49 protein-coding genes and 5 pseudogenes (2 of these 54 cut by a window edge) are annotated in these 57,671 nt (G+C 52.8%); 41 read left to right on the top strand and 13 right to left on the bottom strand.

Annotated features, from left to right (window positions below):
* A protein-coding gene (locus tag GC56T2_RS16015; protein WP_144976565.1) for a plasmid pRiA4b ORF-3 family protein crosses the window boundary here: on the bottom strand, positions 1 to 630 show its 5' portion. Its footprint begins 87 nt before the window's first position; only the first 630 of its 717 coding nucleotides appear in the window; it begins with the start codon at positions 628 to 630; its stop codon lies beyond the left edge, outside the window.
* 565 nt (positions 631 to 1,195) lie between these two features.
* Here GC56T2_RS16015 and GC56T2_RS16010 point away from each other — a divergent pair.
* The 6 genes from GC56T2_RS16010 (at position 1,196) to GC56T2_RS15985 (ending at position 10,332) form a co-directional block, all read left to right on the top strand.
* The gene (locus GC56T2_RS16010; RefSeq protein WP_144976563.1) at positions 1,196 to 2,491 is read left to right on the top strand and encodes a YecA family protein; all 1,296 of its coding nucleotides are present in this window, start codon (positions 1,196 to 1,198) and stop codon (positions 2,489 to 2,491) included.
* A 786-nt stretch (positions 2,492 to 3,277) separates the two neighbouring features.
* Entirely contained in the window at positions 3,278 to 4,624 is a 1,347-nt protein-coding gene (locus GC56T2_RS16005) for an N-acetylmuramoyl-L-alanine amidase family protein (protein ID WP_144976561.1), read from the top strand.
* A gap of 358 nt (positions 4,625 to 4,982) precedes the next feature.
* The gene (locus tag GC56T2_RS16000) at positions 4,983 to 5,816 is read left to right on the top strand and encodes a TetR family transcriptional regulator (RefSeq protein WP_144976558.1); all 834 of its coding nucleotides are present in this window, start codon (positions 4,983 to 4,985) and stop codon (positions 5,814 to 5,816) included.
* A 408-nt stretch (positions 5,817 to 6,224) separates the two neighbouring features.
* Positions 6,225 to 7,535: a branched-chain amino acid transport system II carrier protein gene (gene brnQ, locus GC56T2_RS15995; RefSeq protein ID WP_144976556.1), complete on the top strand. Its 1,311-nt coding sequence runs from the start codon at positions 6,225 to 6,227 to the stop codon at positions 7,533 to 7,535.
* A gap of 138 nt (positions 7,536 to 7,673) precedes the next feature.
* Positions 7,674 to 9,014 carry a UDP-glucose dehydrogenase family protein gene (locus GC56T2_RS15990; protein WP_144976554.1) on the top strand — a complete coding sequence of 447 codons (1,341 nt, stop codon included), beginning with the start codon at positions 7,674 to 7,676 and terminating at the stop codon, positions 9,012 to 9,014.
* Between the two features lie 133 nt (positions 9,015 to 9,147).
* Positions 9,148 to 10,332: a M20 family metallopeptidase gene (locus tag GC56T2_RS15985; RefSeq protein ID WP_144976552.1), complete on the top strand. Its 1,185-nt coding sequence runs from the start codon at positions 9,148 to 9,150 to the stop codon at positions 10,330 to 10,332.
* Positions 10,333 to 10,535: 203 nt separating this feature from the next.
* On the opposite strand, the gene GC56T2_RS18230 is transcribed toward GC56T2_RS15985, so the two are convergent.
* Complete coding sequence (locus GC56T2_RS18230) at positions 10,536 to 11,258, bottom strand: PIN domain-containing protein (RefSeq protein ID WP_255516112.1); 723 nt, start codon at positions 11,256 to 11,258, stop codon at positions 10,536 to 10,538.
* A gap of 527 nt (positions 11,259 to 11,785) precedes the next feature.
* On the opposite strand from GC56T2_RS18230, the gene GC56T2_RS15975 reads away from it, so the two are divergent.
* The 9 genes and pseudogenes from GC56T2_RS15975 (at position 11,786) to GC56T2_RS15940 (ending at position 18,054) form a co-directional block, all read left to right on the top strand.
* Positions 11,786 to 12,238, top strand: a complete 453-nt coding sequence (locus GC56T2_RS15975; protein ID WP_144977422.1) for a VanZ family protein — start codon at positions 11,786 to 11,788, stop codon at positions 12,236 to 12,238.
* An 89-nt stretch (positions 12,239 to 12,327) separates the two neighbouring features.
* Positions 12,328 to 12,444, top strand: a complete 117-nt coding sequence (locus GC56T2_RS15970; RefSeq protein ID WP_144976550.1) for a DUF3789 domain-containing protein — start codon at positions 12,328 to 12,330, stop codon at positions 12,442 to 12,444.
* Positions 12,445 to 12,548: 104 nt separating this feature from the next.
* Positions 12,549 to 12,695: a putative holin-like toxin gene (locus GC56T2_RS18400; RefSeq protein ID WP_368732067.1), complete on the top strand. Its 147-nt coding sequence runs from the start codon at positions 12,549 to 12,551 to the stop codon at positions 12,693 to 12,695.
* A 295-nt stretch (positions 12,696 to 12,990) separates the two neighbouring features.
* On the top strand, positions 12,991 to 13,980 hold the full coding sequence (locus GC56T2_RS15965; RefSeq protein ID WP_144976548.1) for a LacI family DNA-binding transcriptional regulator: 990 nt from the start codon (positions 12,991 to 12,993) through the stop codon (positions 13,978 to 13,980).
* Positions 13,977 to 14,870 carry a ribokinase gene (rbsK, locus tag GC56T2_RS15960; RefSeq protein ID WP_144976546.1) on the top strand — a complete coding sequence of 298 codons (894 nt, stop codon included), beginning with the start codon at positions 13,977 to 13,979 and terminating at the stop codon, positions 14,868 to 14,870. Before GC56T2_RS15965 ends, rbsK begins: the two co-directional genes overlap by 4 nt.
* Positions 14,867 to 15,160: pseudogene (locus GC56T2_RS15955) on the top strand (substrate-binding domain-containing protein); the annotation flags it as partial. The gene rbsK and the pseudogene GC56T2_RS15955, both read left to right, overlap by 4 nt.
* Positions 15,161 to 15,312: 152 nt before the next feature.
* A complete protein-coding gene (locus GC56T2_RS15950) occupies positions 15,313 to 15,870 on the top strand; it encodes a DUF6431 domain-containing protein (RefSeq protein ID WP_144976544.1) in 558 nt (185 codons plus the stop codon).
* A gap of 139 nt (positions 15,871 to 16,009) precedes the next feature.
* Positions 16,010 to 17,261, top strand: a pseudogene (locus GC56T2_RS15945) (IS481 family transposase).
* Positions 17,254 to 18,054, top strand: a complete 801-nt coding sequence (locus tag GC56T2_RS15940) for an ExeA family protein (RefSeq protein ID WP_031406797.1) — start codon at positions 17,254 to 17,256, stop codon at positions 18,052 to 18,054. The pseudogene GC56T2_RS15945 and the gene GC56T2_RS15940 overlap by 8 nt, the downstream one beginning before the upstream one ends.
* Before the next feature lie 509 nt (positions 18,055 to 18,563).
* On the opposite strand, the pseudogene GC56T2_RS15930 reads toward GC56T2_RS15940, so the two are convergent.
* The 3 genes and pseudogenes from GC56T2_RS15930 to GC56T2_RS15925 all read right to left on the bottom strand — a co-directional run.
* Positions 18,564 to 19,630, bottom strand: a pseudogene (locus GC56T2_RS15930) (IS701 family transposase); the annotation flags it as partial.
* Between the two features lie 135 nt (positions 19,631 to 19,765).
* Positions 19,766 to 19,885, bottom strand: a pseudogene (locus GC56T2_RS18395) (IS701 family transposase); the annotation flags it as partial.
* Positions 19,886 to 20,127: 242 nt separating this feature from the next.
* On the bottom strand, positions 20,128 to 21,231 hold the full coding sequence (locus tag GC56T2_RS15925; protein WP_144976542.1) for an IS4-like element IS5377 family transposase: 1,104 nt from the start codon (positions 21,229 to 21,231) through the stop codon (positions 20,128 to 20,130).
* 179 nt (positions 21,232 to 21,410) lie between these two features.
* Here GC56T2_RS15925 and GC56T2_RS15920 point away from each other — a divergent pair, with 179 nt between their 5' ends.
* Complete coding sequence (locus GC56T2_RS15920) at positions 21,411 to 22,775, top strand: ISLre2 family transposase (protein ID WP_144976540.1); 1,365 nt, start codon at positions 21,411 to 21,413, stop codon at positions 22,773 to 22,775.
* A 20-nt stretch (positions 22,776 to 22,795) separates the two neighbouring features.
* Here GC56T2_RS15920 and GC56T2_RS15915 read toward each other — a convergent pair whose 3' ends face one another.
* The gene (locus GC56T2_RS15915; RefSeq protein WP_144976538.1) at positions 22,796 to 22,978 is read right to left on the bottom strand and encodes a hypothetical protein; all 183 of its coding nucleotides are present in this window, start codon (positions 22,976 to 22,978) and stop codon (positions 22,796 to 22,798) included.
* A gap of 750 nt (positions 22,979 to 23,728) precedes the next feature.
* Between GC56T2_RS15915 and GC56T2_RS15895 the strand changes: the two genes are divergently transcribed.
* The 4 genes from GC56T2_RS15895 to arsC all read left to right on the top strand — a co-directional run bounded on the left by GC56T2_RS15895 (position 23,729) and on the right by arsC (position 26,181).
* Positions 23,729 to 24,112 (top strand): DUF1360 domain-containing protein, encoded by a 384-nt coding sequence (locus tag GC56T2_RS15895; protein WP_031406805.1) that lies wholly within the window; start codon positions 23,729 to 23,731, stop codon positions 24,110 to 24,112.
* A gap of 197 nt (positions 24,113 to 24,309) precedes the next feature.
* Positions 24,310 to 24,657, top strand: coding sequence for an ArsR/SmtB family transcription factor (locus GC56T2_RS15890; RefSeq protein ID WP_015375941.1), 348 nt, complete (start codon positions 24,310 to 24,312; stop codon positions 24,655 to 24,657).
* A gap of 24 nt (positions 24,658 to 24,681) precedes the next feature.
* Positions 24,682 to 25,746 carry an ACR3 family arsenite efflux transporter gene (arsB, locus tag GC56T2_RS15885; RefSeq protein WP_144976534.1) on the top strand — a complete coding sequence of 355 codons (1,065 nt, stop codon included), beginning with the start codon at positions 24,682 to 24,684 and terminating at the stop codon, positions 25,744 to 25,746.
* Positions 25,747 to 25,761: 15 nt separating this feature from the next.
* Positions 25,762 to 26,181, top strand: coding sequence for an arsenate reductase (thioredoxin) (gene arsC / locus GC56T2_RS15880; protein WP_144976531.1), 420 nt, complete (start codon positions 25,762 to 25,764; stop codon positions 26,179 to 26,181).
* Positions 26,182 to 26,445: 264 nt separating this feature from the next.
* Here the strand turns inward: arsC and GC56T2_RS15875 are convergent, their stop codons facing one another.
* On the bottom strand, positions 26,446 to 27,432 hold the full coding sequence (locus GC56T2_RS15875; protein ID WP_144976529.1) for a Gfo/Idh/MocA family protein: 987 nt from the start codon (positions 27,430 to 27,432) through the stop codon (positions 26,446 to 26,448).
* Positions 27,433 to 27,710: 278 nt separating this feature from the next.
* Between GC56T2_RS15875 and GC56T2_RS15870 the strand changes: the two genes are divergently transcribed.
* The 6 genes from GC56T2_RS15870 (at position 27,711) to GC56T2_RS15840 (ending at position 36,239) form a co-directional block, all read left to right on the top strand.
* Positions 27,711 to 28,076 (top strand): hypothetical protein, encoded by a 366-nt coding sequence (locus GC56T2_RS15870; protein ID WP_033023315.1) that lies wholly within the window; start codon positions 27,711 to 27,713, stop codon positions 28,074 to 28,076.
* Positions 28,077 to 29,030: 954 nt separating this feature from the next.
* The gene (locus GC56T2_RS15860; RefSeq protein WP_144976527.1) at positions 29,031 to 30,326 is read left to right on the top strand and encodes a dihydrolipoamide acetyltransferase family protein; all 1,296 of its coding nucleotides are present in this window, start codon (positions 29,031 to 29,033) and stop codon (positions 30,324 to 30,326) included.
* A 67-nt stretch (positions 30,327 to 30,393) separates the two neighbouring features.
* Positions 30,394 to 31,473: a pyruvate dehydrogenase (acetyl-transferring) E1 component subunit alpha gene (pdhA, locus tag GC56T2_RS15855; protein WP_144976525.1), complete on the top strand. Its 1,080-nt coding sequence runs from the start codon at positions 30,394 to 30,396 to the stop codon at positions 31,471 to 31,473.
* Positions 31,474 to 32,451: an alpha-ketoacid dehydrogenase subunit beta gene (locus GC56T2_RS15850; protein ID WP_144976523.1), complete on the top strand. Its 978-nt coding sequence runs from the start codon at positions 31,474 to 31,476 to the stop codon at positions 32,449 to 32,451. It abuts the gene before it with no gap.
* A 78-nt stretch (positions 32,452 to 32,529) separates the two neighbouring features.
* Positions 32,530 to 33,897 carry an FAD-binding oxidoreductase gene (locus tag GC56T2_RS15845; RefSeq protein ID WP_144976521.1) on the top strand — a complete coding sequence of 456 codons (1,368 nt, stop codon included), beginning with the start codon at positions 32,530 to 32,532 and terminating at the stop codon, positions 33,895 to 33,897.
* Positions 33,898 to 34,802: 905 nt separating this feature from the next.
* A complete protein-coding gene (locus tag GC56T2_RS15840; RefSeq protein ID WP_144976518.1) occupies positions 34,803 to 36,239 on the top strand; it encodes a glycoside hydrolase family 1 protein in 1,437 nt (478 codons plus the stop codon).
* A gap of 5 nt (positions 36,240 to 36,244) precedes the next feature.
* On the opposite strand, the gene GC56T2_RS15835 is transcribed toward GC56T2_RS15840, so the two are convergent.
* Entirely contained in the window at positions 36,245 to 37,000 is a 756-nt protein-coding gene (locus GC56T2_RS15835) for a MurR/RpiR family transcriptional regulator (RefSeq protein ID WP_144976515.1), read from the bottom strand.
* 108 nt (positions 37,001 to 37,108) lie between these two features.
* Here GC56T2_RS15835 and GC56T2_RS15830 point away from each other — a divergent pair, with 108 nt between their 5' ends.
* From GC56T2_RS15830 to GC56T2_RS15780, 13 genes and pseudogenes are all read left to right on the top strand, one after another.
* Entirely contained in the window at positions 37,109 to 38,452 is a 1,344-nt protein-coding gene (locus tag GC56T2_RS15830; RefSeq protein ID WP_144976513.1) for a 6-phospho-beta-glucosidase, read from the top strand.
* A 214-nt stretch (positions 38,453 to 38,666) separates the two neighbouring features.
* The gene (locus GC56T2_RS15825) at positions 38,667 to 39,557 is read left to right on the top strand and encodes an Rpn family recombination-promoting nuclease/putative transposase (protein WP_144976511.1); all 891 of its coding nucleotides are present in this window, start codon (positions 38,667 to 38,669) and stop codon (positions 39,555 to 39,557) included.
* Positions 39,558 to 39,836: 279 nt separating this feature from the next.
* Complete coding sequence (locus tag GC56T2_RS15820; protein ID WP_144976509.1) at positions 39,837 to 40,850, top strand: sugar-binding protein; 1,014 nt, start codon at positions 39,837 to 39,839, stop codon at positions 40,848 to 40,850.
* A gap of 230 nt (positions 40,851 to 41,080) precedes the next feature.
* Positions 41,081 to 42,550, top strand: coding sequence for a sensor histidine kinase (locus GC56T2_RS15815; RefSeq protein WP_144976507.1), 1,470 nt, complete (start codon positions 41,081 to 41,083; stop codon positions 42,548 to 42,550).
* Positions 42,528 to 44,069 carry a helix-turn-helix domain-containing protein gene (locus GC56T2_RS15810; RefSeq protein WP_144976505.1) on the top strand — a complete coding sequence of 514 codons (1,542 nt, stop codon included), beginning with the start codon at positions 42,528 to 42,530 and terminating at the stop codon, positions 44,067 to 44,069. The genes GC56T2_RS15815 and GC56T2_RS15810 overlap by 23 nt, the downstream gene beginning before the upstream one ends.
* 374 nt (positions 44,070 to 44,443) lie before the next feature.
* Positions 44,444 to 45,739: an ABC transporter substrate-binding protein gene (locus GC56T2_RS15805; RefSeq protein ID WP_031406836.1), complete on the top strand. Its 1,296-nt coding sequence runs from the start codon at positions 44,444 to 44,446 to the stop codon at positions 45,737 to 45,739.
* Positions 45,740 to 45,800: 61 nt separating this feature from the next.
* The gene (locus tag GC56T2_RS15800; protein WP_031406838.1) at positions 45,801 to 46,772 is read left to right on the top strand and encodes a carbohydrate ABC transporter permease; all 972 of its coding nucleotides are present in this window, start codon (positions 45,801 to 45,803) and stop codon (positions 46,770 to 46,772) included.
* Entirely contained in the window at positions 46,772 to 47,593 is an 822-nt protein-coding gene (locus GC56T2_RS15795; protein WP_144976502.1) for a carbohydrate ABC transporter permease, read from the top strand. Before GC56T2_RS15800 ends, GC56T2_RS15795 begins: the two co-directional genes overlap by 1 nt.
* 476 nt (positions 47,594 to 48,069) lie before the next feature.
* Positions 48,070 to 48,960: an ROK family protein gene (locus GC56T2_RS15790; protein ID WP_144976500.1), complete on the top strand. Its 891-nt coding sequence runs from the start codon at positions 48,070 to 48,072 to the stop codon at positions 48,958 to 48,960.
* A gap of 172 nt (positions 48,961 to 49,132) precedes the next feature.
* Positions 49,133 to 49,273, top strand: a complete 141-nt coding sequence (locus GC56T2_RS17900; protein ID WP_033018377.1) for a hypothetical protein — start codon at positions 49,133 to 49,135, stop codon at positions 49,271 to 49,273.
* Positions 49,266 to 50,189, top strand: coding sequence for a TetR/AcrR family transcriptional regulator (locus GC56T2_RS15785; protein WP_144976498.1), 924 nt, complete (start codon positions 49,266 to 49,268; stop codon positions 50,187 to 50,189). Before GC56T2_RS17900 ends, GC56T2_RS15785 begins: the two co-directional genes overlap by 8 nt.
* Positions 50,174 to 50,305, top strand: coding sequence for a hypothetical protein (locus tag GC56T2_RS18225; RefSeq protein WP_255516111.1), 132 nt, complete (start codon positions 50,174 to 50,176; stop codon positions 50,303 to 50,305). The genes GC56T2_RS15785 and GC56T2_RS18225 overlap by 16 nt, the downstream gene beginning before the upstream one ends.
* A pseudogene (locus GC56T2_RS15780) lies at positions 50,244 to 50,717 on the top strand (MFS transporter); the annotation flags it as partial. The gene GC56T2_RS18225 and the pseudogene GC56T2_RS15780, both read left to right, overlap by 62 nt.
* A 236-nt stretch (positions 50,718 to 50,953) precedes the next feature.
* Here the strand turns inward: GC56T2_RS15780 and GC56T2_RS15775 are convergent.
* The 5 genes from GC56T2_RS15775 to GC56T2_RS15755 all read right to left on the bottom strand — a co-directional run bounded on the left by GC56T2_RS15775 (position 50,954) and on the right by GC56T2_RS15755 (position 55,532).
* Entirely contained in the window at positions 50,954 to 51,313 is a 360-nt protein-coding gene (locus GC56T2_RS15775; protein WP_033842977.1) for a DUF779 domain-containing protein, read from the bottom strand.
* A 205-nt stretch (positions 51,314 to 51,518) separates the two neighbouring features.
* Entirely contained in the window at positions 51,519 to 52,583 is a 1,065-nt protein-coding gene (locus GC56T2_RS15770; protein WP_144976496.1) for a TolB family protein, read from the bottom strand.
* A 238-nt stretch (positions 52,584 to 52,821) separates the two neighbouring features.
* Complete coding sequence (adh, locus tag GC56T2_RS15765; RefSeq protein WP_144976494.1) at positions 52,822 to 54,342, bottom strand: aldehyde dehydrogenase; 1,521 nt, start codon at positions 54,340 to 54,342, stop codon at positions 52,822 to 52,824.
* A 354-nt stretch (positions 54,343 to 54,696) separates the two neighbouring features.
* Entirely contained in the window at positions 54,697 to 54,927 is a 231-nt protein-coding gene (locus GC56T2_RS15760; protein WP_144976492.1) for a hypothetical protein, read from the bottom strand.
* Positions 54,928 to 54,971: 44 nt separating this feature from the next.
* Entirely contained in the window at positions 54,972 to 55,532 is a 561-nt protein-coding gene (locus tag GC56T2_RS15755; RefSeq protein ID WP_144977416.1) for a hypothetical protein, read from the bottom strand.
* A gap of 309 nt (positions 55,533 to 55,841) precedes the next feature.
* On the opposite strand from GC56T2_RS15755, the gene GC56T2_RS15750 reads away from it, so the two are divergent.
* Together GC56T2_RS15750 and GC56T2_RS15745 are read left to right on the top strand one after the other, a co-directional pair.
* Positions 55,842 to 56,276, top strand: a complete 435-nt coding sequence (locus GC56T2_RS15750; protein WP_033018390.1) for a DUF1284 domain-containing protein — start codon at positions 55,842 to 55,844, stop codon at positions 56,274 to 56,276.
* A 499-nt stretch (positions 56,277 to 56,775) separates the two neighbouring features.
* Positions 56,776 to 57,671 carry the 5' portion of an aspartate kinase gene (locus GC56T2_RS15745; protein WP_144976490.1) on the top strand. 481 nt of this gene lie beyond the right edge of the window, so the window shows 896 of its 1,377 coding nt (coding positions 1–896); its start codon is at positions 56,776 to 56,778; its stop codon lies beyond the right edge, outside the window.

Below are 57,671 nucleotides of genomic sequence, written 5' to 3'. Positions count from 1 at the left end.
CCACTCGAGCCGTTCAAGCAGTTCCGGGTCGGTAAGGGAGTCTTTGTTTGCTGCTGATTCGAGCAGCTCGAGATAACCATAGACGCCACCGCAATCCTCGGGAGGACACGCCCGTTTTCCTTTCAGGCAAGTGGCGCGTTCTAGCGGTTTGGAGAGCGTTTCAATCTTTTCGACGGTGATGTTGTGGCGCCAGTAATCACCAAAATCGTAAATGTACACAAATTTTTGTTTTTCTTCCGTCAACCATTGCTCAAGCGTGGTGCGGCGAGCGTCCTCGAGCGTTTTCGCGAACCCGTGCAAGCCCCAATCGTCGGGAATGCCGATGACGATCTCGCCGAATTGGAATTCATATAAATGTGCTTGCTCCCATCCCATCGCTTCTTGGATGACCAAATGAAGCTGGTCAAACGTGGCGTGCCCAGGCACAAGGACACGGCGCCAAATGGGCGGACGGAAGCCGCTTAATGAAATTTTCAGCTGGTAGGCGGTTTTGGAGCGGCGCGGTTTCTTCGGCGGTGAGCTTTTGCTTTTTGGCGCTTCCACCCAACGACCGCGCGGGCGGGCAGATTCCGTTGAACGGAGCTTCGTCATCAGTTCGTCAATCAAATCCATGAGTTTTTTTTCTTCCATGAATATCGATCTCCTTGTCGACTTGTTTTTGTATACTTATAGTTTAAACTATTTTTTCAAAAATCAAAATCAGTAAGGCGATCGTGGTGCAAGTAAAAGAGTTGTGGGTGACGTTCAGGAAGTGACAAGGGTTGCGCGCCTTTGTTCGCAACCCTCGTTGGGGCCACTAAGCGAAGCGCGGTAGAAAAAGCAGCTCTCTTGACTGACTCTAGGAGGCCGGTGAAAAACGGTTGTTTCTCTTGATCGATGGGGGAACGTGTGAAATGCGATACCGATGCGACAAGGCTTTTCTATTTGAGAAACAAGGTTGGTAAGCAGTCTGCTTCCTTAAATCCCCAGCCTTCTAGAAGGTTGGTGAAAAACCGCTGTTTGCCTTGATTGATGATGGAACGCGTGAATATAGAAGATGATGCAACCAGTTTTTCTATTGGAGAAACGATTCTGAGAAGCGGTTGCGTGAGTCAATCACCGGCCCCCTAGGAACAAGGACTTTTTCTTTTTTGTGCTAACTATGGTACAATATAGACAACGGTGAGGCCGAATTTAAAACAAAGTAGGTGACGATATGGCGGCAGTGTCGAGGAACGCCCTTTGCCCGTGCGGAAGCGGGAAAAAGTACAAGCGTTGCTGCGGAAAGGACGAAGTGGTGTCGATCGATTCGTTGATTGAGCGGGAGTTAGTCGAATGCATGCACGATGTGCTGTTGTTTGCGTCAGAACGGTATGAGGATGAGATTGTCGAAGTGATTGCCGAACGCCCGTTGGAAGATCGACCGGAAGTGCTTGATTCGGCAGTGAGTTTATTTGTGACCAATTGGGTCATTTTCTGTCGTCCGGTCGATGAAAAAGGAACGACCATTTTTTCCGCTTATATGCGAGATCGGCGCTATGCCCGCTGGCGGCCGGCTGTACAGGCGCATGTGGCACGATGGGCAGGGACGGTGCCGTCATTTGATGAGATCATTCATTTCGATGAGGAACGGCGACAGTTGCTTGTCCGCGATCTGTTAAGCGGAAAAGAAAAGCGCGTCTACCTGTTGGCGGCGCAGGAATGGCCGGAAATGGAAGAAGGCGATGTGCTGCTCGGATGTCTTGTGCCGTACAACGAGGAGTTTACATATTTTTCCACGGTGTTTCCGTTGTTGAAACAAAGCAAGGAGCGGCTCGTTCGGGCGCTGCAAGTTGAGCAGGAGCGAAGCGGGAAAACGGGGGAAGAGTTTTTGCGCCACTCTTTCCCGCTCGCGTTGGATGCGATGATCAGCGAGTTTTTATGGCAGCTGCTCGATCAGATGGAGTGGGACGACCCGGATGAAGAGGCGGTCATTCTTGAACTGAAACGGCACGAAGCGGATGCACCTGCGTTGCTTCTTAGCCAGGCGACGATGTTTTGGCACATGTATTGCGCGCGCGAAGCGGTCGATATCGAGAATCCTGCCGTATATGCGGCGGCGCTCCGCTTTTTTGCCGGACAGATGATCGAAGAAAATCGCATCAGCGAGGAAGAGGTCGCGAGACGGTATGGAGTGTCGGTCGCGGACATCGAATCGACTGCGATGGAGCTTCTTTTGTTCAGCCTTGAAACGTTCGACGAGGAGGACGATGAGGATGAGGAATGGTCTGATGACATCTGGTGGGACGATGACGCCGATTGGCTGGATGTAGCCATCGACGAATGGCTGGACAAGATGGAACAATTGCTTCACCGCGACGGTTGGGATGCGGATCAAGTGAACCGGCTGATCGACGAGGCGATCAACAAGTGGAAAAAGGACGGATTGCTTCAAGGGGTTGATGAAGAGGAGTTGCGTGAAGAACTCGAGCACTGCGTCTTTGAAATGTTTGCCGAGCGCGGGTTTTTCTAAGAGGCTGGTGATGGAATCGTGGATATGGCTTCCTAGAATCGCTTCTTAAATAGAAAAACCTTGCAACAATGCACACTTTTATTCATCAACCAGAAGGAAATCACTGTTTTTCACCAGCCTTCTAACGGATTGTACGATTTCGTCGCAAGCGGGCGGTCAAGGGCCCCATTTGTAGTGTTCACCGCCGACAAAACGGTTGGGCGGCGGAAAACGACTGTGTTTGAAAAGGATCGTCATTTCATGAACAACGCGGTGCAAACAGTACTATTGACAAAATCGAAAAGGTGCAAGCGAGGATGAAGTCTCTTTTCCTCGCTTTTTCTTCTTTATTGAGAAGAATGGTAAAAACCGTCGTTTTTCCGATGGAAACGACGCACATCTTGGGCGTCAGTTTCCGCGATTAAGAAGGCAACTGTTTGTTAGAACTCCATTTTCATGTTTGGGTGGAGCGTGAGACGTATGGGACGCGTGAGCATAGAGGCTGATGCAGCAAGTTTTTTCTGCTTGAGAACGATCCTAAGGCGGTTGTGAGAGTCAATCACCGGCTTCCTAGGGGATTCTGGAAGAACAGCGAGAAAGTGTTCTCCGCTATATGACAGCGCTCGCGGTTTTTTGTGGACGGCTGTCGCACTGACGGGCGTTGTGCGGAAATGGGGCGTCCATTGTCGGTGGAACGTCTGTGCGGACGCTTGTTCTGTCGAGCGGTTTTTCTCGCTGACAGACAGGAAATCCGCTTCGGTGCACGAACCATATAGTAGAATGAGAGACAGCCGGGAGGGAAGGTAGATGAAGCGGGGAGGATGGCTCGCCGCATGGTTTTGTTTATGTTGGATTGCGGCTTTGGCTTGGCCGACAGGAGCGGAAGGGGAGAAGGAAAAAACAGAACGGTTTGTCGTCGTGACCGCGGATGAGGTCAACGTTCGCCAAGGGCCGGGCGTGCCGTACCGCTCCGTGGCGATCGTTCACCGCGGTGAGACGTATCCGTCGGTCGCGGAGGAAGGCGGTTGGATGAAAATCCGTTGGAAATCAGGACAAAGCGGTTGGCTCGCAGCCACGTACGCCGCTCCCGTCGAACGAATGGAGAAAGTGACAGTGGACAAGCTTCGTCTTCGCCAACAACCGCGTGTTGACGGGCGTGTAATCGGCTATTTGTGGCAGGGAGACCAAGTGGCTGTCATTCAAGAAGAGGGTGAATGGAAAAAAGTGGTTAGTGACGATGTCGTTGGCTGGGTGGCGGCGTCGTATCTGACCGCTGTTGAAGCAGCGGGGGCAGCGCAAACGGGTGTCGTGACCGTAGATTCATTGAACGTGCGAACGGCGCCGGCATTGGAGGCGGAGCGGATCGGTCGGCTCGGTCAGGGCGATGGCGTCGAGATTGTCGCGGCGAAGCGAGGCTGGTATCAAATCAAAACGCGTTCGGGGCTGGAAGGTTGGGCAGCGGCGGAGTATATCAAAACAGATGGCAAGCAAGCGCCGGGTGCTGACAACGAAGACGCCGTTGCCTCCGCCATGGCTGTGGGGACTCGCTTCGCTTCTTTGCCCAAACAGGCGCCGGGCTCGTATGTGTATTCATGGACGCGCGCACCGATTCAAGCGCTTGCCGGAAAAACGATCGTCCTTGACGCCGGCCACGGCGGCAAGGACGGCGGGGCGCAAAGCGTGGACGGCGTCATGGAAAAAGCGCTGACGATCAAAACGGCGGAGCGGCTCAAACAAAAACTGGAAAAACTCGGCGCCCGAGTCGTGTTGACGCGCACGGGGGATAATTACGTGCCGCTGTCGGCGCGCGTCGCCGCGGCCCGTCTGTATCAAGCCGATGCCTTTATCAGCTTGCATTACGACAGTGCAGAGGATCCGGCGGCCTCTGGCATCACTGTCTACTATTATGACCGGTTTGCCGACTACGGTTTAGCGCAGTCGTTCCAAGGTCCGTTCTCGCAGCTTGCCGCGCTGCCGTTCCGCGGCGTTGCGTTTGGCGACTATTACGTGCTGCGGGAAAATGAACAGCCGTCCGTGCTGCTTGAGCTCGGCTATTTAAGCAACCGCTCGGATGCGGCGACAGTGGCGACCGACGGCTATCAGGAAGCGGTGACAACGGCGATTGCGGCTGCGGTAAAGCGGTATTTTGAATAAACAACGACGGACATCGAGGTCGTGGGCTTGTAGATTACGAGGTGCGGTATAAATGAGAGACATCGAGGCTTGGCGGTCTGTTCGTTGCTTATGATCGATCGGCTGTCATCAAGCGAACGGAAACACGCTGCGCAACCGGGGATTCTCCCGGTTTTCTTTTGGCCGCAGATAGTTCTCCGGCTGATGGTGCACACTTGTTCCCGTTGGGGTCCCCTTGCGCAACAAGAAGTCGAGAAAAGCGGTTATCGGTCTGGACGTGGCCAGTTTCCCTCGCGTAAAAAGAAGCAGGAAAAAGCCCCATCGACCTAGAGAAAGATGCTCGTCAAAAAGTATGGTCTGTGAGGGATGAACATTGGAAGTGACAATCTATACCTTTTATTCGCTTGGTTCTGAACAAAGTGGAATTCGACTGGTCGATGCGGATTGGAGCGATCGGTACGGATGGTTGGCCGTGCAACAAAATCGCAACCGGATGGAGTGTGTGGCGAATGGAGTCGTGTTCCGTCCAGCTGTTGCTGTTCGGTTTCCGATCATTCGTTGGGTCGACAGCGAGCGCGTGTTGTTGGCGGATGCGAGAAGTGACGGAAGCGGCCATAATGTGTTTTTGATCGATCTGCATGGAACTGTACGACATTCCTTTTGCGGCGGTGACGGCATTGAAGACATAGCCGTTGGCAGAGAAGGGATTTGGATCAGCTACTTTGATGAAGGGGTGTTTGGCAAAGGGATTTCGACGGAAGGATTGGTTTTATTTCGATTCGATGGATCGCCAATATGGAAATATCATTCTCATCTAACAGATTGTCCGATGATCGTTGACTGCTATGCGATAAACAAAGGGAAGGCCTCGACTTTATGGCTTTTTCCTTACAGCGACTTTTCGCTCATTCAAGTCGACCCGTTTACAAAAACATGGAAAAGATATGAAGTGCCGACAGTGTTGCACGGATCGACCGCTCTATGCGTCAGGGGAAACTATGCGTATTTTGGCAACAGCTATGATGCAAAGGAGGAATTGTACAGCTGGAACATTGGAAACGGCGAGCCGGAGAAAATCGGACGTATTCAAGGGACTGTTAGAGGGCTGGGGCCAAAGGAAACGAGCCACTTTATTAGCGTCAATGACGATTCAGCGAGTGTCCATGCGATTGGGAATCCATCGGAGTATGGAGCGCGCCATTTTACATTCTAAAGGGCTGTGATCTTGGTCGATGGGGGAACGTATAAAAGGCGATACTCATGCGGAAGAGCGTTTCCATTTGAGAAAAGCGGTCTGCTTCCTTCAATCACCAACCTTCTAGGCGAAATGAGCGCCATCATTGGCTGATAGTGATGTTGGAAAAGGTTCATGGTAAGCTAGGGAAACATCCCCAGCTGGCGCGGGATGCCCCCGAAAAGTGGAGTGGTTGACAAAATAGTTAAAAAAGTATAATATTTTTCGTTGAAAAGCTCTTAGGCAGTGCGATCTGCCCTCTGCTTGGGGATGAAAATTAACGGTATAAGGGATTTTCAAAGATGATAACCGTTCAAATCACTGAAATGATATATAATATATCAGAATACTCAATTTATTTTCTTGAAAATGGAAATGAGGGAGATTATGAAGGCACGGGATGTGTTGTGGACAGGATTGATGCTCTTTTCGCTCTTTTTCGGGGCCGGAAACTTAATTTTTCCCCCGTATTTAGGAATGGAAGCTGGGACGGCGGTGTGGCCGGCGATCGCCGGCTTCATCATCACGGGCGTGGGGCTGCCGCTGCTGTCGGTCGCGGCGGTGGCGCTCGCCCAGGACGGCATCCGTTCGCTCGGCCAAGGTGTCCATCCGCTGTTTCGTTTCTGTTTTTCGTTGGCCGTGTATTTGGCGATCGGCCCGTTTTTTGGTATTCCGCGGGCGGCGAGCGTCGCTTACGAAATCGGGGCGAAGCCGTTTTTCCCTGCGAGCGGATCGCTCGTGATGTGGCTGTTTACCGGCGTCTTTTTCGCTCTTGTCTATTGGCTCAGTTTAAACCCGTCCAAGTTGGTCGATCGGATCGGTCAATGGCTGACGCCGATGTTGCTGCTGTCGATTGCCGTGCTTTGCCTCACCGGCTTGATCCGGTTGGATGACCCGCAGGCCGAGCCAGTGGAAAAATATGCTTCAGCCCCGTTGGCCAAAGGGATGCTTGAAGGGTATTTAACGATGGATACGATCGCGGCTCTTGCCTTTGGCATCGTGGTCATTCAAGCGCTTCGCGACCGTGGAATCGATCGGCCGGCGCTGCAGGCGAAAGCGACGATTCAATCGGGCGTGATCGCGGCAGCGGGGCTTGCGCTTGTGTATGCCGGCATTGCCGGCGTGGGCGCGAGAATGGCTGAGGCCGGTTCGTTTGCGAACGGGGCTGAGCTGCTTTCGCATGTGTCCTCGCTTCTGTTTGGTAGCGGCGGAAAGGTGCTGCTCGGGGTGATTGTCGCGCTGGCTTGCCTGACGACCGCGATTGGCTTGGTGGCCGCTTGTGCGCAATATTTTCACGAGCTGACCCCGGCTGTATCGTATCGGGCTTATGTCACTGCGCTGACCCTCTTTAGCTTTGTCATGTCCAATCTCGGGTTAAACGCGCTGATCGCTGTATCCGTTCCGGTGTTGACGATGTTGTATCCGTTGGCGATTGTGCTCGTCGTCTTGTCGTTTTTCCACCACTTTTTCCGCGGCTCGGCGAAAGTGTACGGCATGGCGCTGCTGTTTACCGGCGTGTTCAGTCTGTACGACGGGTTTAAGGCCATGGGGGTGGAAACGGCATGGCTTGAGCCACTTCTGTCTTGGGCGCCGCTGTTTTCCGTTGGGCTTGGTTGGGTGGTGCCCGCGCTGATCGGTGCTGTGCTTGGTTTTCTCATCGATTGGCCGACCGTTGTAAACCGAAAACACGCCGCATAACCGGGGTTGCATTGCACCTCGGTTTTTTGTTTGGAACATGTTGGCGGTCGGACGGAAATCGTGAAAATCGGCAGGCGATTCGCTATAATGAGTACAAGCGACTACGGCCGCAAAGGATCAATAAAGGTGTGGAAAACGATGAACATCGCGATCGCAGGAACAGGATATGTGGGGCTCGTGACCGCCGCTTGTTTGGCGGATAAAGGGCATAGCGTCACATGTGTGGACGTGAATGCGGAAAAAATCCGCTTGTTAAACGAAGGCGCCATCCCGATTTACGAGCCGGGACTGGAGCCGCTCATTGAGCGGAACCGCGCCCGCCTTCGCTTTACAACCGATGACAAGGAAGCGTATCGAGAGGCGGAAGTGATCATGATCGCCGTCGGCACGCCCCCATTGCCGGACGGATCGGTGCGGCTCGACGACGTCTGGGAGGTGTTGCGCCGCATTGCGTTGACGGCGGAGCGCGACTGCTTGGTCGCCATCAAATCAACCGTGCCGGTCGGCACCGGAGATGAAGCTGCCCGCTTTTTGGCCGAGCATGCACGCCATCGCGTGCGGTTTGACGTCGTTTCCAACCCGGAGTTTCTCTCACAAGGAACGGCGGTGCGCGATACACTGCAGGCGCCGCGCATCGTATTGGGAGTGGATTCGGACCGCGCTGAACGGGTGATGAAGGAGCTGTACGCCCCGTTTGCGCTTCCGTATGTGGTCACTGACCGGAAAAGCGCGGAGATGATCAAATACGCCGCCAATGTGTTTTTAGCGTTGAAAATTTCTTACATCAACGAAATCGCGAACGTGTGCGAACTAACCGGCGCCGACATTGAGGCGGTGGCGGAAGGAATCGGCATGGACCCGCGCATCGGCCGCCGCTTTTTGCGCGCTGGCGTCGGCTACGGAGGCTCTTGCCTGCCGAAAGATACGAACGCCTTATATGCCCTTGCCGCTTCCTATGGCTATTCGCTCAAAACGGTTTGGGCGGCGATCGATGTCAACGAAAAGCAAAAGTGGAAGCTGATCGATAAGGCGCGTTCGTATATCGGCGACTTTCGCAACCAAACGGTGGCGGTGCTCGGCGCGGCGTTCAAGCCCGGCACCGACGATGTGCGCGAATCGCCCGCCTTGGCGAACATCGAACGGCTCATTGCCGAAGGGGCAAACGTGCGCGTCTGGGATCCGGCTGCCCTAGGGCATGTCTCCCGCCGGTTCGGCGATGCGGTCGTCTGTTGCCAGACGATCGAGGACGCCATCCGCAACGCGGACGTTTGCTTGATTTTCACCGAATGGCCGGCCGTCCTGCAGTTTGACCTTGGCCGCTACAAGGCGCTCATGAACACGCCGCTGGTGGTGGACGGACGCAATTGCTATGACGTCAAACAAGCAGCAACCGCCGGCTTGATCTACGAGTCGATCGGGCGGCCGCCGGCGGGTGAAGGACGACAACCGGTGAAGGAAACAATGGAATATTGTGAATGATGTTTGAGAGAGCAGCCACTCATGAAACAAACGGGGGGGGGTTGCTTGTCTTTTAAATGAATTGAAGTGAAAATTCGGAAATTTTATTTTATAATATTCATCATAGGCAAAGAGGAAAAGAGGGGGGAACGTGATGACAAGGGAAGAAATCAAACGACTCGTTGATGAAGTGAAAGCGGACGTCATCGCTTGGCGCCGCCATCTGCACGCCCATCCTGAATTGTCGTTCAAAGAGGAGAAAACGGCGCAGTTTGTTTTCGAGACGCTGCAATCGTTCGGCCACCTTGAGCTTTCGCGGCCGACGAAAACGAGCGTGATGGCGCGGCTTGTCGGCAAGCAGCCCGGGCGGGTCGTCGCCATTCGCGCCGATATGGACGCGCTGCCGATTCAAGAGGAAAACACGTTTGAATTTGCGTCAAAACATCCCGGAGTCATGCATGCGTGCGGCCATGACGGTCATACGGCGATGTTGCTTGGAACGGCGAAAATTTTTTCCCAGCTGCGCGATGCCATCCGCGGCGAGATTCGCTTTTTGTTCCAACATGCGGAAGAACTGTTCCCGGGCGGGGCGGAAGAGATGGTGCAAGCGGGCGTCATGGACGGGGTCGATGTCGTCATCGGCACGCATCTTTGGTCGCCGCTGGAGCGCGGAAAAGTCGGCATTGTGTACGGGCCGATGATGGCCGCACCGGACCGCTTTTTCATTCGCATTATCGGCAAAGGCGGCCACGGGGCCATGCCGCATCAAACGATCGATGCCATCGCCATCGGGGCGCAAGTCGTGACGAACTTGCAGCACATCGTCTCGCGCTACGTCGATCCGCTCGAGCCGCTCGTCGTATCCGTGACGCAATTTGTCGCCGGCACGGCGCATAACGTCCTGCCCGGAGAGGTGGAAATCCAAGGGACAGTGCGCACATTTGACGACACGTTGCGGCGCACGGTGCCGCAATGGATGGAGCGCATTGTCAAAGGCGTTACCGAAGCGCACGGCGCCTCGTACGAGTTCCAGTTTGACTACGGCTATCGCCCGGTGATCAACCATGACGAAGTGACCCGCGTCATTGAGGAAACAGCGCGCGAACTGTTGGGCGACGAAGCCGTCGCCCGCTTGAAACCGAACATGGGTGGCGAAGATTTCTCCGCCTTCTTGCAAAAAGCGCCGGGCAGCTTCTTTTACGTCGGCGCCCGAAACGAAGAAAAAGGCATCGTGTACCCGCATCACCACCCGCGCTTTACGATCGACGAAGACGCACTCGAGATCGGCGTGCAGCTGTTTGTCGGCGCAACGTTGAAATTGTTGGCGGAAGCGGAATAACCGGTTCCGCCTTTCGCCCATTAGAAAGCGAGGCCGATGTTTTGGTGAATCTATCCTGAAAATACCCGAATTCCAAAATGCGTAAAGTTCCAGCATTCAACATAAGGACATTTTCATCCTTACGATGGTGACGAAAATGTTTCGTCATGGAAGTCTCTATGATTGATTCAACTTTGCTATCTGAAGGAGATTAGATGAAAGGACTAGGCGATTTTGACGATTTTTGTGATCATTGCTGGGTCAGAGTTTTGGCTGTAAAGGTGATGAACAAAGTCGCCATCCAGCGTGGCAAAGTAGTCATAATGGTGGTAGGTTGCGATGGCATAGTGCAAAGCATCATATGCTTCGAGTTGCAAAAGTCGCATTTGAGCCAAGGCTAAATCTTGAATGTTAGCATCTGTGTAGAGAAATTCAACTTGGAAACTTTCTCTTAAATGAGATAAAAATTCGTTATACCGATTGATTGCGTTGTTGTAAAAAATCTGAAGCTTGTCTCTTTGGGAGGGATAGCTCGTTTTAACCGACTTGATCAACTGTGAAACGTTAATCGAGAAATTTGTTTTGTAGAAGTTGCTGATTTGTTTTTTCAAAACGGTGTGGAGGAATGATATGCTTTCGTGCAATTCTTTAGGGAGATGGTTGTGATGTGATGCCGAAGGCCGATGGGATTGACTGCGGTGATACGTTTCTAGCGGCAACAATACCTCTTGGATGAATAAGTTATGCACCACCTCTCCAAATACATGGGTGCTTATCCCTAATTTATGAATCCCTTCATGATCCCACTTTTGGAGGATCTCACATACTTTATCTCCCCTTGGGTCATCAGAGTCCATATAGGACAAAATAAAACAAGCATCAATGTAGATAGACGCTTGTCCAAAATTTTCATTTAAAACTTCTTGATAGGTCATGACAAACGACATGCGAAACTACCTTCCTTGTTTGTATATGTCCACCAATTTTTTCCTAAATGGAGCAGGTTTGGCCAGCTTTTTTCGTAACTCAGCAAAAGAAAGGTTCTTGTCCGGCTGATTGTTCATATGTTGAGAACAAGACAATGACACGTTCATTTTCTCTAAAGCAGGGGGCACGCGAATCACCTCACTTCGCCTTCTTTCTAAAAATTATAGTACTGGCTCGAAAGAATGTACAGATTTTTCCTTTACTACTATACCCGCGTTGAGCCCAACATAAACGGGGGGAAATTTTCTCTTGAGGAAGGACTTCGCTGGATGGAGGGAATTTTTTAAACGGAGAAGGTTCCTTCTTTAGGTTCAAACCTAGATGATTTTCCAACCACGATCGTTTTCCCCGCTTTAAAAAAAGAAAATGGAAAACTATCGCCATCCTTGTTATGATGGTAAAGGATTTCGCGGACAAGGCGCCTGCTTTCGTTGGTTGTTTGGATGCCTTGCTTTTTCAGTAAAAAGGTGGTTGGTAGGTGAAAACGATGAGAGACTTTCTCTCCCGCTGGCTCCCTGTCATGCTTTGGTGTCTCGTCATTTACACGTTTAGCGAGTCTTCCTGGTTCACCGGAGCGAATACCGCTCACGTCTTGCAAGTGATTCTCTCGTATTGGCCGTTTGGCGGCGGGGAGGAGGAAGGTCCTTCGTTCTTGAACTTCCTCATTCGCAAAGCGGCGCATTTGACCGAATTCGGCATTTTGGCTGTGTTGGTCTGGCGGGCGCTGTTCCCGAGGCGGGCATCGTATATCGGCGCCTGGCTGTTTGCGACCGCTTATGCCGCAACCGATGAATGGCATCAATCGTTTGAGCCAGGGCGGACGGCGACGCTGAAAGATGTGGCGATCGACTCGTGCGGGGCGCTGATCGCTTTAGTCATCGTGTTTTTTTGTCGCCGTTGGCGGAAAGCGAGGCATCGTTCGCTCGAGCGCGGCGTATGATATAATAACAAACTCTCCCAACGTATAGGCCGGGAAGAAAAGGGGAATAATGGAAAATAACTAGTTTCAAAGAAAAGGGAGAGAGGGCCATGGTCGCGTTTATCGCCGGAATGTTTGTCGGTTCGTCTGTGATGCTTGTCATCATGAGTATAATGGCGGCGGCCAAACAGGCGGATGAAGCGAGCGAGCGGTGGAAAAAAGAATAGCGAACAACACTCCTTGCGGCGGGCAAGGAGTTTTTCATGATGGAAAAACGCCCTGAGTTTGCCAAGATCTATTTTTGGCTCGGAGCGAGCATGGTATAATACAAATGCACGGTTTACGCAGGGTGGGCAGTGGCCACTCCCTTGATGAAAGGGGGGCTGCTGGATTGATGACTGTTGCGGAGGCGTTGTCCTTAATGATTTCTTTTGCGTCGCTTGTCGTGGCAGTCATTGCGGTGTCAAAAGAGAAGTAACCCACCCTGCTCGGCCTAGGTGAGGGTGGGTTGCTCCTGCTCGTTTCCGGGCCACTGCACTTCTTGCAGCAGCCGTGCGTGTTGGTTAGGGCATTGACAGTTGTCAATGTCCTGTTTTTTATCCTATGCTTTCCTATATCTTATTATAACCGTGATCTAGGGAAATCACAACACGGTCCATATGGAAAAGAGCGGATACATGGTGGAAGATCAAGAAAAAAACTTGATGGCGTGCAAAAAATAAGATATACTATGTGTAACCGGTTACACATAGATAGAAAAGAAGGAATTGAACATGGCAACAATTCGTGATGTGGCAAAGCGTGCAGGTGTCTCCGTCGCCACCGTATCGCGGGTGTTGAATCAAAATGGATACGTGAATGAGGAAACGGAAAGACGGGTCAGACAGGCGATGAAAGAGCTCAATTATAAGCCGAATGAAGTGGCGAGAGCGCTGTTTAAAAAGACATCGAAAACAGTCGGACTCATTGTCCCTGATATTACCAATCCGTTCTTTCCCGAACTCGTTCGCGCGGTGGAAGATGTGATGAATATTTATGACTATACGGTCATTCTATGCAATTCCGACGAGAAGCCCGAAAAAGAGCGGGAATACATTGAAGTGCTGAAGCAAAAATATGTCGATGGCGTCATTTTAACCACAAATCAGTTGGCGCCGGAAGAAGTCGAGGAATGGGATGTTCCGATTGTCGTGCTCGACCGTCCGCTACATGAACGGTATCCGTCGGTGGTTGCGGACAACTACGGAGGAGCTCGTTTAGCGACGCGGCATTTGTATGAAGTGGGCTGTCGGCGGATTGCCCATATTCAAGGGCCCACCCATGTGGTGAACGCCATGGAGCGTTTCCGCGGCTATCAAGATGAAATGAAGGAGCTGGGGCTAGGGGATCGCCAGCTCGTCATTCAAGGGAATTACCAGTTGAAGCAGGCGAAAGAAGCGGTGATGGTTGCGTTGGCTGAACATGATATGGACGGGATCTTTGCCGGCAACGACGCGATGGCGGTCGGTGCATTGAAAGCGGTTCAGCAATGCGGGCTGCGGGTTCCGGATGATATTGCGATTATTGGCTACGACGGCATCCCGCTGACGGAAATGACAACACCCGAACTATCGACCGTGTCTCAGCCTATTTATGACATGGGAGCGATGGCGGCAAGAATTTTAATCAAACAAATTGAGGGAAAGCCCCTTGAAAAGCTCCATTATCAACTTCCGGTTCAACTGATGGTGCGGCAGTCGACGTCAAGGAGGGAATTGACTTGAACAAACCAACCATTACGGTGATCGGCAGCCTCAACATGGACTTAGTCACTGTGGCGGCGCGGTTTCCAAACCAAGGAGAGACGATTTTAGGCGAACAGTTTCTCACCACTCCCGGCGGCAAAGGGGCGAACCAGGCGGTGGCCGCCGCCCGCCTCGGCGCCGATGTGCGGATGATTGGCGCGGTGGGGGATGATGCGTTTGGTCAAGAGCTCATCCGTTCGTTGCAAAATGAAGGCGTTTCCGTCGATTGTGTGAAATCGGTTACACATCAACGTACCGGCATTGCTGCGATTACGATTTCGCAACAGGACAACCGCATTATTGTCGTCCCTGGGGCGAATCATGCGCTGACGCCGGAGGATCTGGATCCATATGAATCCGTGATCGCCGAAAGCGATGTGTGCTTACTGCAGCTGGAAATCCCGCTTCCTGTTGTGGAGCGGGCCGTTTCGATCGCGCATCGCCACGGCGTGCGCGTCATCGTGAACCCAGCTCCAGCCCAGCCGCTGCCGCTCGTGGTGCTCGAGCAGGCGAGTTTCTTGACGCCGAATGAACATGAACGGACTATTTTGTTTGACAAGATGGACGAAGAAGCGTTTGCCGATAAGCTGATTGTCACCGAAGGGGCAAAAGGGGTGCGCATTTGGCAAGATGGACAAGAACGGCTCATTCCAAGTTTCCAAGTTCCCGTCGTGGATACGACGGGCGCGGGCGATACGTTTAACGGGGCACTTGCCGTGGCGCTGGCGGAAGGGAAGGCGCTTCATGAAGCGTGCCGATTTGCCAATGCGGCTGCGGCTCTGTCCGTGACAAAAATCGGGGCGCAGGCTGGGATGCCGAGACGAGAGGAGGTGGAATCATTTTTGGCCGAACAGGAACGAAGTCAATGAGGCAAAAAGTCGATGTGCTACTGGTCAACCCGACGGACTCAAGCGCTGTCACGTCTGCGATTGAATCCACCAACAGCGCCAACATCCCGGTCATTACCGTCGACCGCAGCGTGGACGGCGGGAAAGTGGTCACCCATATCGCTTCTGACAATGTGGCAGGAGGAAAAATGGCGGCGCAATTTATCGTCGACCACTTGAAAAACGGCGGAAACATTGTGGAATTGGAAGGGATTCCGGGCTCCTCGGCCGCACGTGAACGGGGAGAAGGATTCCACCAAGTGATCGACAAATGTAAATTATCACTTTATTTCGGAACAAAAGAGCCATTTTTTTGCACATTCCTTCAGAAAGCCCTCTCCCCTTTTCTGAAAGAATGTGCTAAATTTTTTGTGAATTATTTCGGAAGAGAAAATCCATCGATTCAGAGGAGGGGGAGGAGGACGTGATTCAATTTCATGACTTTGGCATTGACGTCCAAACGTATGCAGAGCGTGGAAAAGAAAACGACTTCCCTCTTCTGACACAGTGTCCGCATTGCCGGGCCAAGCGCTCGTTGCACCGCCACGGCTACTATGAGCGAAACGCATTGACCCCACATGGTGATTATCGCATTTGGATTGTCCGGTATCGCTGTCGGGAATGCTTGAAGACGGTGAGTGTGCTGCCTTCCTTTCTCCTCCCGTATTTTCAGTATACGTTGTCCGCCATATGGCAAGTCGTGAAAGAGCAGTTGGGATTGACCGAGGGGACGAACCGGGCTCCGTTTCTCCCGACAAAGGACGGCATCATCTTTTATGTCCGGCGGTTCTGCCGAAACCTATCAAACCTTCACAGCTTTTTTGCGAGGCGGTGGAGGATCATAGGCCCTATCGTGAAAAAAGAAAAGGAACGGGCTTCCTGGTGGATCCGGACGTTGGAGAAACACGGTCTCTATTCGGTCATCAGAGACATGTGGAAGGACGGATTCCGACCCCCTTTTGCGAATCAAATGGGATCCTGATTTTACATACATATCCTAAATTGGAATGGTTGAGGTTCCCACAAACCTTTCCTATCGACGGAGAAAAAGCGATCCGGTACGATAAGGGCAGACGGACCGGAACGGTCCTGATTCCAAGTGAGACAAGGAGGAGATTCGAATGGATGAGTCGACGAGACACGACATTACCCTGTTTCGGTACGGGCTAATCGCTCCGTTGGTGAATGGGCAGGTGGAACCGAAGGCGTATCTGAAAGAGGTGAGCGAGCGAGTGCACCATGTTCCCCACCAAGGCGACAAACGAATCGCAGCCAAGACGATCCTCGATTGGTGCACCCGATACAAAAAAGGGGGCTTTGACGCCTTAAAGCCGAAGCGCCGTTCGGACCGCGGCCACTCAAGGCGTCTGTCGCCCGATGATGAGGATCATATTTTAGCCCTAAGAAAAGAACATCCCACCATGCCCGTGACGGTGTTCTACGAACACCTGATCGAGCAGGGGGAAATCCCAAAAAACCATATCTCTTACTTTACTATATACCGATTGTTGAAAAAACACAACCTTGTCGGGAAAGAAATCTTGCCCATGCCGGAGCGAAAGCGCTTTGCGTATGACCAGATCAATGAGCTTTGGCAAGGGGACTTATCCCATGGACCAACGATTCGAGTCAATGGGAAAGCCCAGAAAACGTTTTTGATCGCCTATATCGATGACTGCTCGCGGTTGGTGCCGTACGTATAGTTTCCCTTCGGAGAAGTTTGACGGGCTGCGGGTCGTCACAAAGGAAGCGGTGATTCGTTGCGGGAAGCCGAAACGCATTTACTCGGACAACGGGAACATTGATCGATCCGAGGTGCTGCAGTATGCGTGCGCCGAGATGGGGATTACGCTCATCCACACCCAGCCGTATGACCCGCAAAGCAAAGGGAAAATCGAACGGTTCTTCCGCACCGTACAGACGCGGTTTTATCCGCTGTTGGAGCTGAATCCGTCAAAGTCGCTTGACGAGTTGAACGAGCGGTTTGGGAAGTGGCTTGAAGAAGAGGATCACCGAAAACCGCACGCCTCGCTGGACGGAAAAACGCCGCATGAGGTGTTTCAATCGCAAGTGCATCTCGTGTCGTTCATCGAAGATGGCGATTGGCTGGATGCGATTTTTCTGAAGCGGGAGCAACGCAAGGTCAAAGCCGATGGAACGATCACCTTGAACAAGCAGCTGTATGAAGTGCCGCCCCGGTTCATTGGGCAATCGATTGAACTCCGCTATGACGAACGGGGCGTCTATGTGTACGAAGATGGAAGGAAGGTGGCGGAGGCCGTTCGGGTTCGTTTGGAGGACAACGCCTATGTAAAACGCCATCGGTCCCCGTTTGCGGCGATTCCGGCGAAGGAGGGAGAACACGGTGTATAAATCGTTTTACTCCCTTTCGCGGGAGCCGTTTGCGAAAGAAACAGACCCGTCCGAGGCGTATCAAGGGGCGCCGTTTCAGGAAGCGTTGCGGGCGCTGGAGTACGTGAAACGAACCCGGGGGATCGGGCTGTTGATCGGAGAGCCGGGGGCGGGCAAGACGTTCGCCCTTCGGGCGCTGAAAGAATCATTGAATCCATCATTGTATCATGTCGTCTACTTTCCGTTATCCACCGGAGGCGTGATGGATTTTTACCGTGGTTTGGCCTTGGGATTAGGAGAGGAACCGAAGTACCGCAAGGTAGACCTCTTCCGCCAAATCCAGCAGGCGATCGAGCGATTGTATCATGAACGGCGGATCACGCCGGTGTTCATTTTGGACGAGATGCATTTAGCGAAGGATGCATTTTTACAGGACATCGCGATCTTGTTCAACTTTGAGATGGATTCGACCAACCCATTTGTCTTGATTTTGGCCGGGCTGCCCCATTTACAGGGGAAGCTGCGGCTCAATCAGCACCGCCCTCTCGATCAGCGGATCATCATGCGATACCGGATGGGGCCGCTGGAGAAGGAAGAGGTGGCGGGCTACATCAAGCATCGGATGAAACAGGCCGGGGCGAAGCATCCGATCTTCACCCCATCGGCGTTAGAGGCGATTGCCCTGCAGTCGCGGGGATGGCCTCGGGTGATCAACACGTTGGCCACGACGTGCCTGTTATACGGGTATCAGCTGAAAAAGGACGCCATTGACGAAGAAATGGTGCGCATGGCCGCAGAGGAAATGGGGTATTAGCACGAAAGGGGCCGAATCGGCCTCTTTTGTGCTTTCTCTTTTCCATAGGTCCATCAGGCGCGCTGGAAATCTTCATCTGAAAGAGCGTGCAAACGTTCCGAAAGAATGTGCAAAATCTGGAACAATCCGCAAAAATTTTGCACATTATTTCCGAATCCGCCTGAAATAATTTGAAAAAGGGATTCTGAAATAATGTGCTAATTTACAATAGAGAAACATTCGCATGTACTATGTTGTGGGCGATTTGGCTCTAGCCATGAAAAAAGCCATTTCATGAGCGTGTTCAGGGGCTGTGCATAGGGTTGATTCTTTTCACGTGAAGCCTTCCGCAGCTAATTTTTCTCCCATAGCTCGGCTTGCAGATTGAGCCCACAGGATCTTTGCCGGAAGTGCCGCAACGCCTACGGTGTGCAGGATGTGTTGTATGTATAGTATTATTTTTAAAAACTGTAGATGAGCATTTTTCATTACAGTAATTTCCATTCCCTAAGAGACAAACAGGGTCCCCCTTAGGCGACATGGAGCTGTTTTTTAATCACATCAATGGGAATATCTTGTTTTGCGGCGTCATAGATGAACTCGACGACGCTGTGCCCTTTCCGAGACCGAAGAAGCTCCAGGCCGGAAGAGAGGTCTTGTTGAGATTCCGCGATGCTGTATACGCAGGCGAACAGCACCACGGCCCAATACCGTTTCACCGCCCGAATGTGACGAACACGGTATCCATCGAGCTTCAGCTGGTCTTTGGCCTGCCGGAAAAAGCATTCGATCGTCCAGCGCTGGGCATAGTAACGCAAGATCTCTTCATCGCCTAGCTCCCGGTCGGTGCTCAAGACAACATGGAGATGATCTGGCGTCATCGGTTCATCCGCCTTCCAAGCCAGCAGCACCACCGCGTCATCGAGGCCATGGATCGCTCCCTCGTAGCGATACACGCGGTAACGCTCCTTCCCCACCGTGACGAGGCGGGTGTCGTTGGGCTCGATATAGCGGGCGAACTTCTTCGCTTGGATGGCGATGCCTTTCGGATAGAGAATCCGGTTCGTCTTGAGCATGGCGATGACATGGAATCCTTGTTTCAGGCAGGCTTCGATGAGCGCTTGGGACGGATACCACGAATCCATGAGCACATACACCGGCTGAGCCCGTTTCCCCTTGAGCGAGGAAAGCATCTCGATCGCTAGGTCGATCTTGCTTCTTCCCGCCGTCTTGTCATACAGACGAAAGGCGAACGGAAACGCTTGCGAGAAAGTATGCACCATCAGCCAAACGAGCGAATGCCCCCAAACGGATTGATGATCTTTGTGCGAGTAGTGCCAATCACACCCTTGAATGGCGCGGGCAGCCCGTGACGAAGGCTTCGTTTTTGACAAATCGTATCATCGATCGAAACAAAAAGGGGTTGATTCTCCCGTTTGGCTAGGCGTTCGATCTGGCGAAGGATCCATTCTTGCAGCTTCTCAAGCAGTTTTTCCTCGTTCCAAGAGCTTTTCGTGAAAAAGTGGCTCAGTGTTGTTCGATGATTCGGATGAAAACTCCAGTACCGGACATCCGTCAATGTCCCCGAAAATCCCTTGAGGGTTGGTGAAAAACGGTTGTTTCTTTTGAGCAATGGGGGAGCGTTTGAAAGACGATCCCGATGCGACAAGGCTTTTCTATTTGAGAAACAGGCTTGATAAGCGACTTGCTCCCTTAAATCACCGGCCTCCTTGGTAGTCAAGGCGTCGACAAGGTAAACGAGATGCTTGATGACCGGCTTCGAGAAATAAAGCGCCAATCCCAGCGTCATGAAAAACTTGTGGATTCCTTGATGATGTGCTAATCTATTCATGAGACATGAACCTCCTTGTGGGTAGTTGGTGGTACATCTATTCTAACCAAGGAATCGGGTTCATGTCTCCTTTTTTATTTGGTTGTAAATTTATGTTAGCGAATTTGCTCATCTACAGTTAACTGTGTTTTTCATGGTGATATATTATGTTGATGTCTCCCTTATTTTTCAAGTTATAGTACTGAGTACTATTATCACTCTAGGTGTGAGCATAAATGTTTATATAAATACACGAGTGTTGATTATCCAAAATTATACATACGCCTTCCATAAATTTGGGCATACTCAAACAAAGCAGCGGCCATCCCGGATTTCCAATCGAGAGGAAGCTGCCCAGAGAAAAAACGGCGAACGAACGAAATGAAGGAAAGAGAGACGTTCGTCTGTTTTTTGGTTTGATCATACAGCCATCGCAGCAACACATACGCGATGAACGCCGCAAACAGTTGGTTGTATACCGCATTTTCCGTCGTGCCAAACAAGGTCGGGACATTCAGATATTGCTTCACCCAACGGAAAAAGACCTCAACAGTCCAACGTTGTTGGTACATGTCGGCAATGGTTTCCGCAGACGCATGGAAGAGGTTCGTCACGACCCGAATGTCGCGGCCATTCGCATCTCGAAAGATCACCACCCGGTGACGCTTGGTGGAGCGGCATTGTTTCGTCCCCAACTGGCACGTGAAGTCGGCTTGAACCGATGAGGATGTGCTGGAAAGGCGTTTCAAGCTTTTTTTCTGATGAAGTTCGATGTTGTCCTTCATCCGAATGACAAAGAGCTGATGCTGCTCCACAAATCGATCGAGGCGTTCGATTTTGAAATACGCCCGGTCTTCCACCAGCACTTGTTGAGCGTTCGTCAACTGTTCTCCCACCGGGCCATCATGACGCAGTCCGATGGTTTCCACCACGTCTGCCGGCAACGAGGATTCCGGCGAATACGCGACGTGCAGCTTCACTCCGGCGCGTTCGCCGTGATACGGCGCCCATGGCAGGCGGTTTTTCCCGACCGTGACGGTCGTCGAATCCACCACCCGAAGCGGTTTGGGAAACCGAAGCGAACGGCGGGTTTGGCGGTTGCACTTGGAAATGATCAACGCCAACAAGCGTTTCATGATGTCATAGGGAACTTCTTTCGCTTTCTTGGATACAGTTGAATAATGGAATCGCGGCAATCCATACAGAGGCCCCACATCGGCTCCGTGGCGAAAGCTTTTCCATTGATGCATGGCGGCCAGCAGGAAGAAGTGAATCAACTCGCGCAACGTAAAGGTTCGAGACGAATCACGATACCCAACCGCTTCGGCAATCAGTTGAATCTCTTCATCCGAAAGTGTGAGTAAAATATTTGTGGGTGACGTTCAGGAAGGATCCCCGACGAGGGTTGCGAACTTTTGTTCGCGACGCTCGTCGGGGCCACCAAGCGAAGCGCGGTAGGAAAAAAGCGAATTTCATGCAAAAAGGACTCTCTCCCTGCTATGATAGTGATTGTTGACACCAACCGAAAACAGGAGGGAGAGAGTCCATGAAACATCTTACCACACAATGGCCTGTATTAAAAGAGCTGGAGGAACAATTGTTGAGAACCCTTCAAAACGTGTTTGCCACCGTGTTGGCGGCCCTTTTGGAGGAAATCGATCAACAACTGGCGGAAGCCAGGGACAAGCGCCGCTATCAGCTGAAAGACAAACGGCCGACCACCCTCCAAACGCTGTTTGGAGAAGTGACGTTCCGACGGAACTACTACTATGATCGGCAGGCAGGGGCGTATACCTTCTTGTTGGATGCCGAACTGGGCTTTGATGGAGCCCAATCGATCAGTCCTTGCCTCGAGGAAACGGCGGTCGAGTTGGCCATAGAGTGCTCTTCCTACCGCAAAGCAGCCCGTACGTTGGAGGCGATCGTGGGGTATGCGGTCCTCAGCCATGAGGCGATTCGTCAGCTGGTGTTGGCGGCCCCTGTCTCGCTGCACCACCCTGTTTCCCAACGGCATGGCCGGGTGCTGTTGGTGGAAGAGGATGGACTGTTCATCTCCCGCCAAGGGAAAGGGAAACGGGCGAAAGAGCAGAAAATCTTGGCGGTTCACGAGGGATGGAGACGGAACGGCTCGCAACTGGAGCTCGTGAACCGGCGCCACTACCTCCATGAAGGGGCGGGGGACGTGTGGGAAGGGTTCGAAGCGTGGCTGATGAAGGAATATGCCTATGACCCGTGCCGGGACTTGTTGGTCATCAACGGCGACGCGGCATCTTGGATTACCGCCTGCCGGGAGTATTTCGGAAAGCGGGCGTGCTTTCAGTTGGATCGGTTCCATGTGGCGCGGGAGCTTCGTCAGTGTCTGTCCGGCCACCCGCGTTGGCGGGAGGTGCGGAAGAAGCTGGCGAAGCAAGACGAGGAAGGACTTTTGGTGGAACTGAACAGCGCCGTCGGTACGTTGGGGGACGAAGCCAAAGAAGAGCAGTTGGCCGAAATGATCCGCCGGATCGAGTCGATGCCGGGATGCATCCGGGACTACCGGGAGTGGCTGTCGGCGCAAGGGGTGGAGACGGCCGGCATGCGTCCGATGGGCCACGCCGAGAGCGTGATGAGCCGGTTCGCGTACCGGGTGAAATCCCGCCGCAGCTGGAAGGACCAAGGACTTTGGGCGTTTCTGAAGGCGATGGTGGCCCAAATCGACGGAATAGGGTGGAGAACGGGGCAGTTGGAGGAGGAAGAGCCCCAGAGGGTAGCCTCGGCCCCGACGAAGCTGGAGCGGATCAAACAGGCCAAACGGAAGGCAGGACGGTTGTTGGCGGAGGTGATGCGCCAGAACATCCCGTATCTTCAACAGTCATCGGGGACGCCGATCTACCAAGCATTGTCGGCGCTTCGCGATGGCGGATGGATGTAAAAAAATGGATCGAGCAAAAATCAGCTCAAGAAGAGGGATGAGAGTCCGAAAGCGCTTACGATATCAATTCCTAAAAATGGTCTACCAACCGGTGATTGACAACGCCCGTAGTAGACCGAAAAAATGTTCTCCACAAAGTCTTGACTGACTCCATCCGAAACAAGTTTTTGCATCAAATTCGGGAGTGTGGTATGCTTGTTCATAGAGAGCACCTCCTGGGTTTGTTTGTGTCGCTACTCACATTCTACAGGAAAGGTGCTCTTTTTTCTATACCCTTTGGATTTTATTGGATAATCAACACGCCTGATATAAATACGATTTTTCTTCAGAAAAATAAAACAAGGGACAAGAGGGAGCTAATGCAATTAATTAATGTTGTTACATCCGTCTCTACTTTATTATTTAGTTTTTTCGCCATGTACATTTCCCTTACTGTTCATCTGATGTTATTAATAAACGCTACGTTAAGTTTGTTTATTTTTGTATTTTTTGCGCGAATAAGGGGAGAAGATGAATGAAAATAGGATTATGTTACAGAGATTCTATTCACGAGGAATTTATTGATGAATTAATTAAATACGTAGATTTTCTCGAACTCATGCCCGATATAACTGGATATAAGGAGACTAAAAGGTTATTGAAACTATATAGATGCAATTTGAAGCTTTACCATTTGCAGCTTTTACCGAGTATTTGATCGACTGTCGGGCGACCGAACAACGCCGCTTCCAGACCCATATATAGGTCTGTGAAACAGGCGGTTGTTCGGTCTTCCGTCACGCCTTGGTGTGACGGAGGCAAGCCTGTGGCTTGCCTTCGACAGTCGAAAATGGACAAACCGCTTTTCCGTCAAGGATGTGTTAGACTTCTTCGTTGCATCTATATATAGGTTCATAACGAAGCGCTTCTTGGTTCATACTAAAGGAAAAGCTCGCAAAAGAAAGGGACTCGCCATGCTTCGTGAACTCGACTGGATGACGTACATCATGATCATTTTGGCCAGCTATCGGTTCACCCACTTGATCGTCTTTGATAAGATCACGGAGTTTATTCGCAATCCGTTTATGAAAAAAGAGACAATCCAACACGAAGACGGGAGTACGGAAATCAAGAAGGTGCCGAAATCGAAATTCGGCTATTTGTTGAACTGTTACTGGTGTGCGGGAGTGTGGAGCGCGGTTTTTCTCGCGCTTGGGTATTTATTCATCCCAAAGATCGCCATGCCGTTGATTTTTATCTTTTCGATCGCCGGGGCGCAGGCGATTCTCGAGACGTTTGTCGGAGTCGGGACGAAGGCGGTCGATCTGTTGTCGGCGGCGAAAAAGCGGATGGACTGACATTGGCGGGCGTGCGGCGGAAACATGCGGCACGCTCGCTTTTCTTGCTTTTGTCGATACATCATGATTGACTTATATAATTATTTAATTATATACTGATTGACAGAAACCATTTCATTGGTCGGCGTGGCCGTTTCATGATGGATGTTCGTTTTTATATAAGCAAATCATGATATGATGATGAATGGAGGGGTGATATGCCGCAACTCGCAATGGAGATAGGAGCAGCCGCTCGGGTGTTGAAGCTGCTCGGCGATCCGACGCGGCTGACGATTTTGGCGATTTTGAATCAGCGGGAGTGCTGTGTGTGCGAGCTGCTTGAGGTGTTTTCGTCAAGCCAGCCGGCGATCAGCCAGCATCTTCGCAAGTTGAAAGACGCCGGGCTGATCCAAGAGGAGCGGAGGGGGCAATGGGTGTATTATTCGCTCCGGCCGCAAAGCGAATACTACTCCCTGCTGCAAGCGGTGTTGTCATACGTTCCGGACCAAGACGAAAACATTCGCAAAATCGAGACAGCGAATCCCGCGGCCCGCTGCGGGTGCTGACTTTAAACAACGAGGTGAAGAACGGTGGATTGTTGTGAACCGAAGCGGTTGTCGTTTTTAGACCGCTTTTTGACGGTATGGATTTTTTTAGCGATGGCGGCTGGGATTGGAATCGGGATTTGGGCTCCGGGGCTGGTGGATGGGTTGAACCGTCTGCAAGTCGGTACGACCTCGATTCCGATTGCGATCGGCTTGATGTTGATGATGTATCCGCCGCTGGCGAAAGTGCGTTATGAAGAGATGGGGCGCGTGTTCAAAGATGTGAAGGTGCTCGTTTTGTCCCTCGTGCAAAACTGGGTGATCGGCCCCATTCTCATGTTTTTGTTGGCGGTCGTCTTTTTGCCTGACAAGCCGGAGTATATGATCGGCTTGATTTTAATCGGGCTTGCCCGTTGCATCGCCATGGTCATCGTCTGGAACGATTTGGCGCGCGGCGACACCGAGTACGCAGCGGGACTTGTCGCCTTCAATTCACTGTTTCAAGTGCTGTTTTTCTCGTTGTATGCGTACGTGTTTGTGACGGTCATTCCGGGATGGATTGGGCTTGAGGGAGCCGTTGTCGAGATCACGATGGCGGAAGTGGCGAAATCGGTGTTTATTTACTTAGGCATCCCGTTTCTCGCTGGCATGGCGACAAGGTTTGTGCTTGTGAAAGCGAAAGGGCGGCAATGGTATGAAACAGTGTTTGTGCCGAAAATCAGCCCGCTGACGCTTGTTGCGCTTTTGTTTACGATCGTGGTGATGTTTTCGCTCAAAGGCGATATGATCGTCAGCTTGCCGCTCGATGTTGTGCGCATTGCGATTCCGTTGCTGCTTTATTTTGTCATCATGTTTTTTGTGTCGTTCTTTTTGGCGAAAAAATTGGGAGCCGGCTACCCGGTATCGACGACGCTCGCGTTTACGGCAGGAAGCAACAACTTTGAGCTGGCCATTGCCGTCGCCGTGGGGGTGTTTGGCATTCATTCGGGTGCGGCGTTTGCGGCAGTTATCGGTCCGCTCATTGAAGTGCCGGTGATGCTGGCGCTTGTCAACGTAGCATTGGCGTTTCAGCGAAAGTATTTTTCTTCGGGCAATCCAACATCAACGTAAAGGTGGGAACCAGCGATGAAGAAAAAAGTCATTTATTTCTTGTGCACCGGAAACTCGTGCCGCAGTCAAATGGCAGAAGGCTGGGCGAAACAACTTCTTGGTGAGGAATGGGAGGTGTACAGCGCCGGGATTGAAGCGCATGGCCTCAATCCGAATGCGGTGAAAGTGATGAAGGAAGTCGGCATCGACATTTCGAACCAAACGTCTGACGTCATCGACCCGGATCTCCTCAACCGCGCTGATTTGGTCGTGACGCTGTGCGGCCATGCAGCTGACCATTGCCCGGTCACCCCGCCGCACGTGAAGCGTGTCCATTGGGCCTTTGACGACCCGGCGAAAGCGGAAGGGACGGAAGAGGAGAAACTCGCGGTGTTCCGCCGCGTCCGCGATGAAATTGGCGCGCGCATCCGCCGGTTTGCCGAGACGGGTGAATAGGGACGGTGCAGCAAGGCGCAAAGAGCGGGGAAACTGTCTTGCATAGGGTGCGCAGCAGCTGCTCACAAAAACCGACGGCTTGGCCCGTATTTTAGCCGAAGGTGACACCGTGGTTTCCAGCAAGGAGCTCGGCCCTCAGTCCTTGGTTGGGTGCACATACACGCTACTCGTTTTGCTTATCAACGGAATCCGATGAGGCAGAAGAACCGCCTGAAAAAAAGAGTTCCAACCGGTCCTTATACAGACCCGGTTGGAACTTTTCGTTTATCGCTCGTCAGCGGGAAAGAGGATGCCTGTTTGTCTTCGCGCTTCGTCCATGATTTCCATCGTCCAAAGCGAATGGCGGTGCGAGTTGATGGCAGACTCCCGTTCCCCGCTTTCGATGAGACGGATAAACTCTTCCGCCTCGTAATACATTGGCGGTTTGTCTTGCGGGACGGTGATGTCCTCGACGCGTCCGTCGCGGTAGCGAATGTCGATTTTCGCCGGCGTATGGATGGCGTCGATGATCATGTTTCCGTCTTCGCCTTGGATTTCTGAAGGCAAGTGCGAGTTTGTGATTTTGGAATAAAAGACGACTGCATCCATGTCCCCGTAATCCAACACGATCGCCCCCTCGCCGTCAACGCCGGATGCGAGCTTTACGCTTTGCGCCTTCACGCTGCGGGGCTTGCCGAACAAAACGACCATCGGGTACAGGCAGTAGACGCCAAGGTCCATGAGCGCCCCGTTCGAGAAAGCGGGGTTGAAGGCGTTCAGCACCGTCCCTTGTTTGTAGGCGTCATAGCGCGATGAATATTGGCAGTAGTTCGCCACATAGCGGCGGATGCGGCCGAGTTTCGGCAGGTGCTCGCGGATGGCTGCGAAGTTGGGCATGAGCGTTGACTTCATCGCTTCCATCAGAACAACGCCGTTTCGTTCGGCCGCTGCGATCATCGCCTCGACTTCTTTCGCATTCGAGGCGAGCGGTTTTTCGCATAAGACGTGTTTGCTGTGGTTCATCAACAAAATCGCTTGTTCAGCGTGGAACGCATTGGGGCTCGCGATGTAGACGGCGTCAATGTCAGGGCTGTCCGCCAGTTCGTGTAAATCGGTGAACGTGCGCGGCGCGCCAACCTTCTCGGCAAACCGCTTCGCTGTCTCGTCCGTCCGCGAGCAGACGGCGGCGAGTTCAAAGGAATCGATGAGCCGCGCGGCGTCAATAAACGCTTCGGTGATCCAGTTTGTGCCGATTGTTGCGAATCGAACCATGATCCTTCTCCTTTCATTTTCGTCGTCCTTCATTTTAGCATAATTGATTGAGCGAAAATGGGTTTTGTTGTGCCGGATTGGATCACTACCTTTTTAAAAAAGACGGGGTGAAAATGGGGAGAAAAGAAGAAAAACAATTAGAATTGCTATCTCATCCTTGTATTCAAGATGGTTTTTTATTTCATTATATACAATTTATTCTAAAAAAAGAGTTGACACGTTTTTTTTTCTTTTTTTATGATTATTTTGTCAATTAATTTTTCGCTAGGAGGGATACGATGAACAAAATCCAAAAAGTCGCGCATTGGGTAGTCAGTTCTATAGCGGACGATTTGAGGAGTAATACGATTTCTAACATTGTTGGGATGGCGACAGGTGGAATAGGCAATGGAGTGAGAGCGTATAAAGCTGCAACTACAGGATTTACTATGTTAGAAAGAAAAGTGGCGTCCGAAACTGCAAAAGGGGCCGCCAAGGGAGCGGTAGCGGGATATTTCGCAGGAAGTTATGTAATCGGGAGCATGAACAAAGTCGCTGCAGTAGAAAAATGGTTTGACAGCACAAAAGTAGGGAAGGCAATTGACAACGGCATAACGAAGGTTGAAAATAAACTTCATAAGTTAATTGGCGGTGGTCGTTATTAAGTTGTGTAGTGTGAATAGCTGTGCCGAGCTTGATAGTGATCGCAATCCTTTAGATATTAAAAAAGTCTTTACGCCACTTGATAAATATTGTATTGTTCATTGCGTTGTTTCAAATGTGCAAAAAACAATGATCGCTACTTATGACGTGAGAAGGGACAAGTTTTGACGCAGCTAAATCCAAACTTTTCGTGGAGAGCTAAAGAGGAAGTAGTTATGAAAAAAAATTACATTGCATTCTTTGCATTTCTTGTGTGTCTTTTGTATATGAGTTGGTTGAAAGAAGGATGGAAAGGCGTTCCCCTTCTTTTTTTGAAAGGCGTTGTTATTTTTATAACGATCTATATTGTGGTGTTTGTGATTGTCTGGTCGACTATGAAGTTAGTTGGTTTTTTTAAAAGACGTCTATAGTGATTGATTATGTAAATTGAGTATTTACAATATTCTGTCCATCCCGTCTGGGGTGGTTTTTTAATATATCGTGCAATGAAATCGTTTAACATATCCTTGACGGAAAGGCAACTTAATCTATGTAGAATCAACTTCTTTTTTGCACCAATGCCACCAATTTGCGCGCGAAAGTCGTTTTTCACGTCCTTCTATGATGTTGTGAAAAACTGCCTCCTCATCGTTTTGGATCCGCTCCTGTTGTTTTGGGTGAATGGAATCATGTTATTATTTTTTGATAATAGAGACGGCTGTCGCTGATTGTCGAAGCAGGTGGAAAATGTCCGTTCTCCTTATATTGACAGCGCCACAATCTATATACTATCATAAAGTTTGTAGGTTAGAAAATTCTAAATATTAATTAGGTGTTTTGGTAGAAAAAAGGATTCTTACCGCATCTATTGTAAGCGCTTAACCGTTCTGTTTCCTCATGATTTCCACACCATCGATGCTGCACCATTGTGTTTGTTTCCAATCGCAACACGAGAAGAAGAGGAAGGGGATATCGCTATGATCTATGAATTTAAGCTGCCTGATATTGGCGAAGGGCTGCATGAAGCCGAGATCATCCGTTGGCTCGTCCGTGAAGGCGATGTCGTGAACGCCGATCAGCCGATTGCGGAAATACAGACTGATAAGGCCATGGTCGAAATGACGACGCCGGTGGCGGGGAAAGTGGTGGCGCTTGCTGGGCCGGAAGGGGCGACGGTGAAGGTTGGGGAGCCGTTGATTGTCGTGGGAACCGAGGCAGCGGTCGCGGGGGAAGCGGCGCCGACTGAAGATTCGGTTCGGGAGCCTGTGCCTGCTGCCCGTGGAGAAGCGCCGCGTCCGGCTCGCAAACGGGCGATTGCGGCGCCATCGGTGCGCAAGCGGGCGCGGGAGTTGGGCGTTCCGATCGATGAAGTGGAAGGAACGGGCGAAGGCGGCCGGGTGACGCTCGCCGATTTGGAGCGCTATGTCAGAGAGCGCGAGGCGGCTGCGTCGGCGGTGGCGGCAAGGGACGAAGCGAAGAAAGATGCCCTGCCGACCGGCGGCGCGGCTGGAGGACGACAGGCGAGTATAGCCACATGGACATCCATCGCGGGCTTGGATGCCTTGTTTGAGGAAGAGGAGCGCGTTCCACTCCGCGGGTTGCGCAAAAAAATCGCCGAAAAAATGGTGAAATCGGTGTATACGGCGCCGCATGCGACCGGGATGGACGAGATCGACGTGACGAAGCTCGTCGAGATTCGAAAAAGCCTTGCCAGCGAACTGGCGAAGGAGCAGATCAAGCTGACGTATTTGCCGTTTATCATTAAGGCGGTGACAAGGGCGCTGAAGGAATATCCGATGTTTAACGCTTCGCTTGATGAAGAGACGAATGAAATCGTGTTGAAGAAACGGTATCACATCGGCATCGCGACGGCGACGAAGGCGGGACTGTTGGTGCCTGTCATCCGCGACGCCGATCAAAAATCGATTCGCGAGTTGGCCGTTGAAATCGCCGAACTTTCCGAGAAAGCGCACCGCCAGGCGCTTCGCCTTGAGGAGCTGCAAGGAAGCACGTTCACGATCACGAGCACCGGCGCGGGCGGGGGATGGTTTGCGACGCCGATCATCAATTACCCGGAAGTGGCGATTTTCGGGGCGCATGCCATCAAGCGGAAACCGGTCGCGATCGACGATGAGATTGTCATTCGCGACATGATGGGGATCTCGCTCACGTTTGATCACCGTGTCATTGACGGTGAGCCGGCCGGACGGTTTATGCGGACGGTGGCGCACTATTTGAGCCATCCGGAAGTGCTGCTGCTCGATGTTCGGTAGTCTCATTTGTTGAGCGGCGTCAAGAGGCCGCGATGGTGATGGGGAAAACAATGGGGGAGGGGATTCGATGTTCGATCCAAATGAGCTGTCTATCGAGATGGTGCAAATTCTCGATGAAAACGGGGGCGGAGATGAGGCGAAAATCGCATCATTTTCTGATGACTGGCTGCTTAATGCCTACAAAGCGATGCGCCGGGCGCGCGTCATCGATGAGCGGCTGTTGCGCATGCAGCGGCAAGGACGGATCGGGACGTATGCGCCGTTCAGCGGCCAAGAGGCGGCGCAAGTCGGCAGCGCTCTTGCGCTCCGAAGCGACGACTGGATTTTCCCGAGCTACCGCGAAGTGGCGGTCTGTTTGTTGCAGGGCATGCCGCTTGAACAGTTTTTCCATTACGTGCAGGGCCGCCTGTCGGGAAAGCGGATGCCGGATGGGGTGAACATTTTTCCGACGCAAATCATCATTGCCGCTCAGACGCTGCATGCCGTCGGCTGCGCGTGGGCATCGAAATTGAAAGGCGAGCCGCACGTATCGGTGGCTTATTTCGGCGATGGGGCGACATCGGAAGGCGATTTTCATGAAGCGATGAACTTTGCCGCGGTATACAACGTGCCGGTCATCTTTTTCTGCCAAAACAACCAGTATGCGATTAGCGTTCCGTACGCCAAGCAGACGGCGAGCCGAACGATCGCGCAAAAGGCGCTTGCCTACGGGATGAAAGGAGTGCTGGTTGACGGCAACGACGTGTTGGCGGTGTATGAAACGATGAAACAGGCGGTCGATGCGGCGCGCCGCGGGGAAGGGCCGATGTTGATCGAGGCGCTCACGTATCGGCTTGGGCCGCATACAACGGCGGACGACCCGACGAAGTATCGGCGGCCGGAAGAAGTCGAAGCGTGGCGGCAGAAAGACCCGCTCCACCGCGTGCGTGTGCTGCTTGCGCGGCGCGGGTTGTGGACGGAGGCGCAGGAAGAAGCATTCGTTGCCGAAGTGAACGCGGAAGTGACAGCGGCGTATGAGGCGGCCATTGCCAGCAAGTCCGGTTCCATTGCCGATGTATTCGATCATGTGTACAGCGAGGCGCCGAAATTGCTCGCTGAGCAAAAAGCGGAAGTGATGCGGCGCAAGCAGGCAAAAGGGGTGAAATAAATGGCTGAATTGACGATGATCGAAGCGATCAATGAAGCGATGCGCCAAGAGATGGAGCGCAACTCGCGCGTCATCGTGCTTGGCGAGGATGTCGGCGAAAACGGCGGCGTCTTTCGGGCGACGGACGGGTTGATGGAGCAGTTTGGCCCTGACCGTGTGTTCGATACGCCGCTGGCTGAATCCGGCATCATCGGCACGTCGATCGGGTTGGCGATCAATGGCATGCGGCCGATTGCCGAAATCCAATTTCTTGGGTTTGTGTATCAAGCGATGGACCAGCTCGCTGCGCAGGCGGCGCGCATTCGCTTTCGCTCCGGCGGGCGGTTTTCGTGCCCGATCGTCGTGCGCAGCCCATACGGCGGCGGGGTGCGGACGCCGGAGCTGCACTCCGATGCGTTGGAGGCGCTGTTTACTCATTCTCCGGGCTTGAAAGTCGTGATGCCATCCAATCCGTACGATGCGAAAGGATTGCTCATTTCCGCCATTCGCGACGATGATCCGGTGCTGTTTTTGGAGCCGATGAAGCTGTATCGAGCGTTTCGGATGGAGGTGCCGGAAGAACCGTACACGATTCCGCTCGGCCAAGCGCGGGTTGTGAAAGAAGGAGAAGATTTGACGATCATTACGTGGGGGGCAACCGTGCCGCTTGTCGCCAAACTGGCCGATGAGATGCGGACGAAAGGGATTGACGCGGAAGTGATCGATCTGCGCTGCCTTCAGCCGCTCGATATCGATGCCATCCTCGCCTCGGTCGAAAAAACGGGGCGAGTGATGATCGTCCATGAAGCGGTGAAAACGAGCGGATTCGGCGCCGAAGTGGCGGCCTTGATCAGCGAGCGGGCGCTATTCGCCCTCTCGGCCCCCATCGTGCGCGTCGCCGGGTATGACACGCCATACCCGGTGCCGTCGGTGGAAGATGATTGGCTGCCGAATCCAGCCCGTATTACGGAAGGAATCGAAACGTTGCTGCGCTACTGACGGATGGGCTGCCCAGCGCCCGATGATGGAAGGGGGCTGGTGCGGCCGGGCCATTCGATAGACAAAAGGGGGAGAGCGATGGGCGTATATGAATCGCTGTTGGAACTGATCGGCGACCGAGAGCGGGTGAGCCAAAACGAAACGGTGCTTGAGCACCATAGCAAAGGCATCGCCTACCATGCGCCGCGCCAACCGGATGTCGTCGTGTTTCCAAAAACGGCGGAGGAAGTGAGCCGGGTGTTGGCGTTTGCCAACGAGCACCGCATCCCTGTGACGCCGTTTGGCGCCGGCACGAGTTTGGAAGGACATGTCATTCCGGTTGAAGGCGGCATCAGCCTCGATATGACGCAAATGAATCACATTGTTGACATCCGACCCGACGATTTCCTCGCCATCGTTGAGCCGGGGGTGACGCGGCTGCAACTCAACCAGGCGCTCAAGCCATACGGGCTGTTTTTCCCTGTCGATCCAGGGGCGGACGCGACGATCGGCGGCATGGCGGCAACGAACGCCAGCGGAACGAACTGTGTGAAATACGGTGTCATGCGCGATCAAGTGCTCGGCCTTGACGTGGTGCTTGCTGACGGGTCGGTCATCCAAACGGGCAGCCTGGCGGTGAAATCATCCGCCGGCTATGACTTGACCGGTTTGTTCGTCGGATCGGAAGGGACGCTAGGGATTTTTACCCGTCTCATCGTCCGCCTGCACGGCATTCCGGAGGTGACGACGGCCATCAAAATCGGCTTTCCGACGCTTGAGGCGGCGGCGCAAGCGGCGTTTGCCGTGTTGAAAGCGGGCGTTGGGCCCGGAAAAATTGAGCTCGTGGATGAGGCGACGATCGCCGCGGTCAACGCATACAAACAGACGGATTATCCGGTAAAACCGACGCTGTTTATCGAATTGAACGGCAGCCGGGCAAGCGTGGACGATGGGACGGAACTCGTCAAAGAATTGTGCGAGTCCGAAGGCGCGGTTTCCTTTGCGGTCGAGACGGACTCGCTCGCCCGCGCGCAGCTGTGGGAAGCGCGCCACCATGCGGCGTTCGCCATTCAAGCCGCGTATCCAGGCAAGGCGATGCTCTCGACCGATGTGTGCGTGCCGTTGTCCGAACTGCCGGGGGCGATCGCCGATACGCGCCGGCTCGTGAATGAGCAGAACATGACCGCCGCCATTTTCGGCCATGTCGGCGACGGCAACTACCATACGGTGCTTGCCTTTGACCCGAACGATGCGGCGGAAAGGGAACGGATTGAACAAGTGCATGCTCATATCGTCCGCTACGCCTTATCGCGCGGCGGCACGTGCACAGGCGAGCACGGCATCGGCATCGGCAAACGGACGTTTTTGCGCGAGGAAAAGGGCGATGCCGTCGTTTGGATGAAACGGTTGAAACAGCTGTTTGACCCAAACGGCATCCTCAATCCGGGAAAAATCTTTTTGCCGTAACGCTCCGTCTATAGGGGCGGTGAAAAACCCGCTGCCACACACGAATCGGCGGCATTTTCATTCAGAAAAGAAAGCTGATTCCGCAAGGTTTCTCTAATTGAAAAAAAGGATGGAATCGGCAGTGTTTTGCACTAAATCGCCAGCCTTCTATGGCGGCTCAAAGATGAAGGTAATAGCGATTTTCTCGTAACGATCACTGGGGAAAGACTGCCATGCATGGGGAAAAGGTGCTCCCAACGAACGGAGCACCTTTTTCTTCTTGTGTCTTTCTACCGAAATAGCGGGTGCCGTTGCCCGCATTGTATGAACCGCTCTCCTAGGAGGTTGGTGAAAAACATTGATTTCCTTTGGTCAATGAAAAAAAGTGTGCACTGTTGTAGGGCTTTTCTATTTGAAAAACGATGCTGGAAAGCGGTTGCGCGAGTAAATCAACGCCCCTCTAGGAGGCTGGTGATTTAACGGGGTATACAGCTTTCCAATGTCATTTCTCAATTAGAAAAACCTTGTTTTATCGGGCCTGCTTTTCAATCATTCTTCCATTGATGAAGGGAATCAGCGGTTTTTCACCAGCCTTCTAGAGGGCTGGTGAAAAACGGTTGTTTCTTTTCAGCAATGGGGGGAGCGTTTGAAAGACGATCTTGATGCGACAAGGCTGTTCTATTTGAGAAACGAGGTTGGTAAGCGACCTGCTCCCTTAAATCACCGGCCTCCTAGGTGTTTTTCGTATCTGGCGCGCCGTCTTGTCCTATTTTGTAACAGCTTGTTACTCGAAAGAAACAATTGTTTTTCGCCTTCGTCTCGTTACAAAAAGCCGCCGCTCCCTTTACTTTTTGCATGAAACGCGGTTTATTGGTGATAGAATGGTTCCATTGACGAGGGTTGCTGAGAGAAAGGAGACGATATGAATGGAGCATCGCTATCTTAAACCGTTTCCGCCTAGATTTTTATGGGGTGCGGCATCAGCTGCGTATCAAGTCGAAGGGGCGTGGAACGAAGATGGAAAAGGATTATCGGTATGGGATGTGTTTGCCAAACAACCAGGCCGAACGTTTAAGGGGACCAACGGCGACGTCGCTGTCGATCATTATCATCGCTATAAAGAAGATGTAGCGTTGATGGCGGAAATGGGGTTAAAGGCGTATCGGTTTTCGGTGTCATGGAGCCGCGTGTTTCCAGATGGAAACGGGGCCGTCAATGAAAAAGGGCTCGATTTTTACGACCGCTTGATTGAGGAGCTGCGAAACTATGGGATCGAGCCGATTGTGACGTTATACCATTGGGACGTGCCGCAAGCCTTGATGGATGCGTATGGGGCATGGGAATCGCGGCGCATCATCGACGATTTTGACCGGTATGCGGTGACATTGTTTCAACGGTTTGGCGACCGGGTCAAATATTGGGTGACACTCAATGAACAAAACATTTTCATTTCTTTGGGCTACCGGCTTGGCTTGCATCCGCCGGGCGTAAAGGACATGAAACGCATGTATGAGGCAAACCATATCGCCAATTTGGCGAATGCAAGGGTAATTCAATCGTTCCGTCATTACGTCCCTGACGGAAAAATTGGGCCGAGCTTTGCCTACTCGCCCATGTATCCGTACGACAGCCGCCCGGAAAATGTACTCGCTTTTGAAAACGCGGAGGAATTCCAAAACCATTGGTGGATGGATGTGTATGCGTGGGGAATGTACCCGCAGGCGGCTTGGAACTATCTTGAATCGCAAGGGCTCGAGCCGACGGTGGCACCGGGCGATTGGGAGCTGCTCCAAGCGGCGAAACCAGATTTTATGGGAGTAAACTATTACCAAACGACGACTGTTGAGCATAATCCGCCAGATGGCGTCGGTGAAGGTGTGATGAATACGACGGGAAAAAAAGGAACATCCACTTCGAGCGGCATTCCAGGACTGTTTAAAACTGTGCGCAATCCGTACGTCGATACGACGAACTGGGATTGGGCGATTGACCCGGTTGGCTTGCGGATTGGCCTCCGCCGCATTGCCAATCGTTACCGGCTGCCGATTTTGATTACAGAAAACGGCTTAGGTGAGTTCGATACGCTGGAAGCAGGCGATATCGTGAACGACGATTATCGCATCGACTACTTGCGCCGCCATGTGCAAGAAATTCAACGCGCCATCACGGATGGGGTGGACGTGCTCGGTTACTGTGCTTGGTCGTTTACCGATTTGCTCAGCTGGCTGAACGGCTACCAAAAGCGGTACGGATTTGTGTACGTCAACCGTGACGATGAATCGGAAAAAGATTTGCGCCGCATCAAAAAGAAAAGCTTCTATTGGTATCAGCGTGTGATTGCGACGAACGGTGCCGAGCTGTAGCTTTGTCACCGCCCACTTGGCTTGCGGTCAGCCTGCGCCGGCAGCAACCGATACATTTCCTTCGCGAGCCGCTCCAGCAAATAAATCACCGGGAGCTGGGTTGTGACATCTGTCTGTCCGATCCGCTCCGCGGTGGCGTAATAGGTCAAGTTATAGTCGGAGATGTTCGCGAGCGAGCAATGTTTCCGGTTGGTGATGCTGATGATCGTGCTTCCTTTTTCTTTCAAGCGGTGCACTTGGGCGAGCGTGTGCGGCGTTTCGCCGGACACCGACAAGGCGATCACGGCGCAGTTGTTGAAATAATGGCCGTAAATCGGGAAAAACGGATCCTTGATGTAGACGGAAAACTTTTGAAAGGCAGAAAAGTAGCGCGAGCCGTATTCGGCCAAAATGCCGGAGCTGCCGGAACCGACAAAAATGACTTGATCCGCTTGGGCGATCACGGTGGCAGCGGCAAAAATCGCTCGCTCGTAGTCGGCCGTCAGCGTCCGCTCGAAAAACTCCCGCAATGCCTCTTGGCTGCTGATGATTGACGTTCGTTCGTTTTCCCGCAAGTATAGCTTCCATTTCGTTTTAAACTCGCTGAACCCGTCGCAGCCGACTTTCTTGCAAAAGCGGAGCACGGTCGGCGGCGAGACATGGACGGCCTCAGCGAGCTCGCGGATGCGCATGTACGCGACTTCATGCGGATGTTTCATCACGTAATCGTAAATGGCATAATCCAACTCGGAAAACCGGGCGATTTGTTCAGGGGTAAACATGCCTACACCTCGCTTTTCAGAACAGGACGCGTGAGACCGGGCGATGGTCAACGGTTGCGTCATCTATTCATTATATCACGTCTAACACGGTGAAGGGGGAAGACGAGCATGGATAAACGATTGAAAATTGCGACCATTGGCGGCGGGTCGAGCTACACGCCGGAATTGGTCGAAGGGTTGATCAAGCGCTATCATGAATTGCCAGTCGGGGAATTGTGGCTTGTCGATATTCCGGAAGGCAAAGAAAAACTCGAAATCGTCGGCGCACTGGCCAAACGGATGGTCGAAAAAGCCGGCGTGCCGATCGAGATTCATTTGACACTCGACCGTCGCCGGGCTTTGGAAGGTGCAGACTTTGTCACGACGCAGTTTCGTGTCGGCGGCCTAGAGGCGCGGGCGAAAGACGAGCGCATCCCGCTCAAATACGGGGTGATCGGCCAGGAGACAAACGGGCCGGGTGGATTGTTTAAGGGATTGCGGACGATTCCGGTCATTTTGGACATCATTCGCGATATGGAAGAGCTTTGCCCCGATGCGTGGCTGATCAACTTCACAAACCCGGCCGGGATGGTGACGGAAGCCGTCTTGCGCTACACGAAACAGGAAAAAGTCGTCGGCTTGTGCAACGTGCCGATCGGCATGCGCATGGGCGTTGCCAAGCTGCTTGGCGTTGACGCCAACCGCGTGCACATCGATTTCGCCGGACTGAACCATATGGTGTTTGGCTTGCATGTTTATCTTGACGGCGTCGAGGTGACCGACAAGGTGATTGATCTCGTCGCCCATCCAGACCGCTCCGGTGTGACGATGAAAAACATCGTTGACCTTGGCTGGGAGCCGGACTTTTTGAAAGGGTTAAACGTATTGCCGTGCCCGTACCACCGGTATTACTACCAAACAGACAAAATGTTCGCTGAGGAGCTGGAGGCGGCGAAAACGAAAGGGACGCGCGCCGAAGTCGTCCAGCAGCTCGAAAAAGAACTGTTTGAGCTGTACAAAGATCCGAACTTGGCCATCAAGCCGCCGCAGCTCGAGAAACGGGGCGGGGCGTACTACAGCGACGCTGCTTGCAGCCTGATCAGCTCCATTTACAACGACAAGCGCGACATTCAGCCGGTCAACACGAGAAACAACGGCGCCATTGCCAGCATTCCGCCGGAATCGGCCGTTGAGGTCAACTGCGTCATTACAAAAGACGGGCCGAAACCGATCGCTGTCGGCGACTTGCCGGTCGCCGTGCGCGGCCTCGTCCAGCAAATCAAGTCGTTCGAGCGCGTCGCTGCCGAGGCCGCGGTCACTGGCGACTACCAAACCGCGCTCGTCGCCATGACGATCAACCCGCTTGTCCCGTCTGACACCATCGCCAAACAAATGTTGGACGAAATGCTGGAAGCGCATAAAGAATATTTGCCGCAGTTTTTCAAACAGACCAAAGCAGCGGCCGGGAGCTAAACGGCCGCTTCGAAAACGATAGACAAAGCCGCCCGCCGTTGGCGGCTTTGTCATTTCATTGTGAAAAGCTGCACAATACAAGGGCTTTCTTCCCATTCACGTTCCCCTTATTTTAGACCAAAATCAATGCTTTTCACCAGCCTTTTCGGCAGGATTTTGCCCAAGGCGCGGCGAAGAAAATAAAGGAAGTTCAAATATCACAAGGAGGGAGACCGTGTCCGAAACGCGAATCGACCATGACCGGCTGTTCAAGGAGCTGTTGTCGACGTTTTTTGAAGAGTTTTTGCTTCTGTTTTTCCCGCACGTATATGAACAAGTCGACTTCCGCCACGTCACCTTTTTGTCGGAAGAGGTGTTTACGGATGTGGCAGCTGGCGAAAAGCACCGTGTGGATCTATTGGTGGAAACGAAGTTGAAGGGGGAAGACGGGCTGATCATCATCCATATTGAGCACCAAAGCTATACGCAGCCGGCGTTTCCCGAGCGTATGTTCCTTTATGTCAGTCGTTTGTTTCAAAAATACCGCCGCCGTATTCTACCCATTGCCATCTTCAGCTATGACGCCATCCGCGATGAACCGTCCTCGTTCACCATCCAGTTTCCGTTCCTAACCGTTGTTGATTTCCGTTTTCTGACCGTTGAACTGCGCAAATTGCCATGGCGCGAGTACATTCGCCGCGACAACCCGGTCGCCGCCGCTCTGTTAAGCAAAATGGGGTATAATGAAAGTGAAAGAGTGGTTGTGAAAAAAGAATTTTTGCGCATGCTCGTCCGCTTGGAGCTTGACGAAGCGAAACAGCGGCTGTTGTTTGGCTTTTTTGAGACGTATTTGCGGTTGTCCGAACAAGAGGAACTCGAATTGCGAAACGAGGTGAACGAAATGGAAACGAAGGAAGCGAAAAAAGTGATGGGTCTCATCGTGTCGTACGAGCAACGGGGGATGGAAAAGGGGATTGAAAAAGGAATGGAAAAAGGGATGGAAAAAGGAATCGAAAAAGGCAAGATGGACGTTGCGAAACGGATGCTAGAGAAAGGATATGACGTGCCAACGATTTGTGAGTTGACCGGACTGCCAGTAGAAGCGGTGGAAAAGTTGAAAGAGTAAAAAGCGGAGGGGACGCCGTTCCAATGTAGTCAATCTGTTTTTTCACTCATTCTCCCATTGATGAAGGGAATCAGTGGTTTTTCATGGGCCTTCTAGGAGGCCGGTGATTTAATGCAAAATACTGCTGATTCCACCCATTTCTCAATTAGAGAAACCTCGTAGAATCAACTTTCTTTTCTGAATGAAAATACCGCCGATTCGTGTGTGACAGCGGTTTTTCACGGACCTTTTAGGCTAGCGCCCTGACGTTCGTGTACAATGGCGGTAGGAGGGATCAAGATGCGCGATTGGTGGAAACGGCTGTTTTACGGAGGCGGCATCGCCGCGCTGCTTGCAAGCGCTTCCTTCACCGCCTATTGCGCTTGGAACATGTATGCGTATCCGAAATCAGAGAAGGAACGGGTTCCGGAAACAACGAAAGAGGCCTATCATTTCGTGCTTGTGCCGGAGGAACTCGATAATGATTACTGGCGGCTCGTGGAAAAAGGAGCGAAAGCGGCGGCGAAAGAACTGGGGGTTGACCTCGAGTATATCGGCCCGCGGCAGGCGAATATTGATGAGCATTTGCGCATTTTGAAAAAAGCCGCGGCAGCGAAAGTCGATGGGATCATCACCCAAGGGTTGACGGAAGCGGAATTTGTCCCAGTGATTAACGAAATCACGGACAAAAATATTCCTGTGGTGACGATCGATACGGATGCCCCGACGAGCCGACGTGTCGCCTATGTGGGAACGGATAATTATTATGCCGGTTTTCTTGCGGGACGAGCGTTAGCTGAGGATACGAAGGGCAAGGCGACGGTCGCGATTATTACCGGCAGCTTGACGGCGGCGCACCAACAGCTGCGAGTGCGCGGATTTGAGGATGCGGTGAGACAGGAAAAAGGCATCCGCATCGTTGCCGTCGAAGAGTCGCACATTACGCGTGTGCAAGCCGCGGAAAAGGCGTATACGATTTTGAAAAAGCACCCGGATGTGAATGCGTTTTACGGCACGAGCGCGCTCGATGCGATTGGCGTTGCCAAGGTGGTCGAGCAGTTTCATCGGGAGCAAAAGACGTATATTATCGGTTTTGATACGCTTCCTGAGACGATCCGCTATTTGCAAAAAGGAACGATTGCGGCGACCGTCGTGCAGGAGCCGTATGAAATGGGATACAAGGCTGTCCAACTGATGGCCGAGATCGTCGCCGGGAAAGACGTGCCGGCGGTGACGAATACGGAGACGAAAGTCATTCGGAAAAAAGACTTGCCGCTGCGCCCGGCGTGCAATTATGAGGTCAACACGCCATGAAGGTGCCTGCCAAGCCTCCGTTGGAAGAAGGCGGAAAGCGGAGAACGGTTGGCGAACGCCGCCAAAGCATGAGAGATGACCGGCCTTGACGTTCGACCACGTTCGGCTGGAAGTTTCCAGCGTCCCAGTCTCAGAACGTTGGGTGATCTACTTGACGTTCGCCACGTTCGGCTGGAAGCGGCAGGACGATGCAGGCGACAAAGCGCCGGTGACAGCGGGGTGGAATTCAGATGAACATTCGGACGAAGATGCTGCTTTGCTTTACCGTCTTTTTGCTTTTGCTGAACGGAGCGGTGTTTCTTTTGTATGAGACGAGCGAAGAGATGATGAGCGATTATGATCAACGGATGCGCCGATTGTTGTTGCTCAATGAGGTGTCGCAACGGGCAAACCGAATGATGGAACAGCTCAATGCGTACGTCTCGGAAAAAGAAGGACGGTATGCACGCGCTTATGAGCGGGAGTTCCGCTGGCTGCAGCAACGCCGCCGGCAGCTCGGCGCCATCTTGCCGGTGCTGTCCGACCGGTTGGCGGCGGAAAACTATGAACATATGATTGAAAGTTTGCTGGAGGAGGCGGCGCTGACCGTCTATCATTTTCAAGCCGGAAATATTGGCTTGTACTCGTCTCACTTGCATGAAACGATGAACATTGCGTCCTTTTTGCAAGAGGAAACGTTAAACTTGATTGACGATGAGCTGACGGCCTACCAACGGCGGTACGATGAAGTGGAGCGGCGCAACCGCTATTTCCGCTATATGGGAATGGGATTGTTTGTCACGACGTTGTTGCTTGGTGCCTTGCTGGCGGTGTTCTTTTCCGGCCACTTAACGAAGCCGATCATTCTTCTCTCGCGCGCTGCCCGATCCATCGCTGATGGGCGGCTGGACGGGCCGGATATTGAGCCGATGACCAACGATGAGCTGCGGCTGTTGACGATCACGTTTAATGACATGCGCCGCAATTTAAAGCAGCTGATAGCGGAGATGAAACAAAAGGCGGAGCTCGACCGGCTGGTGAAGGAGCTGGAACTCAAAAGCTTGCAAAGCCAAATCAATCCGCATTTTTTATTCAATACGCTGAACACGGTGGCGAAAATGGCGTACTTGGAGGACGCCCAGCAAACGTCGCGGCTGATTGAAGCGGTGGCGGCCATTTTGCGCTACAACTTGGGCGATTTGCAGCGGACGGTGACGCTTGCCGATGAGGTGCGCATCGCCCGAGAATATTTTTTCATCCAGCAGACGCGGTTTTTTGATCGGATCAAGTTTTCGTTAGAGGCGGAGCCATCTTGCCTCGATCAACCGATTCCGCCGCTCACGTTGCAGCCGCTGATTGAAAATGCGTTCATCCATGGCATTGAGACGTACGAGCAGGGAGCCGAGCTGTCCGTGTCCGTTTTCGCCGAAAACGGGCGGGTCGTTGTGGAAGTGCGCGACAATGGCGTTGGCATGGATGAGCAGGTGAAAGCGGAGCTTGATGCGTTGATCCGCGGCGAAGAACCGCCGGCGCGCCGTGAGCAAGGGCGCGGCCATTCGACCGGCATCGGCTTGCGCAATGTCATTCGCCGGCTGCAGCTGTTTTACGGAGTGATGGATGTAGCCGAAATCGAATCTGCGCCAAGAAAAGGAACGACGGTGCGGTTATGGCTGCCAAGATGGCAAGGGGGGATGAACGGTGAAAGTGGCGATCGTCGATGACGAGGCGTTGGAGCGAAGAGCGCTTTGCAAAATGATCAACGACCACCTTCCGGATGTCGAGGTGGTCGCCGAGGGCGCCAACGGGCGCGAGGCCATTGACATTGCCAAGCAATATTGTCCAGATGTGATGCTCATCGACATCAAAATGCCCGGTCTTGATGGACTGCAAGCGATTGAGGTCATTCGCCGGGAAGGTCTCGATATTGAGTTCATCATTGTGTCGGCGTTTGATTTGTTTGACTATGCCAAACAAGCGATGCGCTTTGGCGTCAAGGAGTATGTATTGAAACCGAGCCGGAAGGAAGAGATTCTTTCCGCGTTGGAACGGGTCAGCCAAGAAATCGCCGTCAAGCGGCAGCACGAGGAACGAAACCGCCAATTGCACGAGCAAATTCGCCGGCTTCAGACATTTGTGGAAAATGAATGGCTGTCCGTCCTCATGACGGAAGACGTCTCAGCGGAAGAATGGGAGCGGTGGAAGGAACTGCTGCCGTTTTCGCTGGCCGTCGGCATGTTTATCGTCCTTCAGTTTCCCGATCCAGCGAAAAGTGACGAATGGAAATCATGGGCGAGCGAACAGCTCGAGGAACAGGCGCCAGCGCGTTATTTGATCGGACGGATGGCAAGCGGACGTTTGCCGGTCTTGTTTTTCCAAAGTCCGGACGATGCGGAGTTGGCGTGGAAGTCGGCTATTCAAACGTTGGCCCTTGATTTGACACGGCGGTTTTCCTCCCGGTACGGCGCCGCGCTCTATATCGGACTCGGCTCCCCGGTTTCGCGGTTGGATCAACTTCGTTCGTCATACTATGAGGCGCTGTCGGCCGCCCGCTATTACGCGGAACAGCAAAAAGCGCAAGTCGGGTTTCCGTCCGCCGAGGCGATGCGTGTCGGCCGGGTGGCGGAACGGGATCAGCAGCTGTTTGAGGCATTGCGTCTTGGCGACATCGAGCAAGCGCGGTTCGTGTGTCGGACCTATATCGATGAACTGACTTCCTCCTGCCCACTGCCGTCCGCCGCGCGCAAGGCGGAGGAGACGTTCATATGGATGGGGCGCCTGTTGGCGGAACTTGGGATTCGCTATGGGCGGATCGTTTCGTTTGCTTCTTGCCGATCGGCGGCACAATTGAAGCGAGCGGCGCTTGATGAACTGGACCGCATCGCCGCTGATCTCGAGGTTTGGCGCCAGCAGCATGCCCACGGCAAACTGGGGAAGGCGAAAGAGTACATTGACCGCCATTATGCCGAGCCGCTCACGCTCGAAGAAGTGGCGGAACAAGCCGGGATGAGCCCGTACTACTTCAGCAAACTGTTCAAAGAGCAGTTTGGCATCACGTTTATCGATTATGTGACGAACGTGCGCATCGAACGGGCGAAAGAAGCGCTCGCTCGCACGGACCTCAGCCTAAAAGAAATTTGTTTTTCGATCGGCTACAACGACCCGAACTATTTCAGCCGCGTCTTTAAAAAGCAAACCGGCTTATCGCCGAGCGAATACCGGAAAAAAGTACAGGCGCGCTGACCAAGGGAGTGCGGTCTTCACAACAAGGAAGGCAGCGACACGGGCAAGTCCCGCAAACGAAGCGGGCTGCCCCACCATTTTTTCGATGTCTGAACTATGAACCAGCTGGCAGCCCACAACCGGACCGAATGACTGCTCCCTTCTTCCGGCGTCCGAACCGAAGCCCGCCCCCTGATGGGGAGCCGGGCTTTTTTCGCGCTATTAGGGCAAAACGGCCACCCGAGAGCTTTCGTTTGCCCGACAGCAGAACGGAAAACAAAAAAGTGAAGAAAAACGCAAAAAAGTGAAGAAATCAAGCCGCCGATTGATGAGCGATGCATAGTACACTCAGTATTGAAAGGGGTTTCAAAAAACAGATGCAAAGGGGGAGGAACATGAGAAAGAAAGCATCCGCATGGCTGGCGTTGGCGCTTGGCGTCGGAGTGGCGCTGTCCGGCTGCAGCTCGAACTCTTCTTCGTCCGATGACGCCAAACAAGGCAGCCAAAAAGCGGGAGAGAAACTCGAGATTTTCAGCTGGTGGACCGGAGCCGGTGAGGAAGACGGTCTAAAAGCGCTCATCAAACTGTTCCAAGAAAAATATCCGGATATTCAAGTCGAAAACGCCGCGGTGGCCGGCGGGGCGGGAACGAACGCCAAAGCGGTTCTAGCGAGCCGCATGCAAGGAAACGATCCGCCATCGACGTTCCAAGTGCACGGCGGGGCAGAACTCAATGAAGGCTGGGTGGCCGCCGGCAAAATGGAGCCGCTCAACGATTTATATGAAAAAGAAGGCTGGATGGACAAATTCCCGAAAGCGTTGATTGACATGGTGAGCAAAGACGGCAACATTTACTCGGTGCCGGTCAACATTCATCGCGGCAATGTGCTGTGGTACAACAAGAAAATCTTTGCCGACAATGGGCTTCAGCCGCCGAAAACGTTCGACGAGTTTTTCCAAGTGGCCGACAAGCTGAAAGCAAAAGGCATTACGCCGCTCGCCTTGGGCGACAAAGAGCCGTGGGCAGCGACGCACCTGTTTGAAAATGTGCTGCTTGGCACGCTCGGAACGGAAAACTACAAGAAACTTTGGACGGGAGAATTGTCGTTTAACGATCCGCAAGTGAAACAAGCCGTTGAGACGTTTAAGAAAATGCTTGGCTATATTAACGAAGACCATAGTTCGCGCAACTGGCAAGACGCCGCTCAGCTCGTCGCCGAAGGAAAGGCGGCCATGTACGTGATGGGCGACTGGGTGAAGGGCTACTTTGTCAACGATTTGAAATTGAAAGTGAATCAAGACTTCGGCTATGTGCCGGTGCCGAATACGGAAGGAAAGTTTATGGTCATCACCGATACGTTCGGCCTGCCGAAAGGCGTGAAAAATCCGGACGATGTGAAGAAGTTTTTAGCGGTGCTTGGTTCGGTCGAAGGGCAAGATGCGTTTAATCCGCTGAAAGGCTCCATCCCGGCCCGCATTGACGCCGATCCGTCCAAGTACGATGAATACGGCAAGCAAACGATGCAAGACTTCAAGACAGCGGAGCTGGCGCCGAGCTTAGCGCACGGTTCGGCAGCGCCGGAAGGGTTTGTCACGAAGGTGAATCAGGCCGTCAACATTTTCGTGACGCAAAAAGATGTGAAGACGTTCATCGACACGTTGGCATCGGCCGCCGCAGAACTGAAGAAGTAATCGGGAAAAGGGGACGGGAGCCATTCTCTTCCCCTTTTCGTCATCATGAGGAGGGATCGTAGTGGAAACGGTCAACATCACGCCAGCCGAGAAGACAGCATATGTCCCCTCGGTGCGGAAAAAGCGGAAATGGACGGCCGACCATTGGCTGGCAGCGGCGTTTTTGGCGCCGTCGGTCGTATTGATTTTCTTATTTGTGTACGGGTTTATCGGCTGGACGGGGTATGTGTCGTTAAGCAACTGGAACTCCCTTGTGCCGGATTGGTCGTTTGCCGGGTTGAAAAACTATTTGTATTTGTTTCATGATTTCCGCTTTCAAGCCGACTTGCGCAATACGCTTGTGTTTACGGTGCTGTTTATCGCCGCCGTCATTGTGCTCGGCCAACTGCTTGCCATTTTGCTTGACCAAAAGCTGCGCGGCGAGTCGTTGTTTCGCAACATTTTCTTTTTCCCGATGGCCTTGTCCTTTGTCGTCACCGGGGTCGTATGGCAGTGGCTGTTCAATCCGTCAACGGGCGTCAACTTGTTTTTAAAACCACTTGGCTTGGATGGAAAATGGTATACGGATACGAACATCTTGTTCGGATTTCATTGGGGCAAGATTGAATTTGGCATCCCGGTCGCCATCATTGCGGTGGTCGTGGCGGCTGTTTGGCAAATGACTGGCTTTGCCGTCGCGATGTATCTCGCCGGCCTGCGCGCCATTCCGGATGAGGTGCGGGAAGCGGCGCGGATGGACGGGGCGACCGAGTTTCAATTGTATTGGAAAATCATCTTGCCGCTCCTCCGGCCGATCACGGTCAGCGTCATCATCATTATGGCTCATATTTCGCTCAAAATTTTCGATTTGATTTACGCCATGACCGGGCCGGGGGCGAACTTTGTCACCGATGTGCCGGGCGTGTACATGTTTGAAACGACGTTCCGCGGCAACTATTATGCGAACGGAGCGGCGATCGCCATGGTGATGCTGCTATCGGTGGCCATCTTTATTGTTCCGTACCTCATCTCGAGCCGCAAGGGGGGATCGTGATGGCGAGATCCGTATGGGCCCGGCCGTTTTTGTATGCGCTGGCCGTTGCCATGAGCGTGTTTTTCCTCATGCCGGTGTATGTCATGGTCATCACGAGCTTGAAGCCGCTTGATGAAGTGACATTGGCCGATATGTGGGAGCTCCCGTCGACCATCGATTGGAGCAGCTACGCCACAGCGTTTGACAAACTCGCCCCAAACTTTTGGAATTCGCTGCTGCTCGTCGTGCCGGCGACGTTGTTATCCGCGCTGCTGGGGGCGCTCAACGGCTACGTGCTTTCGAAATGGAAGTTTAAAGGAGCGGATACGCTTTTTACGCTTATTTTGTTCGGAATGTTCATTCCGTATCAAAGCATTCTCATCCCGCTAATCCAATTTTTGCGCGAAATCGGGCTGTACAACACGATTCCGGGACTTGTGTTCGTTCATGTCGTCTACGGCATTCCGATCACCACGCTGATGTTTCGGAATTTCTACGCCGCGATTCCCGATGAAATGATTGAGTCGGCGAAAATCGACGGCGCTGGGTTTGTCCGCATTTTTCGTTATATTATGCTCCCCTTGTCCATCACTGGATTTGTCGTCGTGGCGATCTGGCAGTTTACAAACATTTGGAACGAGTTTTTGTTCGCCGTGACGATCACGACATCGGACAAACAGCCGATCATGGTCGCCTTGCAAAACTTATCCGGCAGCCAAATCGTGCAATGGAACGTGCAAATGGCGGGAGCCCTGTTGGCAGCGCTGCCGACCTTGCTTGTGTACATCTTTCTTGGCAAATATTTTGTCCGTGGGCTGTTGGCTGGTTCGGTGAAGGGGTGAACGGGCGAAAAACGGAAAACGTCTCCGTCGAGGGTGTCCGAAAAAGGCTAGGACACCCTCTATCGTTTGCTATATATACGGCTCACTGCTTCTGACGCACGATATGTTGTGCCTATCTCGAAGTCAGACAACCTTTTGGTCAGTCCCTTCTCACGAAATCACTATCTAGAGGGCCAAAACGGCTGCCACGAGCAAATCAGCAGCATTTCACCAAAAAAGAACGCTGATTTTACCGGTATTTTCCAATTGCGAAACAGACGGAATCGCAGGATGTGGTACGAAATCACCTCCCCTCCAGGTTCGCGGCCGCACGCTTTACAATTCGGGCGAACCGTTGATACGATAAAGAAAGGCACCGTCGGTGATCCTTCCGTGGGCGAGTGGAACCGACGAAGGTGGTAGAATGAACATAGAAAAAGAGAGTAGCTGCCGTCAAAATCGAACATCAACACTACGAGAAGGAAAGGGAAATCGGTATGATTCTAGGAGCCATTGAAGCCGGAGGCACGAAATTTGTCTGTGCCCTCGGCGATGAACAAGGGAACATCCGTGAACGGGCGGTGTTTCCGACGACGACGCCGGACGAGACGATGGGGCGCGTCATCGACTTTTTCCGTCCGCACAACGTTGAGGCGATCGGCATCGGGTCGTTCGGCCCGGTCGATTTGCGTCCGGACAGTCCAACGTACGGGCACATAACGAGTACGCCAAAACAGGCGTGGGCGAATTTCAACTTTGTCGGCACGCTAAAACAAGCGTTCCCGGTGCCGATCGGTTTTGACACGGATGTCAACGCTGCGGCGCTTGGCGAACAGCGCTGGGGGGCGGCGCAAGGGCTTGACAGTTGCCTGTATATGACGGTCGGGACGGGCATTGGTGTCGGCGCCGTCGTGGAAGGGCGCCTGCTTCACGGCCTGCTTCATCCGGAAATGGGCCATATGTTCGTCCGCCGCCATCCGGATGACGCGTTTGCCGGCATTTGCCCGTATCATGGCGACTGTTTGGAAGGCATGGCGTCCGGCCCAGCGATTGAGCGGCGTTGGGGGAAAAAGGGGGCGGAGCTGGCCGACCGGAAGGAGGTCTGGGAGCTCGAGGCGTTTTATCTCGCCCAAGCCATCGCCAACTATGTGCTGATCCTATCTCCCAAGAAGGTCATTGTTGGCGGTGGGGTGATGAAACAGCTGTCCATCTTGCCGTTGGTGCGCCAGCGTGTACAGGAGCTATTGAACGGTTATGTGCAGCATGAGGCGGTGTTGGAGAACATAGGGGAATATATCGTATCTCCGGGGTTAGGTGACAACGCCGGTGTGGCCGGGGCGTTGGCGCTCGCCGCGGAGCAAGCAATGAGGGGCGGTCGGCGTCCGTGAGACGCTCGACCGCTGTCATTTTGCCGCTATTCATCATATGACTACCCATTCAAACAACATCTGTTTATCTTTGACTGATCGGTCAAAGAAGTTTGGTAAAATGTTTGCATAAAACGATAACGATCGTTTATAATAACATTGACTATTCGGTCAAAGGGTGGAGGCGAGAACGATGACGGATGTGCGAAAGTTGGTGGAGTGGCTGCGGCGGCGCGGCGTGCGCGCTAGCTTGGTGAAACCGAGGATCGCCTTGCGGTCGGATCGTTCCTGGCTGACGGCAGGCAAGCAGGGGATGAGCCGCTGCCATGGATGAACGGCGCACGCAATTTATTGAAATGGCGATGAAATTGTTTGCCGAAAAAGGCTACCATGCGACGTCGATTCAGGACTTGGTGGATGCCTGGGGCATTTCCAAAGGGGCGTTTTACCACCATTTTGCCTCGAAGGAAGACTTGCTCTTGGCGGTGCTTCGCCACTACAGCGAAAAAATGGTGGCTGAGCTGACAGCGGACGATGGGGAAGGGACGGAAAAAGAACGATGGATTCGCCAGCTGTCGGCCCACTTTTCCCATATTCATGAGTATAAAGATTTTTTGCGCATGATCATGTCGGAACAGCTGCCGAAAGTAAATCCGGAAGTCGAGCGTTATATGTTCCGCCAGCACGGGCGTCTTTTTTGGTGGTATTGCACCCGCTTAGAGGACGTCTACGGCGAGGCGGTTCGTCCGTACGTGTATGATGTGGCCATGATGATCAACGGCATTGTCCGGCAATATTTGTTTTATTGTTTTTTTCACGAGGAGGCGTTGAACGCGGACGAGATCGCCCGCTTCCTCGCGCGCCGCTTCGATGCGATTGTCGCCAGCTTTGCGGCTGATGAGCCGCCGCTGCTCACGAAAGAATCGCTCGCGCCGTGGGTGGAGCTCGAAGAACGGGAGCGACAACGGCAGCGCGAGCGGCTCGCTTCAGCGTTTTCCGCTGCCCGCGAGGCGGCGCGGGAGCTTCGCTCGAAACAGGCGCGGGAGGTGCTTGAGGCGATCGCGGCGTTGGAGGAGGAGCTGCTTGGCCGCGATGGGTCGCCAAGAGCGTATTTGGTGGAGGCGTTGCGGTTGTATTTGCGGCAACACGCGGCTCCTCCGCTCGCCGACGCTTTGGCGGCGCTCAACGACGAAATTCAAGCGTATCAACAATCGGAGCGATGGGAGAGGGAAACATGGAGAAAGCATTGACGGCGCCGGTCGGTACGATCCGGCATCGTTCGCTGTTGATTACCGGACTGATTCGCTACCGTGCTGATCGCCATGGGATTAAGCAAATACAAAGTCGAAGGGCCGGTCAAATTTGACGTCGCAGGGATGACGACCTTGACAGTCGGAGTTGTCAGTCTATTGCTCGGATTAACGTTTGGCGGCGACCGCTATCCGTGGGGGTCTTGGCAAATCATTTCCTTGTTTGCTTTGGCGGCGGCTGGTTTTGTCTTGTTTGCTTTGGCGGAAAAGCGGGCCGCGGAGCCGATCATCCCGCTTTGGTTGTTCCGCAATCGGGCGTTTACGCTTCTCAATGGCATCGGCTTTTTCATGAGCATCGGTATGTTTGGCGCCATTATGTTCGTGCCGTTTTTTATGCAAGGCATCATCGGGGTGAGCGCCACCCAGTCGGGAACGATCATGACGCCGATGATGATCACGATGATCATCAGCAGTGTCATCGGCGGCCGGCTTGCTGTTAGTGTTCGGCTTGAAACGGATTGTCTTGTCTGATCGGGCAGAGGCGATGAAGCAGGCAAGAGAGACGGAGTAAAGAAAAGGACATGGCGGACCGCGCCTCATTTGGTCAGGTGGCGGGCCGCCATTTTTTTGCTGCGACGAACAAACCGCTCCGAAGCGGATAAAGCATCTGGGAACGGGGGCGAATGGGAGCTTCCGTGTTTTTTATTGGCCAAGCGATTCATGCGGCGCACATGGCGGCCTCACAGCAGCATCCCGCAGGGCGGCTACGGCGCGCCTGCATCCGCGCCCTGTCCGAAGACGCGTGAGCGGGTGAGAAAGCGAACCCCTTCCGGACCTTCAAGCGAAAACATGCCGCCGCGCCCGGGAACAACATCGATAATCAGTTGAGTATGCTTCCAATATTCGTATTGCGCTTTGGCGATGTAAAACGGGCAGCCGCCGATTTCGCCAAGCAATACGTCGGAATCGCCGACGATCAACTCGCCGAGCGGGTAGCACATCGGCGAACTGCCGTCGCAGCACCCGCCCGATTGATGGAACATGAGCGGTCCGTATTTCGCTTTCAGCTTGTCGATTAATGCCAACGCCGCTTCCGTTGCGATCACTTTCGGCTCTTCCATCATCTCTCTCCTCCTTTGCCCAGTAAGTTCTTTCCGAATGGAATGCCCCCGCTGTTTGCCTGAGGTCGATGCCCTCAACAAACAAAAGAAAGGGAAACAAGCACGCCCCTCATTCGCAGCGGATGACGTCCCGGACGTTCGCTTGGCGTCGCGTTCTTGAGCCGGATCCTTCGCCTGGCGCTTGGCCGGGAGACTGTCTTTTCCATTCTCATGGCCATTTCACAATATTCAACCAGCGCCGGTCCCGCTTTGTATCTTCCTGCTCCACGATTAAATGATCCTGTTGATCAAAATAAAGCAGTCTAGGATAACGATCAAGAGAAACCTTTACCGCCTTCCATTTCCCGTTTCGCCGCTCATACACCGATACAGCTCCGCGATCATCCAGAAAGGCAAGCTTCCCGTTAGAAACATCAAAATATTGAATGATTCCATGAGAAACAGGGAAACGAGAAAAACGTTTCGTTTTAAGATCAAAATATCCAAATGTCTGCTGATCCGGGTATTCCAAATCTTCTAAATGGATAGCATAAATCAAACCATTATCGTATTCTGCATAAGCGGGGAACGGAGCAGGCGATTCATATGAAGCGCTCCTACCGGTGCGAATGTCGTAAACATAATAATATCCCTTGCCATCGTGCGAATCGGTCCATATTACTTTTCCGTTCCGGAGCGAAACAAATTCATTATATAACCCTTGGGAAACAAGGCGGCCAATGGTTTTTCCTTGTTTTGTTGGTAAATGGAATAGCTTCACTTGCCCAAACTGAGAACCTTTTTCCGTCCATGCTACATAATCTCCGTCTAACACAGGGTTAAACACTGTTGGTGGGGAGGAGTTGGACCGAGCCACTAAAAATGTAGAACCTGTCTTGCGATCCATGACCCAGATGGTCGATTCGGCCCCAAACGATGTAGAATCCTCCCAAACAACCCAACGATTATTCGCTTGAACCCACTGCACCATCGCTTCCTCATGAGCCGATTGAAACAACATTCGTTGCTTTTTGGTTTTCACATTGACAGCCAGCAATTCATTCACCGATGCCCGGTTCGTTTGATCGGCATTGACAGCAATAAACAGTTCGTTTCCAACCAAGGAAGCATGCGTCCAATTGGGCGCCGAAACATTCCACTTCATCACCGTAAGTGGATTGTTGTCATGATGTTCGTTCTCATCGGCGTGATACGCCCGAAGTTCACATCCATTACACAAAAAGGAAAATATGACGAAAAGAAAACAAACGAAGCTTTTTTTCATCCGCTCCATCTCCCCTTTCAGTCTCCTATGAAAAGAGGGTGTTGACCCAAAAGGTTATCTGCCTTCAAGATAAGCACAACATATCGTGCGGCACGCGTGTATATAGCAACGAAAAAGGGGATCCCGATCCTTTTGGGACACCCTCTCATCAAAACGGGTGGCTGCTTCGCCTCGATTGCGACAAAGGCGAGGAAGAGTGGTTTGGGCGCTTGCCCCACTGGAAACAGGGAAAGTGGAGCGCTGGCTGTTAGAACAAGCCGAGCTTTTTCGGCGAATAGCTGACGAGCAAGTTTTTCGTTTGTTGATAATGGTCGAGCATCATTTTGTGCGTTTCGCGCCCGATGCCGGACATTTTGTAGCCGCCGAACGCCGCGTGAGCCGGGTAGACGTGGTAGCAGTTCGTCCACACGCGACCGGCTTGGATGCCGCGGCCGAACCGGTACGCGGTGTTGATGTCGCGCGTCCAGACGCCGGCGCCGAGGCCGTACAGCGTCTCATTGGCGATGGCGAGCGCTTCGTCGTTGTCTTTGAATGTCGTGACGGCCAACACCGGCCCGAAAATTTCTTCTTGGAAAATGCGCATTTTGTTATGTCCTTTGAAAATCGTCGGCTTGACATAATATCCGCCGGCGAGTTCCCCTTCCAGCATGTTCCGTTCGCCGCCGATCAAAAGTTCAGCGCCTTCTTGTTTGCCGATGTCGATGTACGACAAAATTTTCTCAAGCTGTTCAGAGGAGGCTTGCGCGCCGATCATCGTTTCCGTATCGAGCGGATTGCCTTGCTTGATTTGTTTGACGCGCTCAAGCGCCCGTTCCATAAACGCATCGTAAATCGATTCATGGATGAGGGCGCGCGACGGGCATGTGCACACTTCGCCTTGGTTTAAGGCGAACATCGTCAACCCTTCGAGCGCTTTATCGAGAAACTCGTCATCTTTGTCCATCACATCGGGGAAGAAAATGTTTGGTGACTTGCCGCCAAGTTCAAGCGTGACCGGTACGATGTTTTGCGAGGCGTACTGCATGATGAGCCGTCCGGTCGTCGTTTCGCCGGTGAACGCCACTTTCGCCACGCGCGGATTCGAGGCGAGCGGCTTGCCGGCTTCCAAGCCAAAGCCGTTCACAACGTTGACGACGCCAGGTGGAAGCAAATCTTCGATGAGTTCGATGAGGACGAGAATCGACGTCGGCGTTTGCTCCGCCGGTTTCAACACGACGCAGTTGCCAGCAGCGAGCGCTGGCGCGAGTTTCCAAGCCGCCATTAAAATTGGGAAGTTCCACGGGATGATTTGTCCGACAACGCCGAGCGGCTCTTTGAAATGATAGGCGACCGTATCGTGGTCGATTTCCGAAATCGTTCCTTCTTGGGTGCGAATGCAGCTGGCGAAATAGCGGAAATGGTCAATGGCGAGCGGAATGTCAGCTGCGAGCGTCTCGCGGATCGGCTTGCCGTTTTCCCACGTTTCCGCGACCGCGAGCATTTCCAAGTTTTCTTCCATCCGATCGGCGATTTTGTTCAGCAAACGGGCGCGCTCGGCAGGTGAAGTGCGCCCCCACGCCTCTTTTGCCGCATGGGCGGCGTCAAGCGCCAGTTCGATGTCCGCCGCTTTTGAGCGCGGCACTTCGCAATACGGCTGCCCGGTGATTGGCGTAATGTTTTCAAAATACTCGCCGTCCACCGGCGGCACCCATTTGCCGCCAATAAAGTTTTCGTAGCGCTTTTTAAATGTGACAAGCGCGCCTGGCTGACCGGGTTGTGCGTAGATCATCCCCCGACTCCTCCTTTGTTTTTTTTGTACCCGCTTTCAATGGTAGGAATATTTAAAAAATTCCTTCCGATGATTAGATTAGCATGGCTGGACAATATTGTCAAACAGAAAAACGGACGTGTCGTCGAGAACGATAGGGCAGAGGTAGGGCGCCTGGCGTGATTTTCCTAGGAGGCCGGTGATTAAAGGGGGCAAGCCGCTTATCAAGCCCTTTTCTCAAATCGAAAAGCCTTGTCGCATCAGGATCGCCTTTCAAGCGTTCCCCCATTGCTCAAGAGAAACAACCGTTTTTCACCAGCCATCTAGAGGAGCGGCGATTTCGTACAAAATACGGCTATTCCATCTGTTTCTCAGTTAGAGAAGCCTTGCGAAATCAGCCTTCTTTTTTGGTGAAATGCCGCTGATTTGCTCGTGGAAGCCGTTTTCCACCAAGCCATCGAGGAAGCTGATGAAAAACCGCTGCTGCCCTTTATCAATGGGGGAACGCGTAAAAAGCAGAACCGTGCCACAAGGTGTTTCGAATTGAAAAATGACATTGTAAAGCCGTGTCCTCGATTCAATTACCAGCTCTATAGGTCTTCTCATGTCGCGCTTCTCGCCACCGGGAGACAATTGTTCGCCAGCAGCGGTTAATCGACCTCGAGCCCTTCAAGCAAGCGGCTGGCGTAGACGCTGCAAAGGTGATGAAACACTTCGAGCAGCTCGTTCGGATCAGCGGCGAAAAAGGCGCTCGCTTCTCGTTCGTTTTCTTCACGAACGAATTGAAATAAAAAATCGGTGGCGATGCGGTTAAACAACAAGAGCGCGCTGTAAGAGCGCTCCAGTTGGCGTTTTCGCTCTGTTTCATCGGCGATTTCGGCAAACGCCCGTCCATAGCGGGCGACCAGTTCTGGCAATCGGCGGTGGATCACACGCTGGGCGTCGGTCAGCATGGCTTCCATCGTGGTTGGTGATAAAAATGTCCGTTCTCGCAGCATGTAACCCCAAATTTGCTTCAACGCGTGGGCGGACTCGCCGGCAAACGCAATATGGTCAAGCAAATTCGCGCTGTAGCGCTCGTTGTCGGCAGCCTGAATGCGAAGTTGCATAATCACTTCGAGCACATCAGAATGAATTTTTTCCTTCCGCCATTCTTTCGTCAGATCATGAAGCAAGATGGAAAGTAAGCGGGCCGCTTCCTCTTTTGTCATCGTCCGCCAGTCCTTTCGCGACAAAGTTCTTCTCCTTTTTCATTTTACAAACTTGCGACTGTAAAAGTCTACTGCTGGCGACAGATGCATGAGACGGGCCATACGGGCGATGGAGTTGGGAAACATAGCGGCAGAGCGTTACGATGTTCCATTGCCGAGTGAGGAACGTTGACGTATGATAAGATTAGGAACAAACGGATAGGGGCTGCGTCTGGAAGGTCGATGGAAAACGATAGTTCCTTACCGATGAACTTGGAGATTAAAAGAGCGAGTTCGGTCCAACGTTTATTACAGGAGAGGGGAGAGACGATGAAACCGTTGCGTTTGCGCGGTCACCATTTGCTTTGTGTGCACGGATTTCGCGGCATGGGCTACAGCCCATCGTTTGTCGAAAAAATGTCGGAGATCGTCGCCCGTATTCGGGATGAAACCGATGATTTTCCGATTGAAGTCGTTGCGGCGCTCGACGAGGCGTGCCTCGTCTGCCCACATCACGGGGAAACGACATGCGAAGCAGGTCCAGATTCTGACGCTCATGTCCGTTCGCTCGATGGCAATGTCATTCGCCACTTAGGTTTACAACCGGGCAGCGTGTACTGGAAGTCCGAACTGATTCAGCGGACGGCGGAGCGGGTCAAGCCGGATGATTTGGATGAATTATGCCGCGGCTGCTCGTGGCTGCCATACGGCGTCTGTAAAGAAGGGATCGCTAACGTCCGCCGCGGCAATGTGGCGCAAACGTGAGGCCCTAGGGGGTCGGTGATTGAATCGTGTATACCGATTCTTGGCATCATTTCTCAAATAGAAAAGTCTTGCAACACCGCACACTTTTATTTATCGACCAAAGGAAACTAATGTTTTTCACCCGCCTCCTAGGAGGCTGGTGATTTAACGGGGTATACAGCTTTCCAATGTCATTTCTCAATTAGAAAAACCTTGTTGTATCGGGCCTGCTTTTCAATCATTCTTCCATTGATGAAGGGAATCAGCGGTTTTTCACCAGCCTTCTAGAGGTTTTCGAAAAACAGGAAGGCCGATGAAAAGACGTTGAGCCATCGCCCGTTGAATCAAGGCGGGGCCTGTTTCATCGCCGGTTTTCCGCCATCGCCCCAGCGGTTGGAAGGAGGGTCATGGTGACGAGGAGGCGTTCGCGGAAATTTCTAAAAAATGAATAGTTCCATGGGCGGAAAAATGTGATATGATAAACAATTATAAAGACTTTCGACAGAAAGGGTCATGCACGATGAAGGTAGCCAAATTCGGTGGAAGTTCGGTGGCGAGCGCCGCCCAATTCCGCAAAGTGGCCGATATTGTCAGCTCGGATATTGAACGGCGGATCGTCGTCGTGTCGGCGCCCGGGAAACGGTATAAGGACGATGTAAAGGTCACCGATCTGCTCATCCGTCTAGCGGAACAAGTGATGGCCGGCGAACCATACGGGCAGACGGTCGAGGCCATCGTAAAGCGGTATGCGGACATCGTCAACGAGCTTGAGCTTGAGGCCGGCCATTTTTTGGGCGAGCTCAACGATGATTTGCAATCGAAAATCAGCGCCTATCGCCATGAACCGCCTCGTTTGCTCGATGCCATGAAGGCGAGCGGCGAAGATCACAATGCCCGCCTTATGGCCCTTTACTTGCAAGATCGCGGACTCGAGGCGAGCTATGTTAGCCCGCTCGAGGCGGGCATCATCGTCACCGATGAGCCAGGCAATGCCCAAGTGCTTCCGGAGTCATATAACAAACTCAAACAATTGCGCGACCGGCGTGGGGTATTGGTGATCCCTGGGTTCTTCGGCTATTCGCCATCCGGCCATATCGTCACGTTTCCGCGCGGCGGGTCAGACATCACCGGTTCGATCGTAGCGGCTGGTGTCCAAGCAGACGTGTACGAAAACTTTACAGACGTTGATTCGATTTACTGTGTCAATCCATCGATTGTGGCGGACGCGCGCAAGTTGAAAGAAATTACGTACCGCGAAATGCGCGAGCTGTCGTATTCCGGCTTTTCCGTCTTCCATGATGAGGCGCTTGAACCGGTCTACCGCGCCGGCATCCCCGTTTGTGTGAAAAACACGAACAACCCCGCCGCGCCGGGCACATGGATCGTCGCCAAGCGCAACCATATCGATGAACCGGT

Source organism: Geobacillus sp. C56-T2 (assembly GCF_007829715.1).
GTDB lineage: Bacteria > Bacillota > Bacilli > Bacillales > Anoxybacillaceae > Geobacillus > Geobacillus icigianus.
The sequence above is the reverse complement of the archived record's forward strand: the minus strand, read 5'-3'. Positions and strand labels throughout refer to the sequence as shown.

What these genes read in the sequence shown, in the direction of transcription:
- GC56T2_RS16010 (WP_144976563.1), top strand. Translation starts at nt 1,196, where the DNA reads ATGGCGGCAGTGTCGAGGAACGCCCTTTGCCCGTGCGGAAGCGGGAAA.
- GC56T2_RS16005 (WP_144976561.1), top strand. Translation starts at nt 3,278, where the DNA reads ATGAAGCGGGGAGGATGGCTCGCCGCATGGTTTTGTTTATGTTGGATT.
- brnQ (WP_144976556.1), top strand. Translation starts at nt 6,225, where the DNA reads ATGAAGGCACGGGATGTGTTGTGGACAGGATTGATGCTCTTTTCGCTC.
- GC56T2_RS15990 (WP_144976554.1), top strand. Translation starts at nt 7,674, where the DNA reads ATGAACATCGCGATCGCAGGAACAGGATATGTGGGGCTCGTGACCGCC.
- GC56T2_RS15985 (WP_144976552.1), top strand. Translation starts at nt 9,148, where the DNA reads ATGACAAGGGAAGAAATCAAACGACTCGTTGATGAAGTGAAAGCGGAC.
- GC56T2_RS18230 (WP_255516112.1), bottom strand. Translation starts at nt 11,258, where the DNA reads ATGTCGTTTGTCATGACCTATCAAGAAGTTTTAAATGAAAATTTTGGA.
- GC56T2_RS15975 (WP_144977422.1), top strand. Translation starts at nt 11,786, where the DNA reads ATGAGAGACTTTCTCTCCCGCTGGCTCCCTGTCATGCTTTGGTGTCTC.
- GC56T2_RS15970 (WP_144976550.1), top strand. Translation starts at nt 12,328, where the DNA reads ATGGTCGCGTTTATCGCCGGAATGTTTGTCGGTTCGTCTGTGATGCTT.
- GC56T2_RS18400 (WP_368732067.1), top strand. Translation starts at nt 12,549, where the DNA reads ATGCACGGTTTACGCAGGGTGGGCAGTGGCCACTCCCTTGATGAAAGG.
- GC56T2_RS15965 (WP_144976548.1), top strand. Translation starts at nt 12,991, where the DNA reads ATGGCAACAATTCGTGATGTGGCAAAGCGTGCAGGTGTCTCCGTCGCC.
- GC56T2_RS15920 (WP_144976540.1), top strand. Translation starts at nt 21,411, where the DNA reads ATGAAACATCTTACCACACAATGGCCTGTATTAAAAGAGCTGGAGGAA.
- GC56T2_RS15915 (WP_144976538.1), bottom strand. Translation starts at nt 22,978, where the DNA reads ATGAACAAGCATACCACACTCCCGAATTTGATGCAAAAACTTGTTTCG.
- GC56T2_RS15895 (WP_031406805.1), top strand. Translation starts at nt 23,729, where the DNA reads ATGCTTCGTGAACTCGACTGGATGACGTACATCATGATCATTTTGGCC.
- GC56T2_RS15890 (WP_015375941.1), top strand. Translation starts at nt 24,310, where the DNA reads ATGCCGCAACTCGCAATGGAGATAGGAGCAGCCGCTCGGGTGTTGAAG.
- arsC (WP_144976531.1), top strand. Translation starts at nt 25,762, where the DNA reads ATGAAGAAAAAAGTCATTTATTTCTTGTGCACCGGAAACTCGTGCCGC.
- GC56T2_RS15875 (WP_144976529.1), bottom strand. Translation starts at nt 27,432, where the DNA reads ATGGTTCGATTCGCAACAATCGGCACAAACTGGATCACCGAAGCGTTT.
- GC56T2_RS15870 (WP_033023315.1), top strand. Translation starts at nt 27,711, where the DNA reads ATGAACAAAATCCAAAAAGTCGCGCATTGGGTAGTCAGTTCTATAGCG.
- GC56T2_RS15860 (WP_144976527.1), top strand. Translation starts at nt 29,031, where the DNA reads ATGATCTATGAATTTAAGCTGCCTGATATTGGCGAAGGGCTGCATGAA.
- pdhA (WP_144976525.1), top strand. Translation starts at nt 30,394, where the DNA reads ATGTTCGATCCAAATGAGCTGTCTATCGAGATGGTGCAAATTCTCGAT.
- GC56T2_RS15850 (WP_144976523.1), top strand. Translation starts at nt 31,474, where the DNA reads ATGGCTGAATTGACGATGATCGAAGCGATCAATGAAGCGATGCGCCAA.
- GC56T2_RS15845 (WP_144976521.1), top strand. Translation starts at nt 32,530, where the DNA reads ATGGGCGTATATGAATCGCTGTTGGAACTGATCGGCGACCGAGAGCGG.
- GC56T2_RS15840 (WP_144976518.1), top strand. Translation starts at nt 34,803, where the DNA reads ATGGAGCATCGCTATCTTAAACCGTTTCCGCCTAGATTTTTATGGGGT.
- GC56T2_RS15835 (WP_144976515.1), bottom strand. Translation starts at nt 37,000, where the DNA reads ATGTTTACCCCTGAACAAATCGCCCGGTTTTCCGAGTTGGATTATGCC.
- GC56T2_RS15830 (WP_144976513.1), top strand. Translation starts at nt 37,109, where the DNA reads ATGGATAAACGATTGAAAATTGCGACCATTGGCGGCGGGTCGAGCTAC.
- GC56T2_RS15820 (WP_144976509.1), top strand. Translation starts at nt 39,837, where the DNA reads ATGCGCGATTGGTGGAAACGGCTGTTTTACGGAGGCGGCATCGCCGCG.
- GC56T2_RS15815 (WP_144976507.1), top strand. Translation starts at nt 41,081, where the DNA reads ATGAACATTCGGACGAAGATGCTGCTTTGCTTTACCGTCTTTTTGCTT.
- GC56T2_RS15805 (WP_031406836.1), top strand. Translation starts at nt 44,444, where the DNA reads ATGAGAAAGAAAGCATCCGCATGGCTGGCGTTGGCGCTTGGCGTCGGA.
- GC56T2_RS15795 (WP_144976502.1), top strand. Translation starts at nt 46,772, where the DNA reads ATGGCGAGATCCGTATGGGCCCGGCCGTTTTTGTATGCGCTGGCCGTT.
- GC56T2_RS15790 (WP_144976500.1), top strand. Translation starts at nt 48,070, where the DNA reads ATGATTCTAGGAGCCATTGAAGCCGGAGGCACGAAATTTGTCTGTGCC.
- GC56T2_RS17900 (WP_033018377.1), top strand. Translation starts at nt 49,133, where the DNA reads ATGACGGATGTGCGAAAGTTGGTGGAGTGGCTGCGGCGGCGCGGCGTG.
- GC56T2_RS15785 (WP_144976498.1), top strand. Translation starts at nt 49,266, where the DNA reads ATGGATGAACGGCGCACGCAATTTATTGAAATGGCGATGAAATTGTTT.
- GC56T2_RS18225 (WP_255516111.1), top strand. Translation starts at nt 50,174, where the DNA reads ATGGAGAAAGCATTGACGGCGCCGGTCGGTACGATCCGGCATCGTTCG.
- GC56T2_RS15775 (WP_033842977.1), bottom strand. Translation starts at nt 51,313, where the DNA reads ATGATGGAAGAGCCGAAAGTGATCGCAACGGAAGCGGCGTTGGCATTA.
- GC56T2_RS15770 (WP_144976496.1), bottom strand. Translation starts at nt 52,583, where the DNA reads ATGGAGCGGATGAAAAAAAGCTTCGTTTGTTTTCTTTTCGTCATATTT.
- adh (WP_144976494.1), bottom strand. Translation starts at nt 54,342, where the DNA reads ATGATCTACGCACAACCCGGTCAGCCAGGCGCGCTTGTCACATTTAAA.
- GC56T2_RS15760 (WP_144976492.1), bottom strand. Translation starts at nt 54,927, where the DNA reads ATGAGAAGACCTATAGAGCTGGTAATTGAATCGAGGACACGGCTTTAC.
- GC56T2_RS15755 (WP_144977416.1), bottom strand. Translation starts at nt 55,532, where the DNA reads ATGACAAAAGAGGAAGCGGCCCGCTTACTTTCCATCTTGCTTCATGAT.
- GC56T2_RS15750 (WP_033018390.1), top strand. Translation starts at nt 55,842, where the DNA reads ATGAAACCGTTGCGTTTGCGCGGTCACCATTTGCTTTGTGTGCACGGA.